The following is a 45,831-nucleotide window of genomic DNA, read 5'->3' on the forward strand; positions in this document are numbered from 1 at the left end:
CGACGAAGGAGCGAGCGGAGGCCGCCGAAAACCGAGCCACAGGGCGCCGCAAACCCCGCGACGCCGAAGGCGGCGCAATTAGACCCAGCTAGACTGACGCAGTGTCTCCGGCCGATCGCGCGAACAGTCGACGTCGCCAGCCCCGGCGCCGCGGTTCGGCCGGCAATGCGGCGGACCCCCGCAGGGGCAAACCACGCATGCGCACGGTCCGGGAAACCTCCGCGGGCGGCTTGGTCGTCGACGGTCTGGACGGCCCGGGTGACCAGCGCTGCGCGGCACTGATCGGGCGCACCGACCGGCGGGGTCGGTTACTGTGGTCGCTGCCGAAAGGACATATCGAGGAGGGGGAGACCGCCGAGCAGACGGCCGTGCGCGAGGTCCAGGAGGAGACCGGCATCAACGGGGTGGTCGTCGCCGAGCTGGGCAGTATCGACTACTGGTTCGTCACCGACGGTCGCCGGGTACACAAGACCGTGCACCACTATCTGATGAGGTCGGTGGGCGGTGAGCTGTCCGATGCCGACGTCGAGGTCACCAAGGTGGCGTGGGTGCCGCTGAGCGAACTCGACACCCGGCTCGCCTATGCCGACGAGCGCCGGCTGGCGGAGGTCGCGAACCGCCTGATCGACCGGATGGAGAACGGCAGACAATGACGCGTGCGGGCAACAATCGACGCCGTTGGGTGCCGATGCTCATCGCGCTGGCGCTGGGGGTGCTCGCCGCACCGTCGACCGGGCCGGCGGGGGCGCAGCCGTCGGACAGCGGCGGCTCGGCGACCGCGGCGCCGAAGTTCGTCAAGTTGACTCTCGATTCGGTGGCGCCGAATACCGTGACCACGAGCAGTGATTCGGTATTGACGGTGACCGGTACGGTCACCAATATCGGCGACCGCGCCGTCGACGACGTGAGTGTGCGCATCCAGCGCGCGGGCGCCATCACCGCGCCCAGCGGGCTGCGTTCGACGTTGCGGCTGGATCAGATCAACTACGACCTCGTCGGCCCGTTCCAGGATGTCACCGAGCGGCTGAGTCCGGGTCAGCGCAAGCAGTTCACGCTGCGAGTCGGGGTGCGGGAGGGCACCGGCGGCAGTAGCGCCGCACCGATCACGTCCTCGCTGGATATCACCGACCCCGGGGTGTATCCGCTGTTGTTGAACGTCAACGGCGAACCGGCGTACGGCAATCAGGCCCGGCTCGACGACGCCCGTTTCCTGCTGCCCGTGGTGGGGTTGCCGCCGACCTCGACCGATACGAAAGACGGCGGGGCACAGGCGGTTCCGCCGACGACCGACGCGCCGGTGGCGACCACCATGGTGTGGCCGCTGGCCGATCGGCCGCGGCGGGTCGGCGGCATTCCCGGCTCGGTCGACGGCGAGGATCTGCTGACCGACGACGAATTGGCCGGCGAGCTGGCGCCGGGCGGGCGGCTGGATCAGCTGCTGTCCGCGCTGGAGTCGACGCTGCGCCCGGATTCGGCGCGCGATCCGGCGCGGTCGGGGCCGGGCCTCACGGGCGCGATCTGCCTGGCCGTCGATCCCGATCTGCTGCTGACGGTGTCCGACATGATCGATGGCTACCGGGTGCTGGCGAGCCCGTCGGATCCGGACGGTCCGACGCGCGACGGCGCCGGTTCCGGCGCCGCCCAGTCCTGGCTGGACCGGCTGCGCACGCTGGCGCCGTCGATGTGCACGGTCGCGCTGCCGTTCGCGCAGGTCGATATCGGCGCGCTGGCCGCGGTGCACGATCCCGAACTGACCACCCGCGCGATCGATGCGCCGGCCGACATCGTGGATTCGCTGCTGTCGGTGAAATCGGTGCGCGGAGTGAGCCTGCCGGCGTCGGGCAGCCTCGACGGCGACGGCGCGACCCTGCTCGCCGGGCATGGCTACAACACCGCGGTGCTCGCCGACAACGCCGTGGCGCCGGCCGGTTCGCTCGACACCGCAACGGGTTCGGAGCTGTCGCGCTCCGAGAGCGCGCGGGTCCGCAGCACCGCGTCGGTGACCGCGGAGACCGACGTGCCGAGCCCGGAACTCGTTCGCCTGCCGGGCATTACGGCACCGGCGAGCGGCCCGGCCGCGACGCAGGCCGAAGGCGGCTTGCGGGCAGTCACATTCGATACCTGGTCGGCCACTGCGCTCGCCGCGGTCGGCTCCAATCCGCCGACGCCGCCGTTCACTCCCGACGGCGTGCGCTACGAGGTGACCAACGACTCCCGGGCGGCCCGTTTGCAGGACGCGCTCGGCGCGGTGTCGTGGTCGGCCCTGAACCCGCAGGCCGAGCGGCCACGGTCGGTGCTGTTCATGCCGCCGCAGCAGTGGGGCGCCGGTCGCGACGAGGCGACCGCCCTGCTCGGCCAGCTGGATCTGCTGTTCCGCGGCGGGCTCGCGACGCCGCGCTCGTTCCAGGACGTGCTGGCGCTGCCGCCGGATCCGCAGCCGTTCGAGGTGCACTACCGTGCCGGGGCCGCCGCGGCCGCGGTGCCCGACCAGTTCATCGCGCCGATTCAGGAGCAGGCGCGGCGCATCACCGATCTGATGGGCGCGCTGGTCGAGGTGCCGCAGCAGGAGCCGACGCCGCGCACCTTCGTCACGCCGCTGCGCAACGATCTGGTGCGGGCGCTGACCATGTCGGACCGGACCGCGACCGGCACCCAGGCCGATACCGCCGCGCAGCGCCGCGTCGACCAGGTCACCCGCACGATGGACAATCTCTATCGTTCGGTCACCGTGCTGCCGCCGGGCGGCGTGTACACGCTCGCCTCCGAGCAGAGTCCGCTGTTGCTGGTGGCGCGCAACGAACTTCCGGTCGCGATCCGGATCCGGTTCCGGATCGGCGCGCCCGCCGAGACGAACATCACCGACATCGGCGAGCAGCAATTGCCGGCGGAGGGGACTCGGTCGTTCCAGATCCCCACGCAGGTGAGCGACAGCCGTAATCTGGTGATCCCGATCTCCATTACCACACCGGACGGTATCCCGCTCGGCAACGCCACGTCGGTCTCGGTGCGGTCCAACGCATACGGTCAAGCGTTGGCGATAATTACCGCATGTGCCGGTGCACTGCTGTTCCTGTTGGCCGGTCGCCGTCTGTGGCGCCGGTTCCGGGGAAAGCCCGATCCGGCCGACGAGGGGTTGGACCCGGGGAAGCGGCGCAGGCTGAACCGATACCTGCGCGCGCGGAAGCGGGTGCTGCAGCGACAGGAGGGACCATGAGCGACGCCGGCTCGGACTACCCGAGCACCGCCGCACGGGGCATTCCGTCGCACCTTCGGCCGGGTGCCGTTCGCCGGCTACCCGCGCGGGTCCCGTCGACCCTGGGGGCGCGGTGAGTGAATACGACAACCGCCCTCGCGCAACAGGTCCCGCCGACGACGACCCGCCGCCCCGGCGCGCTCCCGCGGCGCCGTGGGAGCGCAACCGGCCGCACCCGGCCCCGCCGGCCGACGGCCCACCGGCCGATCCGCGACATCCCGGTCGGCCGGCTCCGCGCCGTCCGGTGCCGCTGAGCGGTCCGATCCCGCCGGTACCCCCGGGCCAGAACCCGCAGCTGCCGCCCAGCGGTCCGATGCGGCGAGTCCCGCCGAACGACCAGGCGCGCCGCGTGCCCCCGGGCAACCCCGCACGCCCGGCGCCGCCACCCAACGGACCCAACGGCCGGATCCCCCCGAACGGCCCGTCGCGCCGAATGCCACCCCCCGACGGCCGCCCAGCCGCACAACAACCGCCGCACGACGGCCGACCCGTCCCACAGCAGCCGCCTCACGAGGGCCGCCCAGCCACGCAACAACCGCCGCACGACGGACGACCCGCCACGCAACAACCGCCTGTCGACGGACGACGCCCCGCCGCGCATCAGCCGACGCCCGACGGCCGTCCTGTCGCACCGCAATCGGGGCAGCCGCCGCGCCGGAACATGCCGCCGGGCTCGGGACGTCCTGTGCCGCCGCCCGGTCGGCGGCCGCAACCCGTCGACCCGATCGACGGACCCACCCACAAGATCCCGCGACGCGACCTACCGGCCGACGCCCGGCACGCGGACGCCCGGCACCTCGAATCCGGACACGCCGATCCGCGACACCCCGACTCCGGGTACGCCGATCCACGGCATCCCGGCTCCGGGCGCCCCGACACCCGGCACCCGGCCGCCCGGCATCCCGACGCGCGTCCGCCGGTCCGGCGCTCGTCCGCGCCGCCGGGTCGCGAATCCCGGCCCGCCCGCTCGGCTCCGCCGCGCACCGCGCCGCAGCCGGTCGCGCGGCGGGAGAGTTCCAACAGCCGTCTGGTCCGCGATTCCGGCTCCATCGCGATCGCCACGTTGATCAGCCGGATCACCGGTTTCGGCAAGCAGTTGCTGCTGGTGACCGTGCTCGGTCCGGCGATCGCCAGCGCCTTCGCGTCGGCGAGCCTGATGCCGAACATGATCGCCGAGCTGGTGCTCGGCGCGGTGCTGACGGCGATCGTGGTGCCGACCCTGGTCCGCGCGGAACAGGAGGACGCCGACGGGGGCGCGGCCTTCGTCCGCCGCCTGGTCACCGCGGCGGCCACCATCCTGCTGTTCGCGACGGTGCTCGCCGTGGCGGCCGCGCCGATTCTGGCGACGCACGTATTCGTCTCGTCGGACGGCAAGGTGAATACCACGCTCACCACGGCGCTGACATATCTGCTGTTGCCCGCAATCCTGTTCTACGGTCTGTCGGCCCTGCTGACGGCCGTGCTCAACACCCGAGGCGCGTTCAAGCCGGGCGCCTGGGCGCCGGTCATGAACAACATCGTCGTGCTGGTGGTGCTGGCGCTCTACGCCCTCTCACCGGGCGAAATCACCCTCGACCCGGTGCGGATGAGCGATCCGAAGCTGCTGCTGCTGGGCGTCGGCGTGACGCTCGGCGTCATCACACAGGCCGTGAGCCTGCTACCCGCCATCCGCCGAAACAATATCGACCTGCGCCCGCTGTGGGGACTCGACGCCCGGCTCAAGCAGTTCGGCGCGATGGCCGCCGCGATCATCATCTACGTGCTGATCAGCCAGGTCGGCATGATCATCGCCAACAACATCTCCTCGCACGCCGACGCCGCCGGTCCGACCATCTACCAGAACGCCTGGCTGCTACTGCAATTGCCATACGGCGTTCTCGGCGTCACCCTGCTCACCGCGATCATGCCGCGGCTGAGCCGCAATGCCGCCGCCGACGACACGCCGGCCGTGGTGGACGACCTGTCCGTGGCGACCCGCCTGACCATGATCGCCCTGATCCCGGTCGTCACCTTCCTGACGATGGCCGGTCCGCAGGTCGGCGAGGCGCTGTTCGGCTACGCGCGTTTCGCCGAGGATGCCGAGCGGCTCGGACAGGCGGTCAGCTGGTCGGCGTTCACGCTCATCCCGTACGCGCTGGTGCTGATCCATCTGCGGGTGTTCTACGCCCGCGAGCAGGTGTGGACGCCGACCTGGATCGTCCTCGGCATCACCACGGTCAAGGTGCTGTTCTCGGCGCTGGCGCCGATGATCGCGAGTTCGGCCGAGCAGGTCGTGATCGTGCTGGGCGTCGCCACCGGTCTCGGATACGCCGTCGGGGCCGTGATCGGCGGTTACCTGCTGCACCAGAGCCTGGGCGATCTGCGGATGGCCAATGTCGGCCGCACCGTGACCCGCGTGGTGCTGGCCTCGGTGGCCGGCGCCGCGGTGGCGCTGATCATCGATCAGGTGATCGGCTTGTCGAACCTGCATCACGGCATCGGCGCGCTGTTCCGCGTGGCCGTGGACGCCATCGTCATGTTCGGCATCGCCTTCGGGCTGATGCGCCTGGCGGGCATCCCGGAGATCGTGGCCATCACCGTCGCGATCTCGCGGCGACTCGGCCTCACGCCGCCCGCCCCGGACCTCGGTTTGGAAGACGGCGACGCGGATATGCACGACACCACGGTGCTGCCGCGGCCCGATTTCGACGCGCACTACTACTACCGGTACGACCCATATCTGGACAGCCAGCAGACCATGGTCCTACCTGTTATCCGGCCAGGGGCCGTTGACCGCACCGGCGGGAGTGAGTTCCCGTACCCTGTTCCGCAGAGAAACGCAAACGCCGGTACCGGCACCCGCGGGGCCGGCGAGGCCGGTACCCGTGCGGAGTCGGAGGCCGGTCGAGTCGGCGACGTCCCCGGTGCGACGCCGACTTATCGAACTTCGACACACCAGGGCGAAGGAGGCACGAGGGTGAGCGACGACGCGGCGGGCGGCGTCCCGGCCGCCGACCCTGCCGATCCGGCAGGCGCAGTGCGCACCGACGATGTCCCGCCCGGGCAGGCCCCGGCCGGTCGCGCTGCGGACCCCGGCGACGCCGAGCGAGCCGCGGCCCAGCCGCCCGATGCGGAGTCGGAGGTATCGGAGGTAGGCGGCGAGCAGTCGCTGCCGCCGCGCGATCCCGCCTACGACACCGGCATGATGGCCCCGGTCGGCTCTCCCGAGATGCCGCCGATGCGGGTCGAGCCGCCGTCGCGGCGCGCTCAGCGCGGTCCGAAGCTGATGCCGGGCGCCTCGGTGGCCGGTGGCCGCTACCGCCTGCTCGCCGACCACGGCGGGGCCCGCGGCCTGCGGTTCTGGCAGGCGCTGGATGTGAAGCTGGACCGCGAGGTCGCGCTGACCTTCGTCGACGCCGATCAGACGGCGTCCGACAACTCCGGTCACGACGGACCGCAGGCCATCCTGTCCCGCACGCTGCGTCTGGGGCGGATCAATTCGCCCGGTCTGGCGCGCGTGCTCGACGTGGTCCGCGGCAGTTCCGGCGGCATCGTGGTGGCCGAGTGGACACCCGGCCGGTCGCTGCGCGAGATGGCCGAAACGCGGCCGTCGCCGATCGGCGCCGCGCGCTCGATCCGCGCCCTGGCCGCCGCGGCAGAACTCGCCCACCGCGGCGGTGGCTCGCTATCCATCGACCATCCCGACCGGGTCCGGATCAGCGCCTCCGGCGACGCCGTACTGGCCTTCCCGGGCACGCTGTCCGATGCCGACGCCCAGTCCGACGTGCGCGGTCTCGGCGCGATGCTGTACGCCCTGATCACCGCTCGCTGGCCGATCCGCTCCGGCGGTGTCAGCGGCGCGGCGGCCACGGTCGGCGGACTGCGGCTCGCCGATTTCGGGGCCGACGGCACCCCGGTGGAGCCGCGCCAGATCCGCCCCGAGACCCCGTTCGAGATCTCCGCGGTCGCGGTGCGCTCGCTGGAGTCGAACAAGGGCGTGCGCACGGCGGCCACCGTCCAGCACGTGCTGGAGCAGGCCTCGGTGGTGGATCAGAAGACCGATTTCATCCCGGTGCTGCGGCTGGGCCAGCGGGCGACGAGCGCGCCGGACGAGTCGCTGGCCGATCCGGAACTGCTCGCCGCGGAGAAGGAGCGGTCGCAGCGGATGATGTGGATTCTCGTCGGGCTCGGCGTCCTCGCGGCGCTCGTGGTCGGCGTCATCATCTGGTGGCTGCTGAGCATCTTCGCGCCCGGCGACGCCGAGGCGCCACTCAACGAGCAGCGCAAACTCGGGCTCACCACCGCCAGTGTGGCGCCGGTGAATCCGAGTGCGGGCGCGCCGGAGGCACCGGCGGCGCCGGGTGGCACCGTCCCGGTGCGGCCCACCGCGGCGACGGTGTTCTCACCCGAGGGCACGCCGGACAGTCCGGCGGCCGTCAACTCGGTGCTGGACGGTAACCCGACCAGCGTCTGGCACACCGACCAGTACTTCCAGCAGTTCCCCGCGCTGAAGAAGGGCATCGGGGTCATGACCACCCTCGGCAGCCCCAGCAAGCTGAACCAGGTGGTCATCGATTCGCCCAGCCCCGGCACGGTGGTGGAGGTCCGCACCTCGCCGACCGCCACGCCCACGCTGGACCAGACGCAGCTGATCGGCCAGGCCACCCTGGCCGACGGCGCCACCGAGATCCCGCTGCGCGACGGCCAGCCGGCCCGCTACGTGTTGATCTGGATCACCAGCCTGGCCAACTCCGGCGGCCAGTTCCAGACGTCGATCGCCGATATCCGCTACGAGGCGACTCCCTGACGGCCGCCGCCGTCGCATTTCCCGCTCTGCTTGCTGCTCATCTCAGACAGCCGATATGATTCACACCGCGCTCTCAGCAGGGGAGCTTCCCGGGATCTGGTTTCCTCGGTCCTGGACGACGCGGAATTTGTGGTGATGCCTCGCCCGTGGGCGCGGTGCCGCAGTGAGCCGGCATGGGCATCGTGAGCGCTGATCCGAGGGGTTTGTGTTGTCGTTTGATGCGGTCGAGCGCTCCAACGGGGGGATGTCCGAGTCATCTGCCGTCCGGCGCCGGCCGCTCGATCTCGACGAGGCCACCGACCGCGAGTTGCTCGGCGCACACGTGGACGGCGACCGCGACGCCTTCCGGGTGCTGTTCCGCCGCCACTACAACCATCTCTGGCAGCTCGCGCTGCGCACCTGCCGCACGCCCGAGGACGCCGCCGACTGCCTCCAGGACGCCCTGCTGTCGGCCCACCGCAACGCCGCCCGCTTCCGCGGTGACGCGGAGGTCCGCAGCTGGCTGCACCGCATCGTGGTCAACGCCTGCCTGGACCGGATGCGCCGCAACAAGGCTCGCTACAGCGTCTCGCTGTCGGAGGAGGGGATGCCCGAGCCCGCGGTCGAGCGCGACGACATGGCGCACCGCGAGATCTCCATGGTGGTCGACGCCGCGCTGTTCCGACTGCCCGACGACCAGCGCGCCGCACTTGTCGCGATAGACATGGAAGGGTATACCGTGGCGGAAGCCGCGCAGTTGCTGGGCGTCGCCGAGGGCACCATCAAGAGCCGGTGCTCCCGCGGGCGCAAGCGGCTGCAGCAAGAGTTGGAATTCCTGCATGATCCGGGGAACCGGACGTAGTCGAGATGCGTCATTACTAGAGACGAACGAAAACCCTTTACCCGGCCGCAGCAGGCCCGACCCGGAGAGGCGATGGACGACAAGGGCGAAGCCGACCGGCGACGCCGGCCCGGGTCGCGAGTCGGTGAGGAAGAGACAGGAGGCGCGATGGCAGCCCGCCCGGTGCCGCAGCCGCCTTTCTCGACCGACCTGCTGGCCGACCTCCATGCCGACAATGTCTCCCCGGAGCTGTCCGAGCAGCTGTGGCCCCAGGTTCGCGAGGATCCCGAGTCACTGCGCTTCCTGCGCTCGCTCGACGATGTCACCGCGGAACTGCAAGCGCTGGGCCAGGATTCGCGCATCCTGCACGAGATGCCGCCCGATGTCACCGCCCGCCTGGACAGCCTGCTCGACGATCTCTCCCGCGGCGAGCAACCCGGCGAGCCCGCCTCCGCCGAGCAATTGGCCACCGTGCACCCGCTGCCCCCGCGCCGAGTATCGGCCGATCCCGCGGACACGCCGTCGACGCGCCCCATGCCCGCGCTGTCCGACGAGCACGCGCCCGAGTCGCCCGAGTTGTCCGAGCCGCTCGAGCCGATCCGACTCGACGCCCGGCGATCGCGGCGCTGGCAATGGCTCACCGCGGCGGCCGCGGCCGTGGCGGTCCTGGCGGGCACCCTGATCGCGATCGATGCGGTCCGCGGCCCCGACGAGGCCCCGAAAGCGTTGCCCACCAACGAAACACCGCCCCCGCTCGACGAGGACCTCCCCACCGCGACACTGCTGAGCGCCATCGGCCGCAACGATGTGACGGGCCCGCTGGCCGTCCCGGGCGCCATGACGGGCTGCATCGCCGCGGCCGGATACGAACGGCCCGTGCTGGGCTCGATGAACGTCACCTTCCGCGGCGCTCCGGCGGTAGTGATCATCCTCACCGGCCCGCAGCCGCCCAAGATCACCGCCCTGGTCGTCGGAACGGGTTGCGGCCCTGGAGATGCGCAGCTGCTCGATCAGCGCGACATCGGCTGAGGCGGGGCAGGGAACAACAGCGTTTAGGCTGTTGTTGATCCACAAGCCTGCTGACACACTCCTCGGAAGGGCCCCATGAACACCCCTGTTCGCGATCTGATCATCGTCGGCTCCGGCCCCGCCGGCTACACCGCCGCGGTCTACGCGGCCCGGGCCGAACTCGAACCGTTGCTGTTCGAAGGCACCCAGTTCGGCGGCGCCCTGATGACGACCACCGAGGTGGAGAACTTCCCCGGCTTCCGCGACGGCATCATGGGCCCCGACCTGATGGAGGAGATGCGCGAGCAGGCCAAACGCTTCGGCGCCGATATCCGCACCGAGGACGTCGACGCGATCGACCTGTCCGGTCCGATCAAGTCCGTCACCGTCGGCGGCGAGACCTACCAGGCCTACGCGATCATCCTGGCCATGGGTTCGGCGGCCCGCTACCTGAATGTGCCGGGGGAGCAGGAGCTGCTCGGCCGCGGCGTGAGCGCCTGCGCCACCTGCGACGGCTTCTTCTTCAAGGGCCAGGACATCGTGGTCGTCGGTGGCGGCGATTCGGCCATGGAGGAGGCGACGTTCCTCACCAAGTTCGCCGCCAGCGTCACCATCGTGCACCGCCGCGAGGAGTTCCGCGCCTCGCGCATCATGCTGGACCGCGCCAAGACGAACGAGAAGATCCGCTTCGTCACCAATGCCGAAGTCACCCGGGTGCACGGCGATACCAGCGTGACCAGCCTCACCCTGCGCGACACCAAGACCGGCGAGACCTCCGAGCTGGCCGCGACCGGCCTGTTCGTCGCCATCGGCCACGATCCGCGCAGCGAACTGGTGCGCGGCCAGGTCGACCTGGACGGCGAGGGCTACGTGCTGGTGCGGGAGCCCACGACGGCCACCTCGGTCGAGGGCGTATTCGCCGTCGGCGACCTGGTCGACCACACCTACCGCCAGGCCATCACCGCCGCCGGCACCGGCTGCCGCGCGGCCATCGATGCCGAGCGCTGGCTCGCCGACAAGGGCGACATCACCTCCAACACCCTGGATCACGCCGGTCAGCCGGTCGAAGTCTCCGCCAACTGATCACTCTCGTCATAGCAAGCCCGAGGAGTACCACCATGTCCGACACCGCCACCAAGACCGTCACCGACGCCACGTTCCAGCAGGACGTGCTGGGCAGCGACAAGCCGGTCCTCGTCGATTTCTGGGCGTCCTGGTGCGGTCCGTGCAAGATGGTCGCCCCCGTGCTGGAGGAGATCGCCGCCTCTCACGGCGACAAGCTCACCATCGCCAAGGTGGACGCCGACGCCAACCCGACCACCGCGAAGGACTACAACATCCTGTCGCTGCCCACGCTGATCCTGTTCTCCGGCGGACAGGAGACCAAGCGCATCGTCGGCGCCAAGGGCAAGGCCGCGCTGCTGCGCGAACTCGAGGGCGTCATCTGACGACGTAGGCCGGTTTCGGAGGCGGTATTCACCCGCGGTGCGGGCGTCCGCCTTCGAGTCCCGGCATCGGCGCTGTAGTATTTCGGCGCTGACAACAGCTTTCGGTAGTTGCACAGGGCTACCGTCTCCGGGCCCGGACGCACTGTCGGGGGTTAGGATCTCTGCACTCGGAGGATTGCTGAAATTCGGTCCGGGTCTGAGACAATCGAGCGACGCTCCGGTCGTGCGAGGGTGTGAGCCGTCGTATGAGTGGGTACCCGGATTGGCGGAAGGAAAGGGCTCTCACGCATGCACCGACTTCGTCACGGCGATAGTGGACCAGCCGTCGCTGAGGTTCGGAGCACTCTGGCAAGTCTCGGGTTTCTACACCTTCGTCCCCACGGGACCGACCGGTCCGACGGAAACGGCGAGTACTGGAAGGATTCCGACGCCGCCTTCGATCACGATCTCGATTCCGCGGTTCGCGCCTTCCAGCAACATCGCGGGCTGCTCGTGGACGGCGTCGTCGGCCCGGCCACGTACCGGGCGCTGAAGGAAGCCTCCTACCGCCTCGGCGCGCGCACGCTGATCTATCAGTTGTCGGCGCCGCTGTACGGCGACGACGTGGCCACGCTGCAGCGCCGCCTGCAGGATCTCGGTTTCTATGTGCACCGGGTAGACGGCTATTTCGGCCCGCACACCCACGACGGCCTCACCGCGTTCCAGCGCGAGATCGGCCTGTCCGCCGACGGCATCTGCGGTCCGGACACGCTACGCTCGCTGGATCTGCTGGGCGCCCGCGTCACCGGCGGCAACCCGCACCGCATCGCGGAGGAGGAGGTCGTGCACCGGGCGGGCCCGCAGCTGACCGGCAAGCGGATCGTCATCGATCCCGGAATGGGCGGGCCCGACAAGGGTTTCGCGGTTCCCACGGAGTTCGGCGATGTCTACGAGTCGGAGATCCTGTGGGATCTGGCCAGTCGCCTGGAAGGCCGGATGGCGGCCACCGGCATGGAGACCTTCCTGTCCCGGCCGTGGGGCGCCAACCCCTCCGATGCCGAACGTGCCGAAACCTCCAACACTTTCGACGCCGACCTGATGATCTCGCTGCGTTGCGCGAACAATCCCAGCCCGCTCGCCAACGGCATCGCCAGCTTCCACTTCGGCAATTCGCACGGCTCGGTGTCGATGATCGGGCAGGTGCTGGCCGGCTTCATCCAGCGCGAGATCGTGGCCCGCACCTCGCTGCAGGACTGCCGGACGCATCCGCGCACCTGGGATCTGCTGCGGCTGACCAAGATGCCGACGGTCCAGGTCGACATCGGTTACCTCACCAACGAATACGACGCGGCGGTGCTGGCCAATCCGCGCATGCGCGACGTGATCGCCGAGGCGATCCTGATCTCGGTCAAGCGGCTGTACCTGCTGGGCCAGGACGATCAGCCCACGGGCACATACACTTTCGCCGAACTGCTGGCCGAGGAGCTGGCCGCGGCCGACCGGATGTAGCCGGCCGCGGCTCGTCTCAGGGGCAGCCCACCCTCGACTTCGACTCCACCGACGCGGCCGCCAGCAGCTGATCCAGCGCCCGCTCCACGTCTTCCTTCCAGAAGTGATCGCTGTCGAGCTCCAGGCGCAGCCGCGGGAAGCGGTGATGCTGTGCCACCACGGTGAATCCGACGTCCTCCAGGAAGTCGGCGTCGATCATGCAGCTCTCGGGGGAGCACCCGGAATCGGATCGCCGCCGCGGCGACGACGGCACGCCCTGCGCCGGAGAGTCGATCCGCTCCAGCAGGAACATGGACGTGACCGATCGCGTGGACATCGCGGTCGCGGACGGGTCCTGGCGAATACCGAATGCCTCGATGGCCCGCACGCCGCGCCGCACCAGATCGTCGACCACCGCCTTGATCAACCTGGTCGCGATGTCGTTGTGCTGATAGGGCGGTTCGGACCGCAGCGTGGTCAGCAGCACGGCGTCCGGGCTGACCGGTGACGTCGGGAACAACGTCGCCCGCGGCACCGCGCTCGGCGGCGAGTACAGCGCGCAACCGGCGGGCCGGTCGTCTACCAATGCGATCTGACCGCACGAGCCCCAATCGAGCAGCACGGTGGACAACCAGGCCTCCTTCTCGAAGACCGGGTCGCTGAATTCACGAGAGTCCGCCGCCACGGCGGGATCGAGCTCCCAGAACACGCACCGCCGGGCGTGTGCGGGCAGCTTGTCGAGTCCGCCGAGGGTAAGTGCGGTAACGCTGGTCGACACCGCTCTACTCAGCCTCCAGCTTTCCGATTCATCCACACTCACGCCGCATCAATATCTTCTCGCCAGCAAGAATAAGCGATCAAAGCGAACCGCCTCATTTCCGATAGCTGTGCTGTCATCAGGATTGCAGCGCGGCGCCCGCGAAGGGCGCCGTCACAGTGACGTTTCGCTGCCAGGGTCCGGTATCTCCGCTGATCGCGCGGTTTTCGGCCGTGACACCCCGTCGTCCTAGCTCTGCTGCTCCATCATTTTCACGATGCGTTCCAGATCGGCGAGATCGCCGAACTCGACGACGATCTTGCCCTTCTTCTTGCCCATGCTCACCGTGACGCGGGTGTCGAAGGAGTCGGCGAGCCGCTCGGCCAACCGCTCCAGACCGGGCATCTGCACGGGCTTGCGGTCGGCGGGGCGCCGCTCCTTCTCCTCATCGGGGTACCGGTTGGCGAGGGTGACCGCCTCCTCGGTGGCCCGGACCGAGAGTCCTTCGGCGACAATCCGTTCCGCCAGCTTCTCCTGCGCCTCCGCGCCGGACTCCAGCCCGAGGAGGGCACGGGCGTGCCCGGCGGACAGCACGCCCGCCGCGACCCGCCGCTGCACCGGGATCGGCAACTTCAGCAGGCGGATCATATTCGTGACGACCGGCCGGGATCGGCCGATCCGGTTCGCCAGTTCCTCGTGGGTGACGCCGAACTCTTCCAGCAGCTGCTGATACGCGGCCGCCTCTTCGAGCGGATTCAGTTGCACCCGATGGATGTTCTCCAGCAGGGCGTCGCGCAGCATCGCGTCGTCGGTGGTCTCGCGGACGATGGCCGGAATGGTCTCCAGCTTCGCGTCCTGGCAGGCGCGCCAGCGGCGCTCGCCCATGACGATCTGGTAGCGCGGGGTAGGGGAGGACTCCAACTGGCGCACCACGATCGGCTGCATGAGGCCGAATTCGCGCACCGAATGGATCAGTTCCTCGAGCGCGTCTTCCTCGAAGACCTGGCGCGGCTGCTTGGGATTGGGCTCGATCTGGTCCGGCGGAATCTCCCGATAGACGGCTCCGGCGTCGGATCCGCCGGCCGGGTCGGGAACCCGGTGCAGATACGCCGAGGCCGGATGCGGACCGATCGGGTCCAAGCCGATGACGGCATTCGCGGCGGCGCTGCCGAGCCCCTGGACGTCGGTCGGCCCGGTCGGGATGAGCGCGGCCAGCCCGCGCCCCAGTCCACCCTTCTTCGCCTGACTCATCGGCTTACCGACCCCTTTCCTCGTTCACTCCACCAGCCGTGCCCACCACAGCGCTCCGGGCGGCCATCTCCCGCCCGGCATCCAGATAGCTCATCGCACCACGGGAACCCGGATCGTAATCCAGCACCGTCATGCCGTAGCCGGGCGCCTCGGAAACCTTCACGCTCCGGGGAATCACCGACCGCAGCACCACGTCGCCGAAGTGCCCGCGCACCTCCTCGGCGACCTGATCGGCGAGCTTGGTGCGGCCGTCGTACATCGTGAGGACGACGGTCGACACATGCAGTTCCGGATTCAGATGCGCCTGCACCAGACTGATATTGCGGATCAGCTGACCCACGCCCTCCAGCGCGTAGTACTCGCACTGGATCGGGATCAGCACCTCCTTGGCGGCCACGAGCGCGTTCACGGTGAGCAAGCCCAGCGACGGCGGGCAGTCGATCATCACGTAATCGATGTCGTAGCCCGCCAGGTTCGCCTCCTGGATCGCGGCCTTCAGCCGGCCCTCGCGGGCCACCATGGACACGAGTTCGATCTCGGCGCCGGCCAGGTCGATGGTCGCCGGAATGCACAGCAGCCGTTCGTTGTGCGGGCTGCGCTGGATCGCCTGGTGCACGGTCGCCTCGCCGATGAGCAGCTCATAGCTGGAGGGCACACCGGAGTGGTGTTCGACGCCCATCGCCGTGCTGGCATTGCCCTGCGGGTCGAGATCGATGACCAGCACGGTCATCCCCTGTAGCGCCAGCGCCGCGGCGAGATTCACGGCGGTCGTGGTCTTGCCGACACCACCCTTCTGGTTCGCGATGGTGATGATGCGTTGTTCGCGCGGCTTGGGGATGGTCATCGAACCAGGATGCAGTACTTGACTGGCGCGCTGCGCCTCAGCGGCTATGGGCGTGTCGGCGGAGATGCTTCCGAACGGGGCCTGATCCAGATCGAAGCCACTTCCGTCCAGCATTCCGGGCACCCGCGACGTTGTTTCCCGTGAAACATTCGCTGGACCGTTCGACATACAGGCTCCTAACCCCGAGAACTTCAGACACGTGCCCAAGCAGCATCGATGCCGCGTCGGCTCGAGCAAACGAAGCGCGGCACAGCGGAATCGAGACCGATGCCCATCCTGGCGAGCCTGTCGGGCACCGCAAATCTGTGCTCACGCTCGATGACACCTAGCTTGCCAGCACCGGACCCAATACGGAAGTTGAACCGCTGCGATCACACCGCGACACGCAAAGTTTCTTACTCGGAAGACGTTTCACATCCCATCGCGCGGCCCGAACGCGCCCGAGACGACCGAAAGGCTTGCTCCCCAAGTCCGTACACACCTGAGGATGGCGCGGCGCTCAGGGAGGCGTGGCGGATTGCAGCGGGGGAGTCGACGTCATGTTTCACATGAAACACGAACCCAGCGCAGAGGCCGGCGCGGCCCATGTTTCACATGAAACAAGGAGTGCGAGCGAAACGGTGTGTGCCGAGCCGTCTTCCGGCTGACAGGCGATGAAGCGCTCGCCGACGACCCGCGCGCACCGAATCCGCACCGGGCCAGTCTCTCGCGCACAGCATCCGCACCACCGGTCCGTCCTTGACGAGGGAACGAACATCGCTCGCGATTCTGTCAATGAGGCCAGCCATGTTTCATGTGAAACCAAGGTCGGCGGCGAGCCCACGGATGCCAACTGCCGAGCAGGCGTACCGCAGGGCGACTCGACGCAGGGCGACTCGACGCAGAGCAACCGCCGCAGAGCGACTCGACGCAGAACGACCGCCGTAGAGCGACTCATCACAGAACGACCGCCGCAGAACGACTCATCGCCGAGTGGCCCTACCCGACGAACCCGACAACCGCACAATGATTCACGTGAAACAACGCCCATGCGCCAGCGCGCCGACAGCCCGATCGTCAGGCACTGAGTGTGGGGTTCACCGTCGGCGCTTGGCCTGATTCCGTTCAGCCCTGCGCTCGGCACGGGGGAGACGCTCGACGCTCAGCACGACCGTCGGCGGATCGACGATCCCCGCGCCGCACTCGAGCACCTGCGCGTTGCCGCCGCCCGCACGAGCCAGATCATCGCGATCGCGTTCGAGTTCCTCCGCCGCGCTCGATCCCTTGAGCGCGAGCATGCGGCCACGGTCGTGCACCAACGGCAGCGACCACTTGGCGAGCTTGGCGAGCGGAGCGACCGCGCGCGAGGTGACGACGTCCGCCCCGCCGGCCACCTTCCGCACATCGGGTTGTTCGGCCCGGCCGCGCACGACCGTCACGTTCAGTCCCGCCGACTCGATGAATTCGGCGAGGAAAATGGTCCGGCGCAGCAGCGGCTCGACCAAGGTGATTCGCAGATCGGGCCGCGCGATCGCGAGCGGAATTCCGGGCAGGCCCGCGCCGCTGCCGATATCGACGACCGTCGCGGACGCGGGGATCAGTTCGCCCAGCACGGCACAGTTGAGTATGTGCCGATCCCACAGCCGCGGCACCTCGCGCGGGCCGATCAGGCCGCGCTCCACACCGGCGGTCGCCAGCGCCGCGCAGTAGCGCCGAGCCAGCGGCAGTCGATCCCCGAAGACCCGCTCCGCCGCGACGGGCGGTTCCGGCTCCGCGCCCGGGGGAGGGGAGTACTCCGGGTCGGTCACACCGTTTCCTCGTTCCACGTGAAACATCCTTCCGGATTCGGCGTCGGATCGAGAACCCGACCCCGCACAAGGGTAGGGCCCCCGGTTCCGCGAACCGGGGGCCCTACACATTCCATTGCCACTAGGACGGCAGCACGACCACGTGCCGGTTCGGCTCGACACCCTCGCTCTCGCTGGCGACGCCGTCGATCTCCGCCACCGCGTCGTGCACGATCTTGCGCTCGAACGGCGTCATGGCGGGGAGCGACTCCGGCTCACCCGAATCCAGCACACGCTGCGCCGCATCGGTGCCGAGCGAACTCAACTCCTCCCGGCGCTGCGCCCGCCAGCCGGCGACGTCCAGCATCAGCCGACTGCGCACACCGGTCGCCTGCTGCACCGCCAGGCGGGTCAGCTCCTGCAGCGCGTCCAGCACCTCGCCGCGGCGGCCCACCAACTTGGACAGATCCCGGCCGCCGTCGATGCTCACCACCGCGCGGTCGCCCTCGACGTCCAGATCGATATCGCCGTCGAAGTCGAGGACGTCCAGCAGTTGCTCGAGGTAGTCACCGGCGATCTCGCCTTCCTCGATGAGCGCTTCCTCGGCGTCGGTCGCACCCTCCGCCGCGTCGTCCGCGACGGGATCCGACTCGTCGGTCGTGGGCTCGTCCGCGATCGTTGTGCTGTTTGCGCTGAGGGCCACGGTGGCGTCCCCTCCGTCGGTTTCAACAGTCATGTGTGTCGTTTCCTTCAATCTGCGTCATCCGTCGTGTCCGGCGGTCACCCGCCGGGAAGCTGTGTCCGGCGACGCCGTCTGCATCCGTCACTCCCGTCCGACGGGGTGCGCTAACGACGTCGCTTCTGATTCGGGCGGCCGCGGTTTCCGGATCGCTTCCGATTGCCTTGTCCGCCTTGCTTGGACGAAGCTGTCGCCTTTCCCGGCTTGGTCGCGCCCGAACCGTTGCGCGTCGCGGGCGGCGTTTCGGTCTCGCCCTCGACCACGGGCGCGTCGGCGGCCGCGTCCGCCGGAGCGGTCGGCTGCTTCTTCTTCGGCTTGGCGCCCGGCTTCGGAGCATTGGCGGTCTGGCGCTCCTTGGCCTCCAGCTTCTTCTGCTCCTCTTCCTTCTCCATCCGGCCGAAGACAAGGTGCTGCTGCCCGTAGGTCCAGATGTTGTTGGCGACCCAGTAGAGCAGGATGGCGATGGGCAGGAACGGACCACCGACGATCACGCCGAGCGGAAACACCCACAGCGCCAGTTTGTTCATGATCGCGGCCTGCGGGTTGGCCGCGGCCTCCGCGCTCTGCCGCGCGACGGACGCCCGCGCGTTGAAGTGGGTCGCCAGGCCCGCGATGATCATCAGTGGCACCGCGACGTACACCAGGTTCGCCAGGTGCGGGATGCCGCCGTAGTCGGCGAACGCCTCCAACTGCGCCTTGGGCGAGGTGATCGCCGCGGAGATGGGCGCCCCGAAAATGCGGGCCCGCAGGAACGACTGCACATCGTCGGCGTTGAAGACGTAGTTCGCCGTGTGCGCGTTGTCGTAGGCGGACATGTTCCCGCCGCCGCCAAAGCCACCGATACTGCCGCCGGTCCGGTTGAACGATCGCAATACGTGGTACAGACCGATGAAGACCGGTACCTGCGCCAGCACCGGCAGACAGCCCATCAGGGGGTTGAAGCCGTGGTCCTTCTGGAGCTTCTGCATCTCGAGCGCCATCTTCTGGCGGTCGTTCTTGTACTTCTTCTGCAGCTCCTTGATCTGGGGCTGCAACTCCTGCATCTGCTTGGTCGTGCGGACCTGCTTGACGAACGGCTTGTAGAGCACCAGCCGCAGGGTGAACACCAGGAACACCACCGCCAGCGCCCAGGCGAGGCCATTGTCCTTGCCCAGGGCGAACCCGAAGACTCGGTGCCAGAACCACAAGATCCAGGACACCGGATAGTAGATGAAATCGAGCACGGCTCTATGCACTCCCGTCGGTCGTGTCGCCGGTCACCGAGGGCGGCGACCCCTTACAAGTCTGCTGCGCGGCCGGCTGATCGGCGGCTGCCCCTTTCCGTTTCGGCTCCGGAACGGGGTCCCACCCACCAGGGTGCCAGGGCGCACATTTGACCAATCGCACGGCCGTCAATCCGAGGCCGACGAACAGGCCCCGGGTGCGCAACGCCGTCACCGCGTACTCGCTACAGGTGGGAGTGAATCGACACACCGGCATACGGGTGGGGGAGACGTAGGTCCGGTACAGCTCGATGACGAAGATCAGCACATCGGACGGCAGCCGGGCGACCCGCCTCATGACGACCTGCCCGAGTCGTCCGGGTCCGCGCCGTCCGGAAGGAACTTGCGCAGCGCCGCGCGCAACTGCCGGTCGAGTTCGGCCGAGGAGGCGGCCGCGGCGCCGGGCAGCGCCCGGATCACGATGTCCGCCTCCGCCGGTAGCTCGGCGGCCAGCGGGGCGCAGATATGACGCAGGCGGCGGGCCACGCGGTGACGTACCACCGCGGCGCCCACCGCCTTGCTGACGATCAATCCGAAGCGCGGACCACCACGGCGGATCGCCGGGCCGGGCAGATCACCCTCCGCAGCAGTCCACTCCGGGGTCGGCAGTAATGCGTGCACGACCAGGTCGCGTCTCCCGATTCGTCGGCCACGCCGCACCGTCCGGGAGAAATCGGCACGATGATGCAGCCGATACGGCTCAGGCAACACCCGAGTGTCCGAGCGCGTATCGGATGACGTGGTACGGCGAACCGAACGGCGAACGGGACATGACGCCGATACCGGTGCCGATGAATCAGGCCGTGAGCTGGGAGCGGCCCTTGCGACGGCGCGCCGTCACGATCGCGCGGCCCGCACGGGTCCGCATCCGGAGGCGGAAGCCGTGGACCCGCGCACGACGACGGTTGTTCGGCTGGAACGTCCGCTTGCCCTTGGCCACGGTCAACACTCCTCGAGTTGGTGGGCGCCCCTCGGCGCCCGAAGCTTGTCGGTGAAACTCTTGTCGCGATGAGTGACCAGGTCCTCATCGGCGCAATACCCATCGCGGACCGGGCAGCACGCAGCCGCCACCGCGTCAATGGGTGACTGTACGAGAGTACTTACCGGTTCGGGCCAGGTCAAACCGGGGTCCGTGACCCCGGCCGGGCCACTGACCTCGGCCGATAGGTCGCCGTACCCGACCGCCGACCGACTCGGCAGCGGTACCGCGGTGACCAACGACACGGCCGTGAACGGGCCTTGCCGCCGTCTCGACACACCCACTAGGGTACTTAGCCAGAAGGTAGCTGTAGAAGTGCTGGTCGAGGCGCTGACCTGGGGGACACGGCAGCGCGACTCACATCCCTGCGGTTCTCCACATCTGTGGATAATTGTGTGGAAAGACCCCTGGAGTGGCATATTCGTATGGCCGACGGCCACGCCGACACTCGCGCTGCGGGGGGATCCGCGGGTGGTGTCCGACCGTCTGCTCCTATCTACCTATTCCGGGGAGGAAACGTACGTGGACGACGAGCAGAACGCGTTGACCGCCGTCTGGCCAGAGGTGGTCGCCGAGCTCACCACCGGTTCCGCAGACGGTGCCATCCCGCCGGTGACCAACGCCCAGAAAGCATGGTTGGGCCTGGTCAAGCCGCTGACGGTGGCCCAGGGGTTCGCTCTGCTCTCGGTCCCGTCCTCGCTCGCCCAGGAGGCTATCGAACGCGATCTGCGCGAACCGATCCTGCGCTCGCTGGCCCGTCGGCTGGGCCCGCAGGTGGAGGGACTCGGCGTCCGGATCGCCGCGCCGGCCAATCCGCCGGGTGATCGTCCCGCCGGTCCGCCCCGCCACGCCAGGCTCACCTCCCGGCCGGAGCGGGTCCGCGAGACGCCCCGGGAACCTGTGGGTTATCCACCGCAACCGGAGTATCCGGCGGCGTCCGAATACCCGACTCCGCGCTATCTCTCCCCAGGTGACTATCCCGCGCGGCCCGACTATCCCCAGCCCCAGTTCCCCGGTCGGCCGGTGGCCGGAGAATTGCCGGACGATCCCGCCCCGGAGCGTCACGCCCCGCCGCGGCGGGAGATGGACCTGCCGCCCACCCCCGTCGGCGGCCCCCGGTCCGCGGACCAGGACTCCCTTTTCGCCTCGGACCAGGACGACCCGCCGCCCCGCCGCCCCGTCCCCGCCGAGGAGCGGCCCGACGACGAACCGGTCGTCAACGTGCGCAACTCGTGGCCCACCTACTTCAACAAGTCCCCCGAGCCGACCTCGACGGCACCGGCCAACTCGGCCGCGAGCCTGAACGCGAAGTACACCTTCGAGACGTTCGTCATCGGCGCCTCCAACCGCTTCGCGCACGCCGCCGCGGTCGCCATCGCCGAGGCGCCGGCCCGGGCGTACAACCCCCTGTTCGTCTGGGGCGCGTCCGGATTGGGGAAGACCCACCTCCTCCACGCCGCCGGGCACTACGCCCAGCGGCTGTTCCCTGGTATGCGGGTCAAATACGTCTCGACCGAGGAATTCACCAACGACTTCATCAACAGCCTGCGCGACGACCGCAAGGTGGCATTCAAGCGCCGGTACCGCGAGACCGACATTCTGCTGGTCGACGACATCCAGTTCATCGAGGGCAAGGAAGGCATCCAGGAGGAGTTCTTCCACACCTTCAACACGCTGCACAACGCGAACAAGCAGATCGTGGTGTCCTCCGATCGCCCGCCCAAGCAGCTCGCCACGCTGGAGGAGCGGCTGCGCACCCGGTTCGAGTGGGGTCTGATCACCGACGTGCAGCCGCCCGAGCTGGAGACCCGCATCGCCATCCTGCGCAAGAAGGCGCGGATGGATCGGCTGGACGTGCCGCACGACGTGCTGGAACTCATCGCCAGCCGGGTGGAGCGCAATATCCGCGAGCTGGAGGGCGCGCTGATCCGCGTGACGGCGTTCGCCTCGCTCAACGGGCAGCCGCTGGACCTGTCGCTGGCCGAGGTGGTGCTGCGGGATCTGATGCCCGACACCACCACCATCGAGATCACCGCGTCCACGATCATGGCCGTGACCGCGGAGTACTTCAACACCACACTCGAAGAACTCACCGGTCCCGGCAAGGCGCGGCCGCTGGCGCAGGCCCGGCAGATCGCGATGTACCTGTGCCGCGAACTCACCGACCTGTCGCTGCCGAAGATCGGCCAGGCCTTCGGCCGCGACCACACCACGGTCATGTACGCGGAGAAAAAAGTCCGCAAGGAGATGACCGAGCGCCGTCGCGTGTACGACCAGGTTCAAGAACTAACAGCCCGGATCAAGCAGCGCTCCCGCTGATTTACTCCCCAACGCCGATCCACCCGTTCACCTGGGTGGATCGGCTTTTTCGTGCTGTGGATTCCTCGAGGAATCCTTGGGGAGTCCTCGAGGAATCCCATGGTTCTCCACCGGTTTACGCACAGTTCGGCGGCAGGGGTGTTGACAGAGCCGCTCACAGCCATCGGTGCACAGTTCACACAGGCGGATCCGTCCACCGGCACGGACCTGCGTCGATGCCGAGTTGTCCTTGTGGATTCCTCGAGGAGTCCCTGTCAGCTCCTCGAGGAATCCTCGAGTTGTCCACTACTTTGCGCACATATGTGCACAAACCCGGCATAGGCATGGAACAACTCGAGGACGACTCGAGGACGGGCGTGGGACAGATTCGTAACCTCCACAGCGCCTCCCCGTTCATCCTCGAGTCACCCGCCGGACATCCCCATGGCGGCACGCGCTCCGAGCAGCGGATTCGCGGGGAGTCCACAGAATCCACAGCGCCTACTACTACTTCAGTTCTTCTCCTTCAATAACTTCTTTCAAAACAGGGTGTGTGGAAACTCGGTTCGGGACGCGACGGTGCGGCAGCGAGCTCGACAGCATTCGAACGAATGGCAGGGAGAAGATCGGCGCCCGGACACGAGGCGACGCACCGGGGGAGGGGTGCCGTAGTCAATCGCCGCGCTCGCGGGTACGGTTTGTTGTCGGTCGCCTGTGCCAGACTTCGAAGTCGGGGTGACCGTTCCAGAACACCCCTGCATGAGCCGGCGCTGAGCCGAACGGATCACGACCGATCGAGACTGGGAGAGGACATACCGGGCGATGGAGCTTGCAAGCATGAAGTTTCGGGTCGCTCGCGAGGATTTCGCGGAATCCGTCGCCTGGGTGGCCCGTAGTCTGCCGTCGCGCCCACCGGTTCCGGTGTTGGGCGGCGTCCTGCTCGTCGCGGGCGAGGACGGGCTGACGGTCTCGGGGTTCGACTACGAGGTCTCCGCGCAGATGCGAGTGGCCGCCGAGGTGGCGGGTCCCGGGCAGGTGCTGGTCTCCGGCCGCCTGCTGGCCGACATCACCAAGGCGCTGTCCAACAAGCCGGTGGACGTCTCGGTGGACGGCACCCGCGTGCTGATCGCCTGCGGCAGCGCCAAATTCTCGCTGCCGACCATGCCGGTCGAGGATTATCCACAGCTGCCCGAGCTGCCCCCGCAGACCGGCGAGCTGGGTGTCGATGTCTTCTCCGGGGCGGTCGGCCAGGTCGCCGTCGCCGCCGGCCGGGACGACACGCTGCCGATGCTCACCGGCATCCGGGTCGAGATCGACGGCTCGAAGGTCGTACTCGCGGCCACCGACCGCTTCCGCCTCGCGGTGCGGCACCTGGAATGGCAGCCGGGCCGCGACGACGTGGAGACGGCCGTCCTGGTGCCCGCACGCACGCTCTCGGAGTCCGCGAAGACGCTGGGCCCCTCCGACTCTCCGGTGCAGCTGGCCTTCGGCACGGGCACCGACGGACTGCTGGGCATCGTCAACGGCGGCCGCCGCACCACCACCCGCCTGCTCGACGCGGAATTCCCCAAGTTCCGCCAGTTGCTCCCCAAGGAGCACACCTCGATCGCGACCCTGCAGGTGAGCGTGCTGATCGAGGCCATCAAGCGCGTCGCCCTGGTGGCCGAGCGCGGCGCCCAGGTCCGGCTGGAGTTCTCCGAGCAGGGACTGCTGCTCTCGGCCGGCGGCGACGACGCGGGCCGCGCCGAGGAGTGGCTCGAGGCCGAGTTCCGTGGCGAGCCGCTGACCATCGCGTTCAACCCCGGCTACCTCAACGACGGTCTGTCGGCGCTGCATTCGGACCGGGTGACCTTCGGGTTCACCACCCCCAGCCGTCCCGCGGTGCTGTGCCCGACCGGCGAGGAGGAGCCGGAGGTACTCGACTCGGGCGCGTTCGCCGCACTCGCCGGCAACTACACCTACCTGCTGATGCCGGTTCGCCTGCCGGGCTGAGTCCTGGCGGCCCGCGGTCGCGGCCGGGACTTGTGAACAATGTTGATAACTCTGTGAAAAACTCTGGGCGCGATCACAACTCGGGCCCCGCGCCGGGTTCTCCACAGGGACTACCCGCGGGGACGGTGAACTGAGCGATGCACGTCCGGGCCTTGAGCCTGCGGGACTTTCGCTCCTGGGAGCAGGCCGAACTCGAACTGCCCGTCGGCCGAACGGTTTTCCTGGGCTCCAACGGCAACGGCAAGACGAACCTGGTCGAGGCGCTCGGCTACCTCGCGACCCTGGGTTCGCACCGGGTATCCACAGACGCGCCCCTGATCCGCCTGGGGGCGCAGCGCTCTCGGATCGGCGCGACCGTGGTGAACTCCGGGCGCGAGCTCCGTATCGATATCGAACTCAATCAGGGCTCGGCCAATCGCGCGCAGATCAATCGCTCGCCGGTGCGGCGCACCCGGGAGATCCTGGGAATCCTCCAGACGGTGTTGTTCGCCCCGGAGGATCTGGCGCTGGTGCGCGGCGACCCGTCCGAGCGGCGGCGCTTCCTCGACGAGCTGTGCACCGCACAGCTGCCGCGCCTCGCGGGTGTGCGCTCGGACTACGACCGGGTGCTCCGGCAACGTTCGGCACTGTTGAAAACCGCGGGCCGCCAAGCCCGCTCGCGGTCGGGCACGCCCGCCGAGCTGAGCACGCTGGACGTCTGGGACGGCCATCTCGCCGCGCACGGCGCCGAACTGCTGGCGCAGCGCCTGCGATTGGTGCACGAACTCCACCCCTACCTGGCGCGGGCGTACGGCTCGATCGCCCCGGAATCGCGTCCGGCCGCCATCCGCTACCGGAGTTCGCACCTGCCGCCGGAATTACTGGCGCCCGAGCGGATTCCGCAATCCGACGACGCCGCGGTGCTGGAGTCGGTCCTGCTGAGCGAGCTGGCGGCCGCGCGGGCCAAGGAACTCGAGCGCGGCGTCTGTCTCGTCGGCCCGCACCGCGACGACCTGGAACTGATGCTCGGCTCGGCGCCGGCCAAAGGCTTTGCCAGCCATGGGGAATCATGGTCCTTCGCCTTGGCGCTGCGATTGGCCGCCTTCGAGCTGCTGCGCAGCGTCGGCACCGACCCGGTCCTGCTCCTCGACGACGTCTTCGCCGAACTGGATCGCCGCCGCCGCGCCGCCCTCGCCGCCGTCGCCACCACGGCCGAACAGGTACTCATCACCGCGGCCGTCCCCGAGGACGTTCCGCCCGAACTCGATGCCACCCCCGTGCGCATCGAAACCACCGGCGAGGCAGACCAGCGCACCTCCCAGCTCGGCCGTCCGTAACGACGAGATCCGGTGGATATCCTCCGCGCCCGGTAGCCATGGCGGACCAGCTGGGGAGGTTGCCACGCGGCTATCCGGTCCGGACAGACGGTTCTCCTTTGTGGCCTGCGGTGCACGTCGGTGGGGCGGTCACGTTCGGCGTGGCGTAGTTCCAAGTCGATTAATCTGCGTAGCAGGAGTTCTGTTTCCTGGGGGTGATAATCGCCTGGCATTTACGATCCGTAATGATGTCTGCCTTTTTGCGGACGCCGAGTAAATTCCTCAACATCCAGGAGAGTCGTCATGACCGAAAACCTGTACTCATCGGAACAACTGGCCGAGGCCGCGAATGCGGCGAAAACTATGGAGGCGATGATCGGTCGTCTCACCTATGACAGCGCATTCGCCGCGGATCTCGCCAACAACCCGCTCCGGACCATCGAGAAGGCGGGATTGGTGATGGACAAGGAGGGAGTGGAGATTCTGATGACCACCGAGCCCGAGCGGTTCGACAGGATCTGCGAGACACTGTTCGATCTCGTCGATTCGGACTTCCTGCACAAGATCGTGTCGCCTTCGTGTGACCAGCCCGGACTCGAGCCGGCGTTCATGGAGCACCGCGGCGTCGCCGTCCAGGCGTAGCCGGTAGATATTTACTGATCCGCCACTCACAACGGGGGTTGGAATGGCTCGTGTTGCGCTTGTCAATCTTGCAAGTCTGCCGATGCCCGGGAACGAACCGATATTTCCGATCGGCTTGCGATGTATCCAGAATGCATTGGACCGGGCCGGGCATACGACGCGTCTGATCGACTTCGTCGAGGATCCGGACGCCTCCGTGGACCTTTCCTGGGCGAGCGAGCCCTGGGATGTCGTCGGATTCACGATTCGCAACATCGATCCGATCGACCTCGCATGTGGCGGGCACGTCGAGCACTACGCTCGGTTCGTTCATCGGGTATGCGATGCGACCGGGGACCGAACTCCACTACTGGTAGGCGGAGGCCCAGGGTATAGCCTGTTCGCGGACGAGCTGCTCCGGCGGCTGGGGTTCGATGCCGGAGTGGTCGGCCCCGGCGAACAGGTTATGCTCGACATCGTTGCCGACCCCGAGCGATACCGGGGAAAGCGCAAGAATATTCCGGGACGTCGTTACGACGGTTTCACCACAGAACTGCTCCGACATCCGGCCGCATTGATGGCCGCCTATGCCGCGACCGACGATCCGATGATCGGCGTCGAAACCCGCCGGAAGACCTGTTATCAAGGTTGTGTGTACTGCCCGTACGCCTACATCAGCGGCGATAATGCGGGCGATCTCAAGCCGGTGGACCTGATCGCTGCCGAGCTACAGGAAATCTACGACTCCGGAATCAGGCGGGTATTCTTCACGGATGGCATCTTCAATGCCGAGATCCGATATGCGAAGGAAGTCGCGCGCACGATCGCCGACCTGCGCCTTCCGGGCCTCCGGTGGTCGGCATATTTCACCCCGAAGCCGTTCGACGACGAATTCGCACAGATCCTCGCTTCGAGTGGGGTCGACTATATCGTCATATCTCCCGACAGCCTCGACGACCGAATGATGAAGACATTGGGGAAGAGTTTCGATATACGGCACGTGGACCGGTGTATCGATCGGTGTCGGCGGCACGGCCTGGATCTGCGTGTCAATATCGTGTTCGGGGGCCCCGGAGAGAATGTGGACAGTGTTCGCGCCTCCGCGGAGTACGCGAATCGAAAGCTGCGCACCGGCGAATTGATCATGCACGTCGGATACCGGGTGCTGCCCGAGACCGCCCTCGCCAGACAGCTCGCGATGACCGAGGACGACCTGCTGGATCCCACCTTCTATCCCTTCGACGAAAACCTTTTCTCGTGGGTCGTCGAATTTCTCGACAAGCGTTTCATCCCGACCGGCGTCCTGTTGAATCTCATGGCGGGCAAGACCGCGAGCCGGCGGATGACGAAGGTTCCCGTCCCGGCCGGGCCGACCGACAGCAACGTGGTCGATCTGCCCTTCCTGGCGCTTCGCAACAGCCCGCGCGCGGCCTCGCAGGTAGGCGGTGAAACGGCTTGAGTACCGTCCTCGTGCGCCGGTTGCGGCCGTCCGACGCCCCGGCGATCACTCACCTCATCGGGGCGACTGCCTACAGCCCACGGACATTGGCCCGCGAGCTCGCGTCCGGCACCGACTATCTGTGGATGGGCACCGTCGATCAGGACGGCACGTTGTGCGCGGTGCACCGAGCCATGCGGTGGGGAAACCACCTGCTGCTCAAGGGCATCGTCGTACGCGAAGACCGGCGTGGCGGCGGGACGGCCCTGGAACTGGTCTTCGGCCTGCGCGAGGAGGCCCGCGTCGCGGGCTTCGCCGGCCTGGTCGCCTGGGCCGAGCCGCATCAGCCCGAGTCGGTCCTGGCGCGGCGATTGCGATTGCGGATCGCCGGACCGCTTCTGCACAGGTTCGAGGTCCCGGCCGCGGCGGCGACGGAACCCGAGCCGGACGACGCGCCGCCGCCCCCGGACAGTGGCTCGATCGGATTCGAGAGCGCCTCACCCAGCACGGCACATCCGTTGCTGCCCTGCGTGCTCGACACCGACGTGCAGCCGCTCCGACAGCGGGACCAGAGCATCCTGCACTGGGTCGCCGACCGGCACAGGCTCGTTGTCAGCGGCTATCCGTACGCCTCCGTCGCGGATCTCCCGGAGTTCGTCCGTGCCGTGGAGACGGTGACGCGAGCACGAAGACTGCGAAGTATCGAAATACCGCTGCCCGCCGCGGATTTGGCGACAGCGCTGGCGCTCACCCGCACCGGGGCGCGCCGGCTGAGTCGCACCCCGGTCCGGGTCGCCCGCCTCGACTTCGATGTCGCACGCGTACCCGAGCAGCCGCCCTACCATCTCAGCGGACGGGTGAGCCGGCGATGATGCCGCATGAAGCACGGTCGCTGTGCCTGTCGGCCGAAACGGACGCGGCGGTACGCCATTTCCGCCACCGCGGAATCGACGCGCACGACCTCGCCAGCCTGTTGCGCCGCCGCGAGCCGCTACCGCCACGGCTCGTCCCCACCGAGATCGAGGTGGAGGACGGCGCCGGCGGCACGGGAACGGTCGCGGTTCATGTGCCGTCGCGGACTACATCGCGCCGCGATCTCGGCGCCCTGATCGTCCTGCACGGCGCGGGCGGCAGCGGCGACCGGATCCTTCCCGCGTTCGCGGCGCTCGGCGAACGCCTGTCGATGGCCGTTCTGTGCCCGACGGCGACTTCGCTTCCGCCCGGCGCGGCGAATCTCGATCTGGCCGGGCTGTTCGGCAAACGATTCACCCTGCCTCGATGGGACCTCGCCGCGCCGGGGTTGCCGATGGCGGCATTGCGGTGGGCGCGCGCCGAACTCGACGTCGACCCCGACCGATGCGTGCTGGCCGGCGTGTCCATGGGGGGCTTGGCAGCATGGAATCTCGGCCTGCGCTACTGGGACCAGTTCGCGGCCGCCGTGCCGCTCAACGGCGCTCTCTCGGTGTGGGAATCATTCGGCACCGACCGCCGGACCAGGGCCTTGCTCGAGAACGCGCTGGCGCTCCCGCTGTTCGTCGTGCACGGCGGCCGAGACGAGCAGATCCCACCCCGATCCGACCGCGAATCCGTCGCGGAGCTGCGGCGCCTCGGCCACTCGTGCGTGGAGTACGCCGAGGTGCCCGACGGCGAGCATCAGCTCTCCACACTGGGCCTGGCGGCGTCCGAATCGCTGCACGAGCGACTGGCGGCCTGGTTGCGGATGCGGCGGCGCAGTCAACCCTCGGAGCTGTGGCATCGCGCCGACGCCGACCATCACGGCCGTGCGCATTGGGTTCGGCTGCATGGCATCTCGGGCCGAGCGCAGGCCGAGGTGCGTGCGCGCCGGACGGCACACCACCGGCTCGACGTCGAGGTCCGCGGCGCGGATTACGTGACGGTCGACCTCACCGGTCGGTGGTTCGAGCCCGGTGCGGAGGTGACCGTCTCGGTGAACGGCACCGATACGGTGGTCCGCTTCGAACCCGACCTGGAAACGGTGATCGGCACCTACCGCGAATCGGCCGATTCGGGGATCTTCGCCGAGCAGTCGATCTCCCTTCCGGTCCGCCGATCCGACGGCGCATACATCGCGAGCGAAATGGGGAGCCACCGATGCTGACTCGATCCGAGATTCGTGCCGCGCTGCGGGCCACGGGCACCGCACAGCGGGAGTTGTTCGCCGAGGCTCGCCGGCTGCGCGCACTGCACTTCGGAGACACCGTAATCCTGCGCGGGGTTGTCGAAATTACCAATGTATGCAGGGTGAATTGCCGGTATTGCCCCATGCGCCGGGAAAATACTCTGGACAACGACCGCTACTTCATGAGTTCCGACGAGATCGTCGAACGAGTCCGTGCGATCCACGCGGCAGGAATCGATATCGTCCTCCTCCAGGGCGGCGAGACAACGAAGAACATCTCCATTCTGGAGAAGGCGATACCGGCGATTCAAGAGATGTACTCGAACCGGGTCGAGGTACTTCTCAACCTCGGAAATATGCGCCGTGACCAGTACGAACGGCTCAGGCGGGCCGGTGCGACCAGCTACATCCTGAAGCATGAGACGAGTGACCCGGCGCTCCATCAATTGATGCGCGAGGATTCCCTGCAGCAACGGTTGCGCTGCTTCGACGATCTCCTCGATCTCGGCTACCGGGTCGGCACCGGAATCATCTCGGACCTACCGGGGCAGACGCTGGAAAGTATTGTCGACGACATCGAATTGGCGCACGCGATGGGCGCGCACATGTGCAGCGTGAGCCCGTTCGTGCCCGCGCCTCGCACGCCTCTGGAATCGGCGCCGAGCGGCTCGGTCGATCTGGCTTTGAATATATTGGCCTGCTTGCGGATCTGCTGCCCCGATATCCTGATCCCCTCGGTCAGCGCACTCGAGAAGAACAGCTCCGGCGGCCAGGCTCAGGGCCTGATGGCCGGTGCGAACGTCATGACGGTGAATTTCACCGGCGAGCTCAATCGCAACCGTTACCTGATCTACGGGCAGGACAGGTTCGTCGTCAAACTGCAGCACGTGCGCGACCTGGTTCGGTCCAGTGGCCTCGAGACTCGCGGATCGGTCTTCCTCGAACCGGTCGATTCCGTGCCGGGTCCGGGAAGCAACCGGCAATGAGCCCGATGCCGGGCGTATCCACGGACTTCGGCAGGTTCTGGCTCGGGCAGACCCTGTCGGTTTTCGGTGCGCGGATCGGTGGCCTCGCGCTGTCGGTGACGGCGGTGGACGTTCTGGGCGCGAGCAGCGGCGAGGTCGGTATCCTGACCGCGGCATCGACCGCGGCCGCCCTGATCCTCGGTCTCCCCGCCGGGGCCTGGGTGGACCGAATGCGCAAACGCGGCCTCATGGTGCTGTGTTCGTCGGTCCGGACCGTGCTGATGCTGGTGATCCCGCTGCTGTGGTGGTCCGGGCACCTGACCATCGAGGTCATGTACGTCGTGGCGGTGACCGTCGGGATCGCGGCGCTGTTCTTCGATATCGCTTATCTGTCCTACATTCCGCTCCTGGTCCCGGCGGACCGGATCGCGACGGCCAACTCCCGGCTGGAAGCCTCCGCGCAGGTGTCCATCCTCGGTGGGCCCGGACTCGCGGGGATGCTGATGCGGGTGCTGAGCGCGCCCGCCGTGCTGCTCGTGGATGCCGCCTCGTACCTCGTGAGCGTGTTCGCGCTGTTGACCATCGGGGACCGGGAGGTCCGTGCGCCGCGGCGAGATCGGGCAAGACCTCGCTTGGGAGCGGATATCGCGTCGGGTTTGCGATTCGTCCTGAAAGAGCCTGTGATGCAACGCCTCGCGGTGTCGGTCGGGGTCTCCAACTTCTTCGCGACCATCGTCACGACGCTGATACCCCTGCTCGTGCTGCGCGTGCTCGGCTTCGACGGCCTCATGCTGGGCGTCATCATGATGGCGGGCGCGGGCGGCGGTGTTCTCGGCGCGCTGCTCGTTCCCGCCCTACAGCGCCGGTTCCGCGACGGTCGGGTGATGGCGGGCGGATTGCTGGTCGCGGCGGGCTGTTCCGCGTTCGGCCCGCTCGCCGCGCTGAACGGTTCGCGCGGTTCGGCCGTGGCGGTCACCCTGCTGCTGGTCGGCGAATTCGGGACGGGATTGGGAGCGGTGTCGTTCCGCGTGCCGCAACTGTCGGTACGGCAGCAGCGCTGCCCGCAGGAGATGCAGGGCCGGATGAATGCCACCCTGCGCTATGTCGTGCGTGCGTCTATGCCCTTCGCGGCGCTGACGGCGGGCTGGCTGGGCACCGCGGTGGGCATCGTCCCGGCGCTGTGGATCGGCGTGGTCGGTGCGGTCGTGACCGTTTTGCCGATCGTCGGCATCGACCGACTCCTCTCCGTGCCCGCAGACCATTTGATCGAGCCGGGAAAGGCACCCGTATGACCGCGCCACGCCGCCGCGACCTGGCCATGCGAATTCTGGGACAGCGGCTGTTCGTCAACGGCGCGCCGCTGGACGAGCGCAGTACCGACCTGCGGGACATGATGCGAACCGTCGGGGATGCCGGTGTGCGTCCCGATGACCTGGTCGCACTGAGCGGGCTCGAGGGCCGCGAGTTCGTGATCGCGGTGCTGGCCCTCTGGTACTGCGAAGCGATACCGGTCCCCGACGCCGCACGCGACGCCGCGACGGCCGGAGCGCACAGCGCGTGGCTCGTCACCGGCGATCTGGCGATTCGCCGCGGGCGGGCGTCCCACCGCGAGCCGGGGCTGAGCTCGACCGCCGTGGTACACACCACCTCGGGGAGCACCGGACGGCCGAAATTCGTTCGGCGTGGGATAGCCAGTGTTCTGCTCGAGGCGGCGGGTTATCGCGAAAGTCTGGGCCTCGGGCCGGAAGACCGTGTCGCCGTGCCGATCCCGCCGGCGCACTCCCTGGGATGGGGAACACTGACGAGTGCGTTGCTGAGCGGATCCGCTGTCGAGATCAGGCCGTTCGTCCGGCCGAGTACCCTCGCCGGCTCGATCGACGCCGGTTCGGTGTCGGTGGTCGTGATGACGCCGCCGATTGCCCGACTCCTGGTCGACACCCGCCGGACCGGAACAGCCACGCCGAGAACGGCGCTGGTGGGTGCGGGTCCGGTGAGCGACGCGCTCGACCGGTCCTTCCGCATGCGCTTCGGGCGAGAGTTGTTGCGCGGCTACGGGTCCACCGAAACCGGCGGCACGTTCGTCGGCACGACCGGTATCGGAGCGCCGCTGTCCGGGGTGCGGATCGCGGCGCCGCCACGCGGGTCGGAAGGCGAACTGCTGCTCGAAATCGCGGCCCCGGTCGAGGGATATCTCGATGAGCAGGCGCCGGCGAGCGTGTGGAACACGGGGGATGTGGTCCGGCACGAGGAGGACGGCACAGTGCGATTCGTGGAGCGTGCGGCGGGCGGTCTGCGGTTGAACGGCCGGTTTGTCGACGTCCGGGCGGTCCGGGAGGCGGTGACCGGCGTGCCCGGCGTGGCCGACCTGCACCTGCTCGTGCTGGCACGCCCGGACGACCCGGATATCCAGGACTTCTACGCCTTCGTAGCCGGCGCTGCGAGCACCGACGAGGTGCTGGAGAGCCTGACCGAACGTGCACCCGGCGAGCCGATTCCGCGTGTCGTCCGATGCGACCGCATTCCTCGGACCGTTATCGGCAAGCCGGATCGCAGGGCGATGATCGAAATGATCGGAGAGGGGGATGCGCATGACGGAGCAGGCATCCGATAGCGCCCGGACCGGGGCATACGAATTGCTGGTGGCTACCCATGTGTTTCGAGTGATGTCGAAATACGACACCCGGGTGGCGAGTGCCGCGGAATTGGTTTCCGATGCGGACCTGCGCACCCGGGACCTGGCCGTACTGGGGCTGGGATCGCTCGACTGGATGGCACTGGCGACCGCGCTGGAGCAGGCGACCGATCGAGAACTTCCGGATCGGGTGCTGGTCGATCCGCAACAACGGTGCATTGCCGGTTGGGCCGCCGCGCTCGCGACGGCCGAACGAATCGGAACGGGAGGGAATTCATGAGAGAGACTCAGCGTGGCGACAGATTCGTCGTCATCGATGATTTTCTGGATCCGGCGGAGCTGACGGCCGCCCGGCGGATGCTGCACCGGGCGTCCTTCGAGTCGATCGAGAGCGTGGTCTCCGCGGCCGACGATGGGCGGGCATTTCGTTCGAGAGGAACGTATTTCGGTCCGGAACTGGGCCGCCCGGACGTACGTGGCGGCCGGCCCGCGGTATACGAAAAGCTGGGCGGGGTGGTGCATTCCGAGCCCGGCCTGTACGGCCGCGCCGAGCGGGATTGGGACCGGGTGTCGTTCGCCTTCTGGAAATATCCGGCGGGCAGCCGACTCGGCTGGCACAACGATGCGGGCCAGGGGCGGTGGGGGGAATTCGTCCTGTTCCTGCACGAGCGCTGGCCGGCGTCCTGGGGCGGTGAGTTGTTGTTGCTGGACGTGGACGCCGAAAGCCTGGTCCGGCCGGACGATGCCGCGCCCGACAACCTGTTGCGGCGGATGGAGGTGTTGGTCGAACGATGCCCCTCGAACCCCGTCGCCATCGTCCCGAAACCGAATCGGCTGGTGCTCGTGCGTACGGGGACGATTCACACGATCTCCCGGGTCGACCCGGTCGCCGGTGACAACCTGCGCTGCACGTTGACCGGATTCGTCTCCGCTCACGGCGAGCGCGAGACGAACCGGCACGGCGGCCGGCGCATGGTGACCGAGGTATTGGCAGGATCGGCGACCAGGTGAGGTAGCGATGCAACCGTGGGTTCTGAGTGGTCCGGAACAGTTGAAGAGCTGGTCCGACCGATACGACGTGGATCGAGCCGACCTCGCCCGGCTGTGGCAGGGGCTCGAGATAACAGCCTGCGGTGAGATCCCGCGGCACGTGCCCGCCGGGCAACTTCCGACCATCTATGTTCCGGGACTGTCGGCTGTTCCCTGGTGGGAACGCGAGGCGTTTCCCTGGCTGTCCGGACTGGAGAGCGCCGCGCCGGCGATTACCGCGGAGTTCGAGGCGCTGGGCGGTGTGGCGGGAGCCGGTACCGTGCGATCACCCTCGACGGGTTCGGTCGACCGGGGCAGTTGGTCGGCCAGATATCTCTACAACGTCGGCCGTCCCCAGGCCCGGCACCTTCGTTCGTGTCCCCGGACCGTCGCGGCGCTCGGCCCGATCCCGGGCGCACTGGGCTGCGGCATGTGTTATTTCTCCATCGCTGGTCCGCAGACGCACATCACCGCGCACACCGGATATACGAACGCGCATCTCAGATGTCATCTGAGTCTGGTCGTGCCGCCCGGCTGTGCGATCCGCGTCGGCCGGGAGGTGCGGGAGTGGGAAGAACGCACGGCATTCGTGTTCGACGATTCATTCGAGCACGAGGTCTGGAACAACAGTGACTCCGCGCGGGCCGTCCTGCTCTTCGATATCTGGCATCCGGACCTCACCGCGATCGAACGAGCCGCGCTCGGACACCTGATGGATGTCTGGCGACGCCAGATCTACCGGACCTACTGGGCCGGTGCGCTGGCCGGGTCGATGTCACGTGACACCAGCCGTGGACGCGCCCGCACTCTGTCCCGAACGGATAGCCTTTCCCGCGAAGGAAGTACCGAACAGGACGAGTGAAGGGAGCCCCCGATGGCGGATGGTGTCGACCGCGACGCCGCGCCCGCCGGTGAACCGGAGGGTGAGCTGCACGGAGTCGACCTGGCCCGCCGGGCGCTCGAGGAGGCGCGAGCCGCCGCGCGGGCGAGCGGCAAGGCGGTCGGTCAGGGGCGCGCGTCGCCGCGCAAGGGCGGTGTCCGGGCGCTGCGCCGCCGCTCGGGATGGTCGGGGGCCGGGCCCGATCAGCGCGATCCGCAGCCGCTGTCCGCGCTGGCGGGCGCGCTGGCCAAGAGCCGCGGCTGGTCCGCCAAGGTCGCCGAGGGCATGGTGTTCGGGCGCTGGGCGAGCGTGGTCGGCGAGGACGTGGCCGCGCACGCGAACCCGGTATCGCTCACCGACGGCGTCTTGAGCATCCAGGCGGAATCCACCGCCTGGGCGACTCAGCTACGCATGCTGCAGGCCCAGATCCTGGCGAAGATCTCCGCGGCTGTCGGGCCGGGTGCGGTCACGTCGCTGAAGATCAGCGGACCGGCGGCGCCGAGCTGGCGGAAGGGTGAACGGCACATCAAGGGTCGAGGCCCGCGCGACACCTACGGGTGAGGTTTCACGTGGAACCAGTTCGGCCAGCGCGGTTTTCGTCGTCCGACACGGCGATCGCCGGAAGATCGCCAGCACGTTTCCGCAAACTTCGTACCGCGCCACTCGTCGAGCCGCTGAGGCCCACCGGAGCGGTGAAACCTATAACCGGACTCGGCGGCGATCGATTTCACGCACTCACGACGCTCTCAGGGGTGTCATAGGTGCATCCTGGGCCGGGTGTACCAGTAGGATGGTGGAGTAACTAGCGGCGATACCTTCGGCGCGTTCCGGGCAAGCCCGCGCGAAGATCCGTAATTCTCGAGCAGTTCGTGGTCTCGAGTAGATGTCTATCGGGTCTCGCGTGTGCTGTCCGACGCTGTGCGGAGGGATCAGCAAGTAAGGAGAGCTACCGAGCAGTGGCTGCCAACGACTCCAACGCAAGCGGCTCTACCAGGGCGAAAGCGGGCAATCAGGACTACGGTGCCTCCAACATCACGGTCCTCGAGGGCCTCGAGGCGGTTCGCAAGCGTCCGGGTATGTACATCGGCTCCACGGGTGAGCGCGGTCTGCACCACCTCGCCTGGGAGGTAGTGGACAACTCGGTCGACGAGGCGATGGCCGGCTACGCCACGCGAGTGGACGTCACTCTGCTGGCCGATGGCGGCGTCGAGGTGCGCGACGACGGCCGCGGTATTCCGGTGGAGATGCACGAGCAGGGCATCCCGACCGTCGAGGTCGTCATGACCCAGCTGCACGCCGGCGGCAAGTTCGACTCCGACGCCTACGCGGTGTCCGGTGGTCTGCACGGCGTGGGTCTGTCGGTGGTGAACGCGCTGTCCACCCGGTTCGAGATGGAGATCGACCGCGACGGCCACCAGTGGAGCCAGGAGTACAAGGACGCCAAGCCCGGCAAGCTGATCCAGGGCCCGCCCACCAAGCGGACGGGTACCACGCAGCGGTTCTGGCCGGACCCGGACATCTTCGAGACGACGACCTTCAACTTCGAGACGGTGGCGCGACGGCTCCAGGAGATGGCCTTCCTCAACAAGGGCCTCACCATCACGCTGACCGACCAGCGGGTCAGCGACTCCGAGGTCACCGAGGAGATTGTCAGCGATACCGCCGACGCTCCCAAGCTCAACGCGGAGGTGGCCGCCGAGCAGGCCACCCACAAGGTGAAGACCCGGACGTACTACTACCCCGGCGGGCTCGAGGACTTCGTCAAGCACATCAACCGCACCAAGCAGCCCATCCACAACACGGTCGTCTCGTTCACCGGCAAGGGCACCGGCCACGAACTCGAGGTGGCCATGCAGTGGAACTCGGGCTACTCCGAGTCTGTGCACACCTTCGCCAACACCATCAACACGCACGAGGGCGGCACCCACGAGGAGGGCTTCCGCGCGGCGCTCACCTCGGTGGTGAACAAGTACGCCAAGGACAAGAAGCTCATCAAGGACAAGGACGGCAACCTCACGGGTGACGACATCCGCGAGGGCCTGGCCGCCATCGTGAGCGTGAAGGTCTCCGACCCTCAGTTCGAGGGCCAGACCAAGACCAAGCTCGGCAACACCGAGGTCAAGTCGTTCGTGCAGCGCACCTGCAACGAGCACCTGGCGCACTGGCTGGAGGCCAACCCGGCCGACGCGAAGACGATCGTGCAGAAGGCGGTGTCCTCGGCGCAGGCCCGGATGGCCGCGCGCAAGGCCCGGGAGCTGGTGCGCCGCAAGAGCGCGACGGATCTGGGCGGGCTGCCCGGCAAGCTGGCCGACTGCCGCTCGAAGGATCCGCGCCTGTCGGAGATCTACATCGTCGAGGGTGACTCCGCCGGCGGCTCGGCCAAGTCCGGCCGCGACTCGATGTACCAGGCGATCCTGCCGATCCGAGGCAAGATCATCAACGTCGAGAAGTCGCGCATCGACAAGGTCCTCAAGAACAACGAGGTCCAGTCGATCATCACGGCCTTCGGCACCGGTATCCACGACGAGTTCGACCTCTCGAAGCTGCGGTACCACAAGGTCATCCTGATGGCCGACGCCGACGTGGACGGCCAGCACATCACCACGCTGCTGCTGACGCTGCTGTTCCGGTTCATGCGCCCGCTGGTCGAGCAAGGGCACGTCTACCTGTCCTGCCCGCCGCTGTACAAGCTGAAGTGGCAGCGCAGCGAGCCCGAGTTCGCGTACTCCGACCGGGAACGCGACGCGTTGATGGAGCAGGGCCTGGCCGCCGGGAAGAAGATCAACAAGGACGACGGCGTGCAGCGCTACAAGGGTCTCGGTGAGATGAACCCGAAGGAGCTGTGGGAGACCACGATGGATCCGGCCACCCGGCTGTTGCGCCTGGTGACGCTGGACGACGCGGCCGCCGCGGACGAGCTGTTCAGCATCCTGATGGGTGAGGACGTCGAGGCCCGGCGCAGTTTCATCACCCGTAACGCCAAGGACGTCCGCTTCCTCGATCTGTAGGCCCCGCCGCCGTCCCGGTCCGCCGGGACGGCGAATGACGTGCGCCCGCAAAGACTTCCAACGGAGACGATTCCATGACCGAGACCACCCTGCCCCCTGAAGGCGGCGACCGCATCGAACCGGTCGACATCCAGCAGGAGATGCAGAACAGCTACATCGATTACGCGATGAGCGTGATCGTGGGCCGCGCGCTGCCCGAGGTGCGCGACGGCCTCAAGCCGGTGCACCGCCGGATCCTGTACGCGATGCACGACAACGGCTACCGCCCCGACCGCGGTTACGTGAAGTCGGCGCGCCCGGTCGCCGAAACCATGGGTAACTACCACCCGCACGGCGACTCGGCGATCTACGACACCCTGGTCCGCATGGCGCAGCCGTGGTCGATGCGCTACCCGCTCATCGATCCCCAGGGCAACTTCGGCTCGCGCGGCAACGACGGCCCGGCCGCCATGCGCTACACCGAGTGCCGGCTCACCCCGCTGGCCATGGAGATGCTGCGGGAGATCGACGAGGAGACCGTCGACTTCACGCCGAACTACGACGGCCGCTCGATGGAGCCGGTGGTTCTCCCCAGCCGTGTCCCCAACCTGTTGATCAATGGTTCAGGTGGCATCGCGGTCGGTATGGCCACCAACATCCCGCCGCACAACCTGCGCGAGGTGGCCGAGGCGATCTACTGGGCGCTGGACAATCACGAGGCCGACGAGGAGTCCACGCTCGCGGCGTGCATGGAGTTCGTCAAGGGCCCGGACTTCCCGACCAGCGGCCTGATCGTCGGCGGCCAGGGCATCCAGGACGCCTACAAGACCGGGCGCGGCTCGATCCGCATGCGCGGCGTGGTGGAGATCGAGGAGGACAACCGCGGTCGCACCACCATCGTCATCACCGAGTTGCCATACCAGGTCAACACCGACAACTTCGTGAACTCGATCGCGGAGCAGGTGAAGGACGGCAAGATCGCGGGCATCTCCGATGTCCACGACGAGTCCTCCGATCGCGCGGGCCTGCGCATCGTGGTCACGGTCAAGCGCGACGCGGTCGCCAAGGTCGTGCTGAACAACCTGTACAAGCACACCCAGCTGCAGACCAGCTTCGGCGCCAACATGCTGTCCATCGTCGACGGCGTGCCGCGCACCCTGCGGCTGGATCAGATGATCCGGTTCTACGTCGCCCATCAGCTGGACGTCATCATCCGGCGCACCCGCTACCGGCTGCGCAAGGCCGAGGAGCGCGCCCACATCCTGCGCGGTCTGGTCAAGGCGCTCGACGCGTTGGACGAGGTGATCGCCCTGATCCGGCGCTCGGCCGACACCGAGACCGCGCGCACGGGCCTGATGCGGCTGCTCGACATCGACGAGATCCAGGCGACCGCGATCCTGGACATGCAGCTGCGCCGGCTGTCCGCCCTGGAACGCCAGAAGATCGTCGACGAACTGACCAAGATCGAGGCCGAGATCGCCGACCTCAAGGACATTCTCGAGAAGCCCGAGCGGCAGCGCGCGATCGTCCGCGACGAGCTGAAGGAGATCGTCGACAAGCACGGCGACGACCGGCGCACCCGGATCATCGCCGCCGACGGCGATGTCAACGACGAGGACCTGATCGCCCGCGAGGACGTGGTCGTCACCATCACCGAGACCGGCTACGCCAAGCGCACCAAGACCGACCTGTACCGCAGCCAGAAGCGCGGCGGCAAGGGCGTGATGGGCGCCGGCCTCAAGCAGGACGACCTGGTCAAGCACTTCTTCGTCACCTCGACCCACGACTGGCTGCTGTTCTTCACCAACCTCGGCCGGGTGTACCGGGTCAAGGCCTACGAGCTGCCCGAGGCCAGCCGCATCGCGCGCGGCCAGCACGTGGCCAACCTGCTGGCTTTCCAGCCGGAGGAGAAGATCGCCCAGGTCATCCAGATCAAGACCTACGAGGACGCGCCCTACCTGGTGCTCGCGACCAAGAACGGGCTGGTCAAGAAGTCGAAGCTGACCGATTTCGACTCCAACCGCAGCGGCGGCATCGTCGCGGTGAATCTGCGCGACCGCGACGAATTGGTCGGCGCCGCACTGTGTTCGGCCGACGACGACCTGCTGCTGGTGTCCGCGCACGGCCAGTCGATCCGCTTCGCCGCCAACGACGAGGTGCTGCGCCCGATGGGCCGCGCCACCTCCGGCGTGCAGGGCATGCGCTTCAACACCGACGACTGGCTGCTGTCGCTGAACGTGGTCCGCGACGACACGTATCTGCTGGTCGCGACGTCGGGCGGCTATGCCAAGCGCACCGCGATCGAGGAGTACACGGCGCAGGGCCGCGGCGGTAAAGGCGTATTGACCATCCAGTACGACCCGAAACGTGGCACCCTGGTGGGCGCGCTCATTGTCGACGACGATGACGAGATCTACGCCATCACATCCGGCGGCGGTGTCATCCGGACGGCGGCCAACCAGGTGCGGCGGGCCGGCCGACAGACCAAGGGCGTGCGATTGATGAACCTCGGCGAGGGCGATACGTTGCTTGCCATAGCCCGAAACGCCGATGAGCCCGATCAGGTTTCCAGTGAAGAGGAGGCCGACGGTCTTGACAAGCAGTAGGTTCGGTTAGCAGTTAGTTTTTACAGGCAGCGGCACGAAGGATCTAAGGAATCCCAATTGACCACTCCGAATCAGCCGAACGACGAGCGGCACCACGCCAACGGTGTGACCGAGCGAATCGCGCCGTCCCCGATTCCGCCGCGGCCGATTCCGCGGCCGGGGTCGACGGGAGACAACGGTTCGGGTGGCGCACCCGAACGGTCCGACCAGCAGGCCGAGGCGGGTAAGTCGCAGGCGTCCGCCGAGGGCGGTGATGCCTCGCGGTTCGAGGATGGCTGGTCGCAGCTGCCACAGCGGGAACCGCAGTCGAATCTGCACCGGCCGGGTCAGCCTCCGGTGGCGGGGCGGCCGCCGACGGCCCCGGTCGGGCTCGGCGGCGGTCTCACCAACGCCCGCACCACGGCCGACCTGGCGGCCAAGGCGGCCCGCAAGGAGGCCGCCATGGTGAAGTCGGTCGGCATCGACGGGCCGACGCGCAGCATCTCCCGACCGGAACTGGTCAAGGACATGCCGGACCTGTCGGAGCTGCGGCATCCGCTACCGCCGAACCAGGCCGCACCGGTCGGCGCGCATCCGCAGCCCGTCGCGGTGTCGCCCGCGGTGCCCGCCGCGGTGGCCGCGGCCGCGGGCGGTGATCCACTGCGCGCGACCGTGCAGATCCGCCACATCGACCCGTGGTCGACACTGAAGATCTCGTTGGTGATCAGCGTGTCGATGTTCTTCGTGTGGATGCTGGCGGTCGGCTTCCTGTACATCGTGCTGTCCGGCATGGGTGTGTGGGACCGCCTGAACAGCAGCTTCACCGACATCATGTCGAACGGCAGCTCGTCGTCCTCGGCTCTGATCGACGCCGGCACGGTGTTCGGCTACGCCGCGGTGATCGGCTTGATCAACGTGGTGCTGCTGACGGCCCTGTCCACGGTCGGGGTATTCATCTACAACCAATGCACGGACCTGGTGGGCGGCGTTCAGGTCACCCTCGCCGACCCGGACTAGACCCGTCCCGCGAACGGCCGGTGCCCACTCGGGCGCCGGCCGTTTCCGTTCCCGGCCTCCAACCCTCCTACCAGCCGTTTTGGTTGTTGCAGGCCGATTCGGGTAGTCTTTGCTCTCGGTTCGGAGACACGGTCCGAGAGCCGATACGGGTCTATAGCTCAGGCGGTTAGAGCGCTTCGCTGATAACGAAGAGGTCGGAGGTTCAAGTCCTCCTAGACCCACTTCCCGGACATCGCGGTCGGGTGGAATTCGAGAACCCAGGGGCCATAGCTCAATTGGCAGAGCACTGCCTTTGCAAGGCAGGGGTTAGGGGTTCGATTCCCCTTGGCTCCACCTTTCGACTCCGCAAGTCCTCGACTTGCGGAGTCGTTGTTTTTCTCCTGCGCTAGGTGGTGACGGTGGCGAGGTGGAGGTGGGTTGGAGAGCAGCACCATGGGCCGTCCGGTGTCCTCCGCGCCGAGTTTGCCCGAATGTGTTGAGCCGCAGCATCGCTGACTCCGCGAGGGTGGCGATTCGACGGCTTCCAGTAGGCTGGGCGCCATGAAACTTCTCCTCACATTCGGTGTCGTGATCGCGGTTGTCGTCGCTGTCAGCAAGTTCCGCCAGCGCAACGATTCGGATACGTGGCACGAGGTGACGACCCGCTAGGTTGTCCGGGGCGCTCAGGCTCCACTGCCGCCCGGCCGGTCAGGCGATCGCGACCGGCCGGGCGTGGTCGTCGAGGGGGAGTGGGCCGTCGACGACGGCGTTCACCGACAGTTCGGTGACCGTGATCGCGCCGCCGTGGTTGTCCAGGAAGGCGACGTCGGAGGCATCACGGCCGGTGGCGATGCGGACCAGACCGGCGCGCGGGGCGAGGTAGGACGGGTCGTGGGCCCACCAGGCGCCGTCCACGTAAGCCTCTGCGACGCAATGGAAGTCCATCGGGACGCAGCCCGGCGCGTAGACCGAGGCGACCCGGGCGGGCACGCCGATCGCCCGCAGTAGCGCGACGACCAGGTGGGCGTAGTCGCGGCAGACGCCCCGGCCGGACAGCAGGGTCTGCACCGCGCCGTCGCTGGGACTGCTGCTGCCCGCGACGTAGCGAACACGGCGGCCCACCCACTCGGCGACCCGGCGGGGGACATCCGGATCGCCTGCGCCGTAACCGAATTCGGTGGCCGCGTAGGCGAGCATCCGGTCGGACTCGGCGAATCGGCTCGGTCGCAGATATACCGCGCGGTCGTAGTCGGACACGGGTTCGGGGTGGGCGGACCCCCATACCGACGCGTGGTAGCGCGCCCGCAAAGTGCCTGTGGGCGAATCGAATACGTGGATGCGGGTGCCGTGCGGACCGTGCACCTCGCGGGCGTCGATGTGCTCGCCGTCGAGCGTGAATTCGAGCGTCTCGCTCAGTTCGACACCGGGTTGCCGCGCGACCGCGATCTGGAATTCCACCGCGGTGGGCGCATGCACTTCGACGTCCAGGCGAGCGGAGACGTCGCGTTTCATCGCTCCATTGTGAGCCCGCTCGGTCCCCGGTGCGCGCGCCGACCGGCGGGCGTGTCCGTCTCCTCGGCGCTCACCTGCTGCGGAGTGCGGCAAGGACCGTGTCGACGCTCTGCTCGGCCAGGCGCTCGGTGAGCGGCAGGTGACCGAACAGGACGCGGTAGTACAGGGGAGCGGCCAGCGCGTCGAGGATGAAATCCAGATCCGTGTCCGGGTCGACCTCGCCCCGGGCGATCGCGGAACGCAGTGCGGCGGCGGTGGTTTCGCGGCGCGGATCGAAGACCCGCCGGCGGAACTCCGCCGCCAGCTCCGGGTCGGATGCCAGGTCGGCGACGAGGGCCGGAAGCGCGCGGCCCAGGGCGGTCCCGGCCAGCGCCCGGACCAGCGTCGACATTCCCGTGACGAGATCGCTTCGGAGATCGCCGGTGTCGGGTGTCGGCGTGACGCCGAGCTGTCGGGCCACGGCCTCGACCACGAGGTGACGCTTCGACGGCCAGCGCCGGTACACCGCCGGACGGTGCACCCCGGCCCGGGTCGCCACCGCGCCCATCGTGAATTCCCGGTACCCGACCGCACCGAGCAGATCGACCGTCGCGGTGAGGATCGCGTCGTCGATGCGGGTGTCTCGGGTCCGGACCATGCGCCGAACTCTAGAAGACCGGCCGCGGCACCAGGACGACCCGCCAGCCGTCGGGATCCTCGAAGGTCAGCGCGCCGACTCCGGCCCAGTACGGGTTCTCCGCCTCGACCGGCTCGTGCCCGGCCGCGGCGAGCCGCTCGACCACCTCGTACATCTTCGCGTCGCCGTGGAAGTAGAGGACGAGGAGATTGTCCGTGGTCGGCGCCGGCCCCGGGCTGCCGTCGATGTGCGTGGTGAATTCCAGGTGGTACGCCGTGCCGGGCAGTCCGAGCATCACGCCGTCGTATCCGGCGTGCCCCTCGAATCGGTAGAGCACCGGCAGCCCGATGACCTTCGTGTAGAACTCCTCGATCCGGTCGAGCTGGTCGGTGGGCCTGGCCACTCGCACCTGGGCCACCTCGAGACCGGTAGGCCATTCCGTCGTCGTCATGACTAAACGGTACACAATGTACCGATATGCGGCCAGGTGTCAGCGGACGGCGGTCAGCTTGTCGGGGTTGAGCACCAGCCGGACCGTCCGGATCCGGTTGTCCGCATCGATGTCCAGGGACAGCACGGCATACGGCTCGGCGCCGGTCCGCAGCACCGCGCCGGGACCGCCGTTGATCTCGGTGAGGTGGCGGTCGAGCGGGTCGGGCCAGGCCCAGGTGACCGAGCACAGGTAACCGGCGACCGCGGTCAGGCCGTGCAGCGGCGTGCGCGGCGTCTCGGACCGGCCGTCGGCGTCCGCGCAGAAGACGACGTCGGGTGCGAGCAGGCGGGTGAGTGCGGTGAGATCGCCGCCGGCTGCGGCGACGAGGAAGCGTTCGGTCAGTTCGCGGTGCGCGTGCGGGCTCGGCCGGTGCCGTGGCCGCCGGGCGTCGACGTGGCGGCGGGCCCGGTAGCCGAGCTGGCGGGTGGCGCGTTCGGTGCGCCCGAGCACCTCGGCGATCTCGGCGTGCTCGAAACCGAACACCTCGTGCAGCACGAAGACGACGCGTTCGGCGGGATCCAGTGCCTCCAGCACGACCAGCAGCGCCATCGAAACCGATTCGGCCCGTTCGGCATCCGCGTCGGGGCCGGTGAGCAGCGGCTCGGGCAGCCACGGACCGATGTAGGTCTCCCGCCGCGCCTTCGCCTTTCGCAGCTGGTCGATGGCCAACCGGGAGACCAGCCGGAACAGGTAGGCCCGCGGCTGTGTCACGGTGTCGTGGTCGACGCCGCGCCAGCGAAGCCACGCCTCCTGCACCACGTCCTCGGCCTCGGCGCGGCTGCCCAGCATGCGATAGGCCGCCGCGAACAGTTCCGGCCGGTGCTGTTCGAACTCCACGCTCATACCTCTTCGACGTCGTGGGCCGGTCGTGCGGGAGCAGCGGGAGGCCTTCCCCGAAGTGGTGGCCGGATTAGACGAGGCGCCCCCCCCCCGCCGCGGCGGAAAGAACCCGAATCACACCGCAGAAGCAGC

39 protein-coding genes and 2 tRNA genes are annotated in these 45,831 nt (G+C 68.1%); 28 read left to right on the top strand and 13 right to left on the bottom strand.

What is annotated here, in order from left to right:
- Positions 1-101: 101 nt before the first annotated feature.
- The 8 genes from QH470_RS08150 to QH470_RS08185 all read left to right on the top strand — a co-directional run bounded on the left by QH470_RS08150 (position 102) and on the right by QH470_RS08185 (position 12,803).
- Positions 102-653: an NUDIX hydrolase gene (locus tag QH470_RS08150; protein WP_280271660.1), complete on the top strand. Its 552-nt coding sequence runs from the start codon at positions 102-104 to the stop codon at positions 651-653.
- Complete coding sequence (locus QH470_RS08155; protein WP_280271661.1) at positions 650-3,214, top strand: DUF6049 family protein; 2,565 nt, start codon at positions 650-652, stop codon at positions 3,212-3,214. The genes QH470_RS08150 and QH470_RS08155 overlap by 4 nt, the downstream gene beginning before the upstream one ends.
- A 724-nt stretch (positions 3,215-3,938) precedes the next feature.
- Positions 3,939-8,039 (top strand): murein biosynthesis integral membrane protein MurJ, encoded by a 4,101-nt coding sequence (locus QH470_RS08160; RefSeq protein ID WP_280271662.1) that lies wholly within the window; start codon positions 3,939-3,941, stop codon positions 8,037-8,039.
- A 244-nt stretch (positions 8,040-8,283) separates the two neighbouring features.
- Positions 8,284-8,880, top strand: a complete 597-nt coding sequence (sigM, locus tag QH470_RS08165; RefSeq protein WP_280271663.1) for an RNA polymerase sigma factor SigM — start codon at positions 8,284-8,286, stop codon at positions 8,878-8,880.
- A 147-nt stretch (positions 8,881-9,027) separates the two neighbouring features.
- A complete protein-coding gene (locus tag QH470_RS08170) occupies positions 9,028-9,888 on the top strand; it encodes a hypothetical protein (protein WP_280271664.1) in 861 nt (286 codons plus the stop codon).
- Between the two features lie 75 nt (positions 9,889-9,963).
- Complete coding sequence (gene trxB, locus QH470_RS08175; RefSeq protein ID WP_280271665.1) at positions 9,964-10,950, top strand: thioredoxin-disulfide reductase; 987 nt, start codon at positions 9,964-9,966, stop codon at positions 10,948-10,950.
- Positions 10,951-10,985: 35 nt separating this feature from the next.
- Complete coding sequence (gene trxA, locus QH470_RS08180) at positions 10,986-11,315, top strand: thioredoxin (RefSeq protein WP_280271666.1); 330 nt, start codon at positions 10,986-10,988, stop codon at positions 11,313-11,315.
- A 288-nt stretch (positions 11,316-11,603) separates the two neighbouring features.
- Positions 11,604-12,803 carry an N-acetylmuramoyl-L-alanine amidase gene (locus QH470_RS08185; protein ID WP_280271667.1) on the top strand — a complete coding sequence of 400 codons (1,200 nt, stop codon included), beginning with the start codon at positions 11,604-11,606 and terminating at the stop codon, positions 12,801-12,803.
- A gap of 16 nt (positions 12,804-12,819) precedes the next feature.
- Here QH470_RS08185 and QH470_RS08190 read toward each other — a convergent pair whose 3' ends face one another.
- The 9 genes from QH470_RS08190 to rpmH form a co-directional block, all read right to left on the bottom strand.
- On the bottom strand, positions 12,820-13,560 hold the full coding sequence (locus QH470_RS08190) for a GNAT family N-acetyltransferase (RefSeq protein ID WP_280271668.1): 741 nt from the start codon (positions 13,558-13,560) through the stop codon (positions 12,820-12,822).
- Between the two features lie 228 nt (positions 13,561-13,788).
- The gene (locus QH470_RS08195) at positions 13,789-14,790 is read right to left on the bottom strand and encodes a ParB/RepB/Spo0J family partition protein (RefSeq protein ID WP_280271669.1); all 1,002 of its coding nucleotides are present in this window, start codon (positions 14,788-14,790) and stop codon (positions 13,789-13,791) included.
- Positions 14,791-14,794: 4 nt separating this feature from the next.
- Positions 14,795-15,802, bottom strand: a complete 1,008-nt coding sequence (locus tag QH470_RS08200) for a ParA family protein (RefSeq protein ID WP_280271670.1) — start codon at positions 15,800-15,802, stop codon at positions 14,795-14,797.
- Positions 15,803-16,710: 908 nt separating this feature from the next.
- Positions 16,711-17,448: a 16S rRNA (guanine(527)-N(7))-methyltransferase RsmG gene (rsmG, locus tag QH470_RS08205; protein ID WP_425302632.1), complete on the bottom strand. Its 738-nt coding sequence runs from the start codon at positions 17,446-17,448 to the stop codon at positions 16,711-16,713.
- A 94-nt stretch (positions 17,449-17,542) separates the two neighbouring features.
- A complete protein-coding gene (locus tag QH470_RS08210) occupies positions 17,543-18,136 on the bottom strand; it encodes a Jag family protein (protein ID WP_280271672.1) in 594 nt (197 codons plus the stop codon).
- A gap of 110 nt (positions 18,137-18,246) precedes the next feature.
- Complete coding sequence (yidC, locus tag QH470_RS08215; protein WP_280271673.1) at positions 18,247-19,362, bottom strand: membrane protein insertase YidC; 1,116 nt, start codon at positions 19,360-19,362, stop codon at positions 18,247-18,249.
- Between the two features lie 4 nt (positions 19,363-19,366).
- Complete coding sequence (gene yidD / locus QH470_RS08220; RefSeq protein WP_280271674.1) at positions 19,367-19,699, bottom strand: membrane protein insertion efficiency factor YidD; 333 nt, start codon at positions 19,697-19,699, stop codon at positions 19,367-19,369.
- Positions 19,696-20,112, bottom strand: coding sequence for a ribonuclease P protein component (gene rnpA / locus QH470_RS08225; protein ID WP_280271675.1), 417 nt, complete (start codon positions 20,110-20,112; stop codon positions 19,696-19,698). Before rnpA ends, yidD begins: the two co-directional genes overlap by 4 nt.
- 85 nt (positions 20,113-20,197) lie before the next feature.
- Positions 20,198-20,341, bottom strand: a complete 144-nt coding sequence (gene rpmH / locus QH470_RS08230) for a 50S ribosomal protein L34 (protein ID WP_280271697.1) — start codon at positions 20,339-20,341, stop codon at positions 20,198-20,200.
- A gap of 561 nt (positions 20,342-20,902) precedes the next feature.
- On the opposite strand from rpmH, the gene dnaA reads away from it, so the two are divergent.
- From dnaA to QH470_RS08330, 20 genes are all read left to right on the top strand, one after another.
- Complete coding sequence (gene dnaA, locus QH470_RS08235) at positions 20,903-22,699, top strand: chromosomal replication initiator protein DnaA (protein ID WP_280271676.1); 1,797 nt, start codon at positions 20,903-20,905, stop codon at positions 22,697-22,699.
- A gap of 801 nt (positions 22,700-23,500) precedes the next feature.
- The gene (dnaN, locus tag QH470_RS08240) at positions 23,501-24,670 is read left to right on the top strand and encodes a DNA polymerase III subunit beta (RefSeq protein ID WP_280271677.1); all 1,170 of its coding nucleotides are present in this window, start codon (positions 23,501-23,503) and stop codon (positions 24,668-24,670) included.
- Between the two features lie 137 nt (positions 24,671-24,807).
- Positions 24,808-25,986 (top strand): DNA replication/repair protein RecF, encoded by a 1,179-nt coding sequence (recF, locus tag QH470_RS08245; RefSeq protein ID WP_280271678.1) that lies wholly within the window; start codon positions 24,808-24,810, stop codon positions 25,984-25,986.
- A 282-nt stretch (positions 25,987-26,268) separates the two neighbouring features.
- A complete protein-coding gene (locus tag QH470_RS08250) occupies positions 26,269-26,607 on the top strand; it encodes a hypothetical protein (RefSeq protein WP_280271679.1) in 339 nt (112 codons plus the stop codon).
- 82 nt (positions 26,608-26,689) lie between these two features.
- Positions 26,690-28,045, top strand: coding sequence for a B12-binding domain-containing radical SAM protein (locus QH470_RS08255; RefSeq protein WP_280271698.1), 1,356 nt, complete (start codon positions 26,690-26,692; stop codon positions 28,043-28,045).
- Positions 28,042-28,896 carry a GNAT family N-acetyltransferase gene (locus QH470_RS08260; protein ID WP_280271680.1) on the top strand — a complete coding sequence of 285 codons (855 nt, stop codon included), beginning with the start codon at positions 28,042-28,044 and terminating at the stop codon, positions 28,894-28,896. Before QH470_RS08255 ends, QH470_RS08260 begins: the two co-directional genes overlap by 4 nt.
- Positions 28,893-30,143: an alpha/beta hydrolase-fold protein gene (locus tag QH470_RS08265; RefSeq protein ID WP_280271681.1), complete on the top strand. Its 1,251-nt coding sequence runs from the start codon at positions 28,893-28,895 to the stop codon at positions 30,141-30,143. The genes QH470_RS08260 and QH470_RS08265 overlap by 4 nt, the downstream gene beginning before the upstream one ends.
- The gene (locus QH470_RS08270) at positions 30,137-31,150 is read left to right on the top strand and encodes a biotin synthase BioB (RefSeq protein WP_280271682.1); all 1,014 of its coding nucleotides are present in this window, start codon (positions 30,137-30,139) and stop codon (positions 31,148-31,150) included. Before QH470_RS08265 ends, QH470_RS08270 begins: the two co-directional genes overlap by 7 nt.
- Before the next feature lie 5 nt (positions 31,151-31,155).
- Positions 31,156-32,421: an MFS transporter gene (locus tag QH470_RS08275; protein ID WP_280271683.1), complete on the top strand. Its 1,266-nt coding sequence runs from the start codon at positions 31,156-31,158 to the stop codon at positions 32,419-32,421.
- Positions 32,418-33,740: a class I adenylate-forming enzyme family protein gene (locus tag QH470_RS08280; protein WP_280271684.1), complete on the top strand. Its 1,323-nt coding sequence runs from the start codon at positions 32,418-32,420 to the stop codon at positions 33,738-33,740. The genes QH470_RS08275 and QH470_RS08280 overlap by 4 nt, the downstream gene beginning before the upstream one ends.
- A 28-nt stretch (positions 33,741-33,768) precedes the next feature.
- Positions 33,769-34,041 (top strand): phosphopantetheine-binding protein, encoded by a 273-nt coding sequence (locus QH470_RS08285; protein ID WP_280271685.1) that lies wholly within the window; start codon positions 33,769-33,771, stop codon positions 34,039-34,041.
- The gene (locus QH470_RS08290) at positions 34,038-34,772 is read left to right on the top strand and encodes a 2OG-Fe(II) oxygenase family protein (RefSeq protein ID WP_280271686.1); all 735 of its coding nucleotides are present in this window, start codon (positions 34,038-34,040) and stop codon (positions 34,770-34,772) included. The genes QH470_RS08285 and QH470_RS08290 overlap by 4 nt, the downstream gene beginning before the upstream one ends.
- A gap of 7 nt (positions 34,773-34,779) precedes the next feature.
- Positions 34,780-35,652, top strand: coding sequence for an aspartyl/asparaginyl beta-hydroxylase domain-containing protein (locus QH470_RS08295; protein ID WP_280271687.1), 873 nt, complete (start codon positions 34,780-34,782; stop codon positions 35,650-35,652).
- A 12-nt stretch (positions 35,653-35,664) separates the two neighbouring features.
- The gene (locus QH470_RS08300; protein ID WP_280271688.1) at positions 35,665-36,231 is read left to right on the top strand and encodes a DUF721 family protein; all 567 of its coding nucleotides are present in this window, start codon (positions 35,665-35,667) and stop codon (positions 36,229-36,231) included.
- 395 nt (positions 36,232-36,626) lie between these two features.
- The gene (gene gyrB / locus QH470_RS08305; RefSeq protein ID WP_280271689.1) at positions 36,627-38,678 is read left to right on the top strand and encodes a DNA topoisomerase (ATP-hydrolyzing) subunit B; all 2,052 of its coding nucleotides are present in this window, start codon (positions 36,627-36,629) and stop codon (positions 38,676-38,678) included.
- A 74-nt stretch (positions 38,679-38,752) separates the two neighbouring features.
- Entirely contained in the window at positions 38,753-41,263 is a 2,511-nt protein-coding gene (gyrA, locus tag QH470_RS08310) for a DNA gyrase subunit A (RefSeq protein WP_280271690.1), read from the top strand.
- A 57-nt stretch (positions 41,264-41,320) separates the two neighbouring features.
- Positions 41,321-42,259, top strand: coding sequence for a DUF3566 domain-containing protein (locus QH470_RS08315; protein WP_280271691.1), 939 nt, complete (start codon positions 41,321-41,323; stop codon positions 42,257-42,259).
- Between the two features lie 147 nt (positions 42,260-42,406).
- A tRNA-Ile gene (locus tag QH470_RS08320) sits at positions 42,407-42,480 on the top strand.
- A gap of 39 nt (positions 42,481-42,519) precedes the next feature.
- Positions 42,520-42,592 (top strand) — tRNA-Ala (locus QH470_RS08325).
- Between the two features lie 207 nt (positions 42,593-42,799).
- Positions 42,800-42,907: a DLW-39 family protein gene (locus tag QH470_RS08330; RefSeq protein WP_280271692.1), complete on the top strand. Its 108-nt coding sequence runs from the start codon at positions 42,800-42,802 to the stop codon at positions 42,905-42,907.
- A gap of 39 nt (positions 42,908-42,946) precedes the next feature.
- Here the strand turns inward: QH470_RS08330 and QH470_RS08335 are convergent, their stop codons facing one another.
- The 4 genes from QH470_RS08335 to sigJ all read right to left on the bottom strand — a co-directional run bounded on the left by QH470_RS08335 (position 42,947) and on the right by sigJ (position 45,696).
- Positions 42,947-43,750 (bottom strand): transglutaminase-like domain-containing protein, encoded by an 804-nt coding sequence (locus QH470_RS08335; protein WP_280271693.1) that lies wholly within the window; start codon positions 43,748-43,750, stop codon positions 42,947-42,949.
- Positions 43,751-43,820: 70 nt separating this feature from the next.
- Positions 43,821-44,387: a TetR/AcrR family transcriptional regulator gene (locus tag QH470_RS08340; RefSeq protein ID WP_280271694.1), complete on the bottom strand. Its 567-nt coding sequence runs from the start codon at positions 44,385-44,387 to the stop codon at positions 43,821-43,823.
- A gap of 10 nt (positions 44,388-44,397) precedes the next feature.
- A complete protein-coding gene (locus QH470_RS08345; RefSeq protein WP_280271695.1) occupies positions 44,398-44,817 on the bottom strand; it encodes a VOC family protein in 420 nt (139 codons plus the stop codon).
- Positions 44,818-44,856: 39 nt separating this feature from the next.
- Complete coding sequence (gene sigJ, locus QH470_RS08350) at positions 44,857-45,696, bottom strand: RNA polymerase sigma factor SigJ (RefSeq protein WP_425302633.1); 840 nt, start codon at positions 45,694-45,696, stop codon at positions 44,857-44,859.
- Between the last annotated feature and the right edge of the window lie 135 nt (positions 45,697-45,831).

Origin of the sequence: Nocardia wallacei (genome assembly GCF_029868745.1) — a bacterium.
Classification (GTDB): Bacteria; Actinomycetota; Actinomycetes; order Mycobacteriales; family Mycobacteriaceae; genus Nocardia; species Nocardia wallacei_B.

Excerpts from the sequence above, each read along its gene's own strand:
- QH470_RS08155 (WP_280271661.1), top strand. The coding sequence starts at position 650 with ATGACGCGTGCGGGCAACAATCGACGCCGTTGGGTGCCGATGCTCATC.
- sigM (WP_280271663.1), top strand. The coding sequence starts at position 8,284 with ATGTCCGAGTCATCTGCCGTCCGGCGCCGGCCGCTCGATCTCGACGAG.
- QH470_RS08170 (WP_280271664.1), top strand. The coding sequence starts at position 9,028 with ATGGCAGCCCGCCCGGTGCCGCAGCCGCCTTTCTCGACCGACCTGCTG.
- trxB (WP_280271665.1), top strand. The coding sequence starts at position 9,964 with ATGAACACCCCTGTTCGCGATCTGATCATCGTCGGCTCCGGCCCCGCC.
- trxA (WP_280271666.1), top strand. The coding sequence starts at position 10,986 with ATGTCCGACACCGCCACCAAGACCGTCACCGACGCCACGTTCCAGCAG.
- QH470_RS08185 (WP_280271667.1), top strand. The coding sequence starts at position 11,604 with ATGCACCGACTTCGTCACGGCGATAGTGGACCAGCCGTCGCTGAGGTT.
- QH470_RS08195 (WP_280271669.1), bottom strand. The coding sequence starts at position 14,790 with ATGAGTCAGGCGAAGAAGGGTGGACTGGGGCGCGGGCTGGCCGCGCTC.
- QH470_RS08200 (WP_280271670.1), bottom strand. The coding sequence starts at position 15,802 with ATGTCGAACGGTCCAGCGAATGTTTCACGGGAAACAACGTCGCGGGTG.
- rsmG (WP_425302632.1), bottom strand. The coding sequence starts at position 17,448 with ATGTTTCACGTGGAACGAGGAAACGGTGTGACCGACCCGGAGTACTCC.
- QH470_RS08210 (WP_280271672.1), bottom strand. The coding sequence starts at position 18,136 with ATGACTGTTGAAACCGACGGAGGGGACGCCACCGTGGCCCTCAGCGCA.
- yidD (WP_280271674.1), bottom strand. The coding sequence starts at position 19,699 with ATGAGGCGGGTCGCCCGGCTGCCGTCCGATGTGCTGATCTTCGTCATC.
- dnaN (WP_280271677.1), top strand. The coding sequence starts at position 23,501 with ATGGAGCTTGCAAGCATGAAGTTTCGGGTCGCTCGCGAGGATTTCGCG.
- recF (WP_280271678.1), top strand. The coding sequence starts at position 24,808 with ATGCACGTCCGGGCCTTGAGCCTGCGGGACTTTCGCTCCTGGGAGCAG.
- QH470_RS08250 (WP_280271679.1), top strand. The coding sequence starts at position 26,269 with ATGACCGAAAACCTGTACTCATCGGAACAACTGGCCGAGGCCGCGAAT.
- QH470_RS08255 (WP_280271698.1), top strand. The coding sequence starts at position 26,690 with ATGCCCGGGAACGAACCGATATTTCCGATCGGCTTGCGATGTATCCAG.
- QH470_RS08265 (WP_280271681.1), top strand. The coding sequence starts at position 28,893 with ATGATGCCGCATGAAGCACGGTCGCTGTGCCTGTCGGCCGAAACGGAC.
- QH470_RS08270 (WP_280271682.1), top strand. The coding sequence starts at position 30,137 with ATGCTGACTCGATCCGAGATTCGTGCCGCGCTGCGGGCCACGGGCACC.
- QH470_RS08275 (WP_280271683.1), top strand. The coding sequence starts at position 31,156 with ATGCCGGGCGTATCCACGGACTTCGGCAGGTTCTGGCTCGGGCAGACC.
- QH470_RS08280 (WP_280271684.1), top strand. The coding sequence starts at position 32,418 with ATGACCGCGCCACGCCGCCGCGACCTGGCCATGCGAATTCTGGGACAG.
- QH470_RS08290 (WP_280271686.1), top strand. The coding sequence starts at position 34,038 with ATGAGAGAGACTCAGCGTGGCGACAGATTCGTCGTCATCGATGATTTT.
- QH470_RS08295 (WP_280271687.1), top strand. The coding sequence starts at position 34,780 with ATGCAACCGTGGGTTCTGAGTGGTCCGGAACAGTTGAAGAGCTGGTCC.
- QH470_RS08300 (WP_280271688.1), top strand. The coding sequence starts at position 35,665 with ATGGCGGATGGTGTCGACCGCGACGCCGCGCCCGCCGGTGAACCGGAG.
- gyrA (WP_280271690.1), top strand. The coding sequence starts at position 38,753 with ATGACCGAGACCACCCTGCCCCCTGAAGGCGGCGACCGCATCGAACCG.
- QH470_RS08330 (WP_280271692.1), top strand. The coding sequence starts at position 42,800 with ATGAAACTTCTCCTCACATTCGGTGTCGTGATCGCGGTTGTCGTCGCT.
- QH470_RS08335 (WP_280271693.1), bottom strand. The coding sequence starts at position 43,750 with ATGAAACGCGACGTCTCCGCTCGCCTGGACGTCGAAGTGCATGCGCCC.
- QH470_RS08340 (WP_280271694.1), bottom strand. The coding sequence starts at position 44,387 with ATGGTCCGGACCCGAGACACCCGCATCGACGACGCGATCCTCACCGCG.
- QH470_RS08345 (WP_280271695.1), bottom strand. The coding sequence starts at position 44,817 with ATGACGACGACGGAATGGCCTACCGGTCTCGAGGTGGCCCAGGTGCGA.